At 36.0% G+C, this 57,671-nt stretch carries 52 protein-coding genes, 1 tRNA gene and 1 pseudogene (1 of these 54 only partly in view); 9 read left to right on the top strand and 45 right to left on the bottom strand.

Annotation, left to right across the window (positions count from 1 at the left end; translation table 11 throughout):
• Positions 1–145: 145 nt before the first annotated feature.
• Both FGQ66_RS06990 and FGQ66_RS06985 read left to right on the top strand, forming a co-directional pair.
• Complete coding sequence (locus tag FGQ66_RS06990) at positions 146–1,315, top strand: serine hydrolase domain-containing protein (protein WP_081135848.1); 1,170 nt, start codon at positions 146–148, stop codon at positions 1,313–1,315.
• A 241-nt stretch (positions 1,316–1,556) separates the two neighbouring features.
• Positions 1,557–2,852: pseudogene (locus FGQ66_RS06985) on the top strand (ISL3 family transposase).
• Positions 2,853–3,067: 215 nt separating this feature from the next.
• Here FGQ66_RS06985 and FGQ66_RS06980 read toward each other — a convergent pair.
• The 28 genes from FGQ66_RS06980 to map all read right to left on the bottom strand — a co-directional run bounded on the left by FGQ66_RS06980 (position 3,068) and on the right by map (position 34,723).
• Positions 3,068–4,015 (bottom strand): NAD-dependent epimerase/dehydratase family protein, encoded by a 948-nt coding sequence (locus tag FGQ66_RS06980; RefSeq protein WP_095443784.1) that lies wholly within the window; start codon positions 4,013–4,015, stop codon positions 3,068–3,070.
• Between the two features lie 5 nt (positions 4,016–4,020).
• On the bottom strand, positions 4,021–4,926 hold the full coding sequence (locus tag FGQ66_RS06975; protein WP_095443783.1) for a hypothetical protein: 906 nt from the start codon (positions 4,924–4,926) through the stop codon (positions 4,021–4,023).
• Between the two features lie 23 nt (positions 4,927–4,949).
• Positions 4,950–6,104 (bottom strand): glycosyltransferase, encoded by a 1,155-nt coding sequence (locus FGQ66_RS06970; RefSeq protein ID WP_138302045.1) that lies wholly within the window; start codon positions 6,102–6,104, stop codon positions 4,950–4,952.
• The gene (locus tag FGQ66_RS06965) at positions 6,101–7,642 is read right to left on the bottom strand and encodes a lipopolysaccharide biosynthesis protein (RefSeq protein ID WP_095443781.1); all 1,542 of its coding nucleotides are present in this window, start codon (positions 7,640–7,642) and stop codon (positions 6,101–6,103) included. The genes FGQ66_RS06970 and FGQ66_RS06965 overlap by 4 nt, the downstream gene beginning before the upstream one ends.
• Positions 7,643–7,651: 9 nt before the next feature.
• Positions 7,652–9,130 (bottom strand): O-antigen polysaccharide polymerase Wzy family protein, encoded by a 1,479-nt coding sequence (locus tag FGQ66_RS06960; RefSeq protein WP_095443780.1) that lies wholly within the window; start codon positions 9,128–9,130, stop codon positions 7,652–7,654.
• A 5-nt stretch (positions 9,131–9,135) separates the two neighbouring features.
• On the bottom strand, positions 9,136–10,116 hold the full coding sequence (locus FGQ66_RS06955) for a glycosyltransferase family 2 protein (RefSeq protein WP_081133864.1): 981 nt from the start codon (positions 10,114–10,116) through the stop codon (positions 9,136–9,138).
• Position 10,117: 1 nt separating this feature from the next.
• Positions 10,118–11,095 carry a glycosyltransferase gene (locus FGQ66_RS06950; RefSeq protein WP_081133865.1) on the bottom strand — a complete coding sequence of 326 codons (978 nt, stop codon included), beginning with the start codon at positions 11,093–11,095 and terminating at the stop codon, positions 10,118–10,120.
• Positions 11,096–12,151 (bottom strand): NAD-dependent epimerase/dehydratase family protein, encoded by a 1,056-nt coding sequence (locus FGQ66_RS06945; protein ID WP_081133866.1) that lies wholly within the window; start codon positions 12,149–12,151, stop codon positions 11,096–11,098.
• Positions 12,152–12,160: 9 nt separating this feature from the next.
• Positions 12,161–12,862 carry an IspD/TarI family cytidylyltransferase gene (locus tag FGQ66_RS06940; protein WP_005880956.1) on the bottom strand — a complete coding sequence of 234 codons (702 nt, stop codon included), beginning with the start codon at positions 12,860–12,862 and terminating at the stop codon, positions 12,161–12,163.
• Positions 12,859–13,713, bottom strand: coding sequence for a LicD family protein (locus FGQ66_RS06935; protein ID WP_095444042.1), 855 nt, complete (start codon positions 13,711–13,713; stop codon positions 12,859–12,861). Before FGQ66_RS06935 ends, FGQ66_RS06940 begins: the two co-directional genes overlap by 4 nt.
• Before the next feature lie 33 nt (positions 13,714–13,746).
• Positions 13,747–14,550: a glycosyltransferase gene (locus tag FGQ66_RS06930; protein ID WP_081134018.1), complete on the bottom strand. Its 804-nt coding sequence runs from the start codon at positions 14,548–14,550 to the stop codon at positions 13,747–13,749.
• Positions 14,551–14,601: 51 nt separating this feature from the next.
• Positions 14,602–15,993 (bottom strand): sugar transferase, encoded by a 1,392-nt coding sequence (locus FGQ66_RS06925; RefSeq protein ID WP_081133867.1) that lies wholly within the window; start codon positions 15,991–15,993, stop codon positions 14,602–14,604.
• 207 nt (positions 15,994–16,200) lie between these two features.
• Positions 16,201–18,339, bottom strand: coding sequence for a glycosyltransferase family 2 protein (locus tag FGQ66_RS06920; protein WP_081133868.1), 2,139 nt, complete (start codon positions 18,337–18,339; stop codon positions 16,201–16,203).
• 39 nt (positions 18,340–18,378) lie between these two features.
• The gene (locus FGQ66_RS06915) at positions 18,379–19,965 is read right to left on the bottom strand and encodes a class I SAM-dependent methyltransferase (protein WP_138302044.1); all 1,587 of its coding nucleotides are present in this window, start codon (positions 19,963–19,965) and stop codon (positions 18,379–18,381) included.
• A complete protein-coding gene (locus tag FGQ66_RS06910; RefSeq protein ID WP_053111845.1) occupies positions 19,955–21,175 on the bottom strand; it encodes an ABC transporter ATP-binding protein in 1,221 nt (406 codons plus the stop codon). Before FGQ66_RS06910 ends, FGQ66_RS06915 begins: the two co-directional genes overlap by 11 nt.
• Positions 21,176–21,186: 11 nt before the next feature.
• A complete protein-coding gene (locus tag FGQ66_RS06905) occupies positions 21,187–21,993 on the bottom strand; it encodes an ABC transporter permease (protein ID WP_005880971.1) in 807 nt (268 codons plus the stop codon).
• Positions 21,994–22,303: 310 nt separating this feature from the next.
• Positions 22,304–23,545, bottom strand: coding sequence for an EpaQ family protein (locus FGQ66_RS06900; RefSeq protein ID WP_270777852.1), 1,242 nt, complete (start codon positions 23,543–23,545; stop codon positions 22,304–22,306).
• Between the two features lie 221 nt (positions 23,546–23,766).
• Positions 23,767–25,794 (bottom strand): DUF7657 domain-containing protein, encoded by a 2,028-nt coding sequence (locus FGQ66_RS06895; RefSeq protein ID WP_113845395.1) that lies wholly within the window; start codon positions 25,792–25,794, stop codon positions 23,767–23,769.
• Between the two features lie 56 nt (positions 25,795–25,850).
• Positions 25,851–26,699, bottom strand: coding sequence for a dTDP-4-dehydrorhamnose reductase (gene rfbD / locus FGQ66_RS06890; RefSeq protein ID WP_113845394.1), 849 nt, complete (start codon positions 26,697–26,699; stop codon positions 25,851–25,853).
• Between the two features lie 151 nt (positions 26,700–26,850).
• Complete coding sequence (gene rfbB / locus FGQ66_RS06885) at positions 26,851–27,879, bottom strand: dTDP-glucose 4,6-dehydratase (RefSeq protein ID WP_053108853.1); 1,029 nt, start codon at positions 27,877–27,879, stop codon at positions 26,851–26,853.
• A 24-nt stretch (positions 27,880–27,903) separates the two neighbouring features.
• Positions 27,904–28,476: a dTDP-4-dehydrorhamnose 3,5-epimerase gene (gene rfbC / locus FGQ66_RS06880; RefSeq protein WP_005880979.1), complete on the bottom strand. Its 573-nt coding sequence runs from the start codon at positions 28,474–28,476 to the stop codon at positions 27,904–27,906.
• Positions 28,477–28,489: 13 nt separating this feature from the next.
• Positions 28,490–29,356 (bottom strand): glucose-1-phosphate thymidylyltransferase RfbA, encoded by an 867-nt coding sequence (gene rfbA / locus FGQ66_RS06875; RefSeq protein WP_005880980.1) that lies wholly within the window; start codon positions 29,354–29,356, stop codon positions 28,490–28,492.
• A 97-nt stretch (positions 29,357–29,453) separates the two neighbouring features.
• Positions 29,454–30,161 (bottom strand): glycosyltransferase family 2 protein, encoded by a 708-nt coding sequence (locus FGQ66_RS06870; protein WP_113845393.1) that lies wholly within the window; start codon positions 30,159–30,161, stop codon positions 29,454–29,456.
• A gap of 4 nt (positions 30,162–30,165) precedes the next feature.
• Complete coding sequence (locus FGQ66_RS06865; protein WP_053108843.1) at positions 30,166–30,993, bottom strand: glycosyltransferase; 828 nt, start codon at positions 30,991–30,993, stop codon at positions 30,166–30,168.
• Positions 30,993–31,793 carry a glycosyltransferase family 2 protein gene (locus FGQ66_RS06860; RefSeq protein WP_113845392.1) on the bottom strand — a complete coding sequence of 267 codons (801 nt, stop codon included), beginning with the start codon at positions 31,791–31,793 and terminating at the stop codon, positions 30,993–30,995. Before FGQ66_RS06860 ends, FGQ66_RS06865 begins: the two co-directional genes overlap by 1 nt.
• Positions 31,794–32,924 carry a glycosyltransferase family 4 protein gene (locus FGQ66_RS06855; RefSeq protein WP_053108839.1) on the bottom strand — a complete coding sequence of 377 codons (1,131 nt, stop codon included), beginning with the start codon at positions 32,922–32,924 and terminating at the stop codon, positions 31,794–31,796. It abuts the gene before it with no gap.
• Positions 32,925–33,003: 79 nt separating this feature from the next.
• Positions 33,004–33,927, bottom strand: a complete 924-nt coding sequence (locus FGQ66_RS06850) for a YihY/virulence factor BrkB family protein (RefSeq protein ID WP_005880989.1) — start codon at positions 33,925–33,927, stop codon at positions 33,004–33,006.
• A 31-nt stretch (positions 33,928–33,958) separates the two neighbouring features.
• On the bottom strand, positions 33,959–34,723 hold the full coding sequence (map, locus tag FGQ66_RS06845) for a type I methionyl aminopeptidase (protein WP_005880991.1): 765 nt from the start codon (positions 34,721–34,723) through the stop codon (positions 33,959–33,961).
• A 167-nt stretch (positions 34,724–34,890) separates the two neighbouring features.
• Here map and FGQ66_RS06840 point away from each other — a divergent pair, with 167 nt between their 5' ends.
• Entirely contained in the window at positions 34,891–35,331 is a 441-nt protein-coding gene (locus tag FGQ66_RS06840) for a flavodoxin (protein WP_053108837.1), read from the top strand.
• A gap of 121 nt (positions 35,332–35,452) precedes the next feature.
• On the opposite strand, the gene FGQ66_RS06835 is transcribed toward FGQ66_RS06840, so the two are convergent.
• Complete coding sequence (locus FGQ66_RS06835; protein WP_113845391.1) at positions 35,453–36,022, bottom strand: TetR/AcrR family transcriptional regulator; 570 nt, start codon at positions 36,020–36,022, stop codon at positions 35,453–35,455.
• A gap of 256 nt (positions 36,023–36,278) precedes the next feature.
• On the opposite strand from FGQ66_RS06835, the gene FGQ66_RS06830 reads away from it, so the two are divergent.
• A complete protein-coding gene (locus FGQ66_RS06830; protein WP_113845390.1) occupies positions 36,279–37,511 on the top strand; it encodes an aminopeptidase in 1,233 nt (410 codons plus the stop codon).
• 489 nt (positions 37,512–38,000) lie between these two features.
• Positions 38,001–38,252, top strand: coding sequence for a YjgN family protein (locus tag FGQ66_RS06825; protein WP_113845389.1), 252 nt, complete (start codon positions 38,001–38,003; stop codon positions 38,250–38,252).
• Positions 38,253–38,657: 405 nt separating this feature from the next.
• Here the strand turns inward: FGQ66_RS06825 and FGQ66_RS06820 are convergent.
• Positions 38,658–38,731: transfer RNA gene (locus FGQ66_RS06820), tRNA-Arg, on the bottom strand.
• A gap of 153 nt (positions 38,732–38,884) precedes the next feature.
• On the opposite strand from FGQ66_RS06820, the gene FGQ66_RS15140 reads away from it, so the two are divergent.
• Positions 38,885–39,049 carry a hypothetical protein gene (locus FGQ66_RS15140; protein WP_053108829.1) on the top strand — a complete coding sequence of 55 codons (165 nt, stop codon included), beginning with the start codon at positions 38,885–38,887 and terminating at the stop codon, positions 39,047–39,049.
• A gap of 209 nt (positions 39,050–39,258) precedes the next feature.
• On the opposite strand, the gene FGQ66_RS06815 is transcribed toward FGQ66_RS15140, so the two are convergent.
• The 11 genes from FGQ66_RS06815 to sfsA form a co-directional block, all read right to left on the bottom strand.
• Positions 39,259–40,437 carry a GNAT family N-acetyltransferase gene (locus FGQ66_RS06815; protein WP_053108827.1) on the bottom strand — a complete coding sequence of 393 codons (1,179 nt, stop codon included), beginning with the start codon at positions 40,435–40,437 and terminating at the stop codon, positions 39,259–39,261.
• A gap of 179 nt (positions 40,438–40,616) precedes the next feature.
• Positions 40,617–41,030 (bottom strand): DUF3284 domain-containing protein, encoded by a 414-nt coding sequence (locus FGQ66_RS06810; RefSeq protein WP_081133881.1) that lies wholly within the window; start codon positions 41,028–41,030, stop codon positions 40,617–40,619.
• Positions 41,030–41,212, bottom strand: a complete 183-nt coding sequence (locus FGQ66_RS06805; RefSeq protein ID WP_138302043.1) for a DUF3188 domain-containing protein — start codon at positions 41,210–41,212, stop codon at positions 41,030–41,032. The genes FGQ66_RS06810 and FGQ66_RS06805 overlap by 1 nt, the downstream gene beginning before the upstream one ends.
• 32 nt (positions 41,213–41,244) lie before the next feature.
• Positions 41,245–41,466, bottom strand: coding sequence for a hypothetical protein (locus FGQ66_RS06800; protein WP_005881009.1), 222 nt, complete (start codon positions 41,464–41,466; stop codon positions 41,245–41,247).
• A 63-nt stretch (positions 41,467–41,529) separates the two neighbouring features.
• A complete protein-coding gene (locus tag FGQ66_RS06795) occupies positions 41,530–42,987 on the bottom strand; it encodes a PTS sugar transporter subunit IIC (protein WP_119218937.1) in 1,458 nt (485 codons plus the stop codon).
• 126 nt (positions 42,988–43,113) lie between these two features.
• Positions 43,114–43,434: a PTS lactose/cellobiose transporter subunit IIA gene (locus tag FGQ66_RS06790; RefSeq protein ID WP_005881013.1), complete on the bottom strand. Its 321-nt coding sequence runs from the start codon at positions 43,432–43,434 to the stop codon at positions 43,114–43,116.
• Between the two features lie 25 nt (positions 43,435–43,459).
• Positions 43,460–43,777, bottom strand: a complete 318-nt coding sequence (locus FGQ66_RS06785; protein ID WP_005881015.1) for a PTS sugar transporter subunit IIB — start codon at positions 43,775–43,777, stop codon at positions 43,460–43,462.
• Between the two features lie 154 nt (positions 43,778–43,931).
• Positions 43,932–46,634, bottom strand: a complete 2,703-nt coding sequence (locus FGQ66_RS06780; protein WP_138302042.1) for a sigma-54-dependent transcriptional regulator — start codon at positions 46,632–46,634, stop codon at positions 43,932–43,934.
• 64 nt (positions 46,635–46,698) lie between these two features.
• Positions 46,699–47,982, bottom strand: a complete 1,284-nt coding sequence (locus tag FGQ66_RS06775; protein WP_081133883.1) for a DEAD/DEAH box helicase — start codon at positions 47,980–47,982, stop codon at positions 46,699–46,701.
• Entirely contained in the window at positions 47,982–48,995 is a 1,014-nt protein-coding gene (locus FGQ66_RS06770) for a Gfo/Idh/MocA family protein (RefSeq protein WP_113845386.1), read from the bottom strand. Before FGQ66_RS06770 ends, FGQ66_RS06775 begins: the two co-directional genes overlap by 1 nt.
• Positions 48,996–49,011: 16 nt before the next feature.
• Entirely contained in the window at positions 49,012–49,740 is a 729-nt protein-coding gene (sfsA, locus tag FGQ66_RS06765; RefSeq protein ID WP_053108810.1) for a DNA/RNA nuclease SfsA, read from the bottom strand.
• Positions 49,741–49,904: 164 nt separating this feature from the next.
• Between sfsA and FGQ66_RS06760 the strand changes: the two genes are divergently transcribed.
• The 3 genes from FGQ66_RS06760 to zwf all read left to right on the top strand — a co-directional run bounded on the left by FGQ66_RS06760 (position 49,905) and on the right by zwf (position 52,623).
• Entirely contained in the window at positions 49,905–50,255 is a 351-nt protein-coding gene (locus FGQ66_RS06760; protein ID WP_226103617.1) for a DUF4828 domain-containing protein, read from the top strand.
• Positions 50,256–50,440: 185 nt separating this feature from the next.
• Complete coding sequence (gene efaR, locus FGQ66_RS06755; RefSeq protein ID WP_005881023.1) at positions 50,441–51,088, top strand: transcriptional regulator EfaR; 648 nt, start codon at positions 50,441–50,443, stop codon at positions 51,086–51,088.
• 14 nt (positions 51,089–51,102) lie between these two features.
• Positions 51,103–52,623, top strand: a complete 1,521-nt coding sequence (zwf, locus tag FGQ66_RS06750; RefSeq protein WP_113845385.1) for a glucose-6-phosphate dehydrogenase — start codon at positions 51,103–51,105, stop codon at positions 52,621–52,623.
• 358 nt (positions 52,624–52,981) lie between these two features.
• Here the strand turns inward: zwf and ileS are convergent, their stop codons facing one another.
• From ileS to FGQ66_RS06730, 4 genes are all read right to left on the bottom strand, one after another.
• Complete coding sequence (ileS, locus tag FGQ66_RS06745; protein WP_113845384.1) at positions 52,982–55,774, bottom strand: isoleucine--tRNA ligase; 2,793 nt, start codon at positions 55,772–55,774, stop codon at positions 52,982–52,984.
• Positions 55,775–56,028: 254 nt separating this feature from the next.
• A complete protein-coding gene (locus FGQ66_RS06740; protein ID WP_005881030.1) occupies positions 56,029–56,736 on the bottom strand; it encodes a DivIVA domain-containing protein in 708 nt (235 codons plus the stop codon).
• Between the two features lie 20 nt (positions 56,737–56,756).
• Complete coding sequence (locus FGQ66_RS06735; protein ID WP_005881032.1) at positions 56,757–57,539, bottom strand: YlmH family RNA-binding protein; 783 nt, start codon at positions 57,537–57,539, stop codon at positions 56,757–56,759.
• A gap of 35 nt (positions 57,540–57,574) precedes the next feature.
• Positions 57,575–57,671, bottom strand: the final stretch of a protein-coding gene (locus FGQ66_RS06730; protein WP_113845383.1) for a YggT family protein. The gene runs 173 nt beyond the window's last position; the window shows 97 of its 270 coding nt (coding positions 174–270); the start codon falls outside the window, past its right edge; its stop codon occupies positions 57,575–57,577.

Genomic DNA, 57,671 nt, shown 5'->3' with positions numbered 1-57,671 from the left:
ATTGTCGTGAATGATTTTATTTAAATAATCTATCAAAATTGTAAGTAGTAAATATATTATTATCAGATTAAAATAAATGTTGTCAAGATACAAGCTATTTTAGCTTTATTCTTTCTATAAAAAGAAAGGAAAGTCCAAAACTATTATGAAAAAAGGAAAACATGCTAAAAAAAGAAAGCATTCATTTTTAACAATCATCGTCTTGTTGTTCAGTCTTAGCTCATTTTCTACAGGAACTATTCTTGGATGGCACTTATACAATAATGAACACTCTCAGACAATCGCACATGCTCAATCCTCTCAAAAAAAATTGATACTAACAACCGATGAACAGCAGCTCGTTGAAAAAATCGATCAACTATTACGAAAAAATGATTATATTGGTTCCATTCTCGTAAAGAAAAATAATCGTATCATCATGGAAAAAGGTTACGGCTATGCGAATAAGCTCACGCAACAACCAAATGACCCTTCACTTTATTATCAGATTGGTTCGATTCAAAAAGCATTGACTACTCTTTTGATTTTAAAACAAGTCGAACGTGGACACCTTTCTTTAGACACTAAGTTGGCTCAATTCTATCCACAAATCGCTGGTAGTCAGAGAATTACTATCCGTGACTTGCTGTATATGCGCTCGGGCTTGCACCGAACTGCTTCTCCGACCATACCAATGACTGATGAAGAAATCGTCCAATTTGCGCTTCAGCACTTAAAATTTACAGATTACCAGACCTACCATTACGAACCATTGAACTTTACCATATTGACTGGAATTTTAATCAAATTAACGAATCAACCGTATGAAAAATTAGTGACTGATGATATCATAGAACCTTTGGGATTACAGCATACGAAGTTTTATGACCAAGTCAAAAATTCATCCAATCATGCACTATCCTATCAAATGTCTAAAGAGGACGATTACTTTAAACCATTGACAGAATCTGAAACAGAGATCCATAACGAATTAGGGACTGGGAATATCAGTATGTCCGTCTATGATTTAAATACGTTGTTTACACAAGTTTTATCTGGAAAACTAGTTTCCAAAGACGTACTCTTCTCATTATGGCGTGAAAATGCGAAGGGGCATCCATACAGCGGTGGCGTATACTGTGGAAATGATTATATCTTAGCCCAAGGAAATATCAATCGGTACCATTCAGTCGTGGCCATCAAAAGAAATCTAACAGATACTGTCGTCATGGAAAGCAACGTTCAAGCAGATAAAAAGATCAAACTGTCAGCGAATGATCTAAGGAATCAAATCTATGATCTATTGGAAGGGACCAACCACTTAGCAAATGGCTGATATAACGAAAAGAGAAGATTGAAAATACTACATCTTTGATAGTATTTACTAAAAAAGAGACTGGGACAACAATTGTCTCAGTCTCTTCTAGTATCTCTGAAAATGGGCTCTATAATTTATGGGACTGATGAATCAAAATTGATTCTTCAGCCCCATTTTTCATTTTAGGTATTAAAAAACATATCGTTCTCTAGTATGATTAAATCACCACAAAATAAACTACGAGAGGACGATATGTTCTATGAATGATTCTATCAAAAAAATGTTGCGATTAATAGACCAAAATTTAGTAATCACTGAAGTTTCTTACGAGCTGTTTCAAAACAAAAAAACGATGGTCATCGATGCGGTTCTCTCTCCTGCTCCTTGTGCTTGTGCACATTGCGGTTCCTCTGTAATCGATGCTCACGGTCAAACGACCATTGTGAAGAATGGCAAGAAGAAAACTATTGTCCGCTTTGAAGAATACAACCACATGCCACTGATCATGCGTTTGAAAAAGCAACGCTACACCTGTAAAAACTGTTTGCGTCATTGGACAGCCCAAAGCTACTTTGTCCGTCCTAGACATTCGATTGCCAATCATGTCAAATGGAAAATCACTGCTTTACTCGCCGAAAAGATGTCTTTATCATTGATTGCCAAGCTTTGTCAGGTATCTTTGACGACTGTGATTCGTACATTGAAAGAGTTGAAAAACTATCTTCCGAAGCCGTCAAAAAGGACCCTGCCAAAAGTATTGATGGTGGATGAATTTCGTTCGCACGCTTCGATTGAGGATAAAATGAGCTTTATTTGTGCGGATGGCGAGACAGGAAAACTCATTGATATTTTGCCTACACGTAAATTATCGCGTTTGACACACTATTTTAGTCGCTGTACGAATCCTGAAGCGGTGGAATACTTAGTGACAGATATGAATGCCGCCTACTTCTAATTGACAAAACGTGTCTTACCGAATGCGAAAGTCGTCATTGATCGTTTTCATATCACCAAACATCTGAATCAGGCATTCAATGATTTTCGTGTACAAGAAATGAAAAGATTACACCAGTTAGGGCAACGAAGAGAAGCCGAGAAAGTGAAAAAGAACTGGCGCTTTCTTCTAAAAAACCGTCAAAAAATCAATTACTATGACTACAAAACATGGCGCAGTTTTCGTGCACCTAAATACCCGCTACTCACTGAAGCAATGATGATCGATCGATTACTGGCGTTTTCAACGCCTTTAAAGGAAGCCTATACTTTTTTCCATGAGCTGACCGAAGCCTTTCGAGACAAAGAACCTGACTTATTTTTTACCTTATTAAAAAATCTTCCTGAAACACTTGATGTCCAATTTCGCACGAAACTTCAAAACCTTTTAACTTACGAAGAAGGGATTTACAATGCTATGATTTACCCGTATTCTAATGGCAAAATAGAGGCCAAAAATACCCATATCAAGACACTGAAACGATTATCTTATGGATTTAAATCATTTGAGAACATGAAAATCAGGATTTTTTTGATCAATCAATTGATTCAAGTGAAATAACAAAAAAATCTGAGACAGAAGGTCAGTCCTTCTATCCCAGATTTCACTTTACAAAACTCATCAGTCCTTATTGACAAAGAGCCTGAAAATGGATAAACGGTGAGACAAACGTCGCATCCTCGGAAAATACGTTGAAATTTCCCAAAAATTGGAGGAGAAATTTTCGGAAATTCCTTTTTATTTCTTGATGCGAAACACTTTTGTCTCAACCTCGTTTAGTTGATTTCAGTTTTTATATAATTAGTCATTCCACTTAAAATATCATATTTCGGTTGGTAACCAATTGACTGGATCTTAGTGATATCTGCTAGAGAGTCATGGATATCACCTGAACGCTCTTCTTTATATTCAAGCGCCAGTTCTACGTCAAGAATTTTATCGATTGCATGAATCAATTCCAAAAGCGTGGTAGCTTTACCTGTTCCAACATTGAATTGTGTCCCCAATGCTGCTTTTTCATTTGCAACTAAAAGTAACGCTTGGATCACATCCTCTATATAAACAAAATCTCTAGACTGGCTCCCATCACCGAATAATGTAAAGGAAGCTTTCTCTCCTGCTAGTTGTTTCTTGTAGCGATCTATCAGAATAGAAATCACGCCGCTATATGGAGAATTTGGATTTTGATTTGGTCCGTAGACATTGAAGAAACGAACTGCGCTACCAGGTACATCATACAAATGACAATAGTCTAGCACATATTGTTCTGCAGCAAATTTATCAACTGCATAAGGTGTCAATGGTCGAATCACAGACTCTTCTTTTTTTGGTAAGGTCGGTTCATCCCCATAAACAGCCGCTGAAGAACTAAATACGATTCGTTTTAAATCAGGTTGGTACTTACGGATCAATTCTAGAATCATCAATACACTTTCAAAATTCACACGATGTGTTTCCACCGGTCTAGCAACTGAATCAGCCACACTAGCAACTGCTGCTAAATGGAAGATATAATCAAATTGATTAGCTTTCATGATCTCTTCCATCAAGGATTTATCTGCGACATCTCCCTCAATAAAAGTGATATTTTTCGTCATATCCAGATTTTCTATTTTTCCCATCGATAAGTCATCGACGACGATTACCACATTCTCTTTTCCCAAATGATTGGCCAAGGTAGAACCAATAAAACCGGCCCCACCGGTGATCAATATTTTTTTCATGAATTTCACTCCACTTCTGATTCATTAATCTTATTTTTGTTCAATAATAGATTTATTTCACTCTCATATTCCCCTGCCACATTTTTGCTTATTTCAGGATCCTGTTGTATAAGAACGTAGCCAGAATCTTCAATCCAAGTTTCATAAACCCAGGAGAACAGTAAAGGTTCTTTATTAACGTTGTTAATATAATAAGAGTATTTTTCAGATAGCTGAGGATCATTATTTGTTTTAATATCATTTACAACTGGAGAAATAAAATCAGGTGTATCTGGTATGTTTAAATTTATACCTTCAAAATTTATTAAACTTCTTGTATTTTGAATTAAGTACAGATAGGCATTATTTAATTCTTCATATGAACTGAATGTAAAAATTCTCACCTTTGCATCACAATTGCTAATTGTTTTGACTTCAAATTGCATAGATGTCATCGGAGAAATTTTATTTATGGATAAACCAACATTAGCCATATCATTTTCACTAATTTCAGATGGATTTAAAACCATATTACCATCTTCACGATATTGATTTATTATGTCATTTGCCGAAACTAAATAATCATCTCTAGTTTTAGGATTGATAATTATATCAGCCTCTTCGCCAACTATAGTACCATTTGATTTTATTCCTAAATATATTTTATCATCATGAATATTTTGTATATTATAGTATATCTTAAATCTACCTTTTGAATTTACTTTTACTTTGATATTTTTCGTATTGATATTCCCATCTAAAATTCCATTTTCACCATTTTTCAATGTACCCGTTATTTCGACTTTCCCCTCACTATCGGCATAAAAAGCAGGTTCATCAAATGACAAGTGAGCATTTTCCACATTTTTTGTACAACCAACTAGAATTAAAAATATACTTATGATCCCTATTAAATAAATAATTTTTTTCAATTACTTTTCCTACACTTTCTTAATTATGAAGTCACATACTTTAATAACTCTTTCCATTGTCGTACTATAGAATTTAATGAAAAAGTATTGCTTCTTAAAAGAGCTAGTTGAGCATATTCTGTTAAAATTTTCTCATTATTAACTAAATCAATCGTGTCTTTTATGAATCTTTTTTCTGAAAAATCTTTCACAAGATATCCAAACTTACCATTCTGAGTTATTTCCATTGCGCCTGTCGTTTCAAAAGTAACAACAGGTAATCCAAAATTCATTGCCTCAACAAGCGTTAATCCAAAACCTTCATATAATGCAGGTGAGACTAGAATTTTAGAATTTCTATAGTATATGGCTAATTCATCAGAATTTTTAGGTCCTAAGTAATTTATTTTTGATGGATATTTCATTTTAGAATACAAATATTGGAATTTTTCTATCTGTGATTTTGTCCCATCTCCTATTAGATTAACATTCCAATTATCTGGTAGTTTATCTGCCAATTTTATTAAAATATCTATTCCTTTGCTCTCTATATCAAGCCTTGAAACACACAAAATATTATTATTTCTTTCCGTATTTATACAGTCGTCGTTTTTTTCATAAATAATCGGATTATATATTTTCATTCCTTTGATATTTATTTTTGCTAAAGCAGCAATGTCATATTCAGTTAAGCATACAACAGCATCACTTTTTAAAAGACTATCCTTATAAAATTCTAAATATTTTATTCTCTCTTTCTTTTCCGTGTATATATTTACAGGTCCATGTATCCATACTATCACTTTTAAGCCAGGAAACTTTTTCTTTAATTTGGGAACCAAAAAAGTAAGATCGTATCTACATATTATGATAACATCTAGATGTTTAGACTGTATAAATTCTGAAATTGCCATATATTGTTTATTCATGTAATTAGCTAGATTTACACTTTTATTATTTAATGCTAGTTCAGTATATTTTTTTATATAAGTTGCATACTTTAAAATTTTAGTTTCTCTAATCTTATACCTAGAGACGGTAAGCTTATTTGAAGGTATTTTATAAAAATTTGAGCTATCTCCAGATGCACTTAAATAAAATGAATTGTTATCAAATTTCTCAATACCATTACCTATTAATGTAACTACTCTAGCAATGCCTCCCATTGGAAAACTATCAGATATAAATCCTACATTCATTTAATCAACTTCTTTCGAAAAATATTAATCAATGTAACGTATAAAAATCGCAGTTCAGGAGCTTTAAAATAGACTAATAGATATATAATAGTTCCCACAATAAAACTTGTTGTTGCATATAGTAGTATTCCTGTCAGATTAGAAGCGAATCTCCCCACAATCACAAAAAATATAATTGTTGTTGCGATTACCAATGTAATTAACTGCTTCGAGACAATTTTTATATAATTATAGATAGAAGAATGTAGTCCATATTTATACACTACGTAAGGTTCAATCCAACAAACAGTCAGTAAAGAAGATATTGTTGTAGCAAAAAGTACTCCATTAATACCTAATTTAAAAACTAACAAAAAGAAAAATGAAAATACGATATTAAGGATTGCCTCAATCACAGATTTCCATCTTTGTTGCCAAGCCAAACCAAATGCTTCGATGAAAACTATTGATGAGTTTCTCATCATCAATATTACAAAATTAAGGATAATTAAAAACACGGTCATCGATGATAATTTATATTTTGATCCCACCCAAAAATCAATAAATGGATTTATTGTAGCAATTAGTATTATACTTGAATAGTATGTTAAAGTGAAATTCACAAAGTTATGACGCTCAAATACTTTGATACTTAAATGATCATCTTTATCAACAGCAACGTTACCAATACTTGAAGTAATTGAGTTAGTTATTTGTCCGCAGAGCCCTCTTATGCTATTAACAATCAAAATATAATTTGAGTATATCCCTACCGTACTAATACCTACAAAGGAAGAAATAAAAATGTTGTCAGTACCACTAACCACTACGCCGCCAATTTTGGAAGATAAATTCCCTATTGTATTTCTTTTCAAAGTTTCCTTAGTTTCATTATCCAAAGAATAAGATTTGGATTTTTTTAAATACGGATAATATTTCTTTACCTTAAATGTCAATAGTACATTTGCTGTAATTGTACCTAATATTTGTATACATAAAAAAATTATATAATTTTGATAAAAGTATAGGCTTATAAATTGAAATATTGTAACAAAACAATTACATAAAAAATCATATACCACTGGAATATATGATTTTTGATCCGCAATAAGCAACGATCTGTTGTAAGTAAAAAAATAACTACTTACAGAATTTATTAAAAATAAGAAATATATCACATAAATATTTTTGATATATCTTGCATCACCAATCATATAGGGTAATAGAGGCACCAACATGATTCCTAATACTCCTATTGCTAAACCAATAAACGTGTATATTTTCTTATATAGATGCATTAACGAATTAATTTTACTCTCATCGCCTTTGGCAATTGGTGAGTATAGAGAATAGACTATTGAAGTACCAACTCCTAATTCAGCTAAAGACAACATAGATAAAATATTTGTAAATAATCCATTTAATCCGAGATATTCAGCTCCTAAAAAGTAAATAAATATACTTCTAGAAATAAATTTAATTAAAATGTTAAAAATATATATAGTCGCTGAAACACTCGAATTAATAAGAGAGTATTGCATTCTGCTTTTCTTTTTCAAAATATCCTCCTAATTAAATAAAGTACTAAAATATTTTACTATTTTTTTACTTTTAAATTTACTTAGTAAAAATGCTCCAACGTAGCAAAAACAAACGCACATCCAAAACGAAGGTTTTAAAATAAATACTGCCCATCTAAGCGTAGCATCTCGTGGTAAAAAGAAAAAACTTATCAAAGATGTTAATATAAATATATTAATAAATATTTTGTTTTTTCTAAAGTATACTATAAATAAAATAGTTAATACTCCAAAAATAAAACTAGAAATAATCACTCCAATATAGCCAAAATCCAGGTACGTTTCAAGTATAAAAGACGAACCAAATCCATTTCCTTTAAAGAAATCCTTCCATCTACTTACATAATCTAGATTATTGGCTAATTGATAACTAGCAATTCCTCGGTAATAATTATTCCCTTCATTCATGCTTCTCATTCCAAAAAGTTTTTGGCTTATTACACCATACTTTAATGCATCAAGAAAAGGTCCAAATGTATATAATTTTATTTCTGAAAATGGAAGTTTATCCATAAACTTATAGCCTATACTCAATGTGTCAAATGTTGTTCCTTGTTTATAAAAAAAATCAATAATAATAGAGAATATCCCCTTTGGAGCAGATTCTCCTGCACGCAGGTAATTCATTATTCCTAAGCCAAACAACCCAGGAGGGACCATGGCACCAATAATGATTCCTTCTTTTTTGCCAAACCAGCTTTCTTTTTTATCATAAAAACTTCTCATTATGACATACACCAAAGCAAAGAGAAAACTTAATACTAAGCTATTTCTACTTCCCATAAGAAATGTAGGAACAGTTGTTAAAACATACAATGCTAGCATAGTAATACTTCTTTTTTTTGTAGGAAATGTTGCTAAAAATATACATAAAGCAAATGTGCTAAACAATGAAAATCCCTTTATGAAAAAGGGTAAATGGGAAGTAAAACCAGCATGAAATTCGAGATAACTAGTTGATTTAGCATATAAATATTTTTCAATATTTATAAGTAAGGTAGACAATATAGAAATAATATAAAGGACACCTGAAGTGATTCGCAACAAATGAGTTTTTTCATCTTCGTGAGTATCTTGATTTATCAAGATTGACTTATTAATAACTTTCTTAGTAACAATAGTTGCTACTAATGATCCTATGAACAAAAAAAGTAGACTAAAGAAAACTCCTGTTAATGCAAAGTTGATATTATTGTAAGGAAAATACCAAAATTTACTTCCTCTAATTGTTGCTATCAATGGTCTACTTATTAAAAGAGTAAACATAGTTACATTAAGAAAAAAGAATATTACTCTCTTTTTTATATTATATAAAGAAAAAAACATATTGTTTAACCAGATGAATGTGATCCCAAATACCTGTAATTCATAGCTATTGTATAATTCTCCACTTAAAAATAGAATACATCCAGTAATAATTGTTATTAAACTTATAACATTTCTTATTGTCAAATGTTTTTTTAGCATCCTACTCACCTTCTTAATTTAAACTGTAATTTTGTCAATAATTTATAAATTCTCAAATCAACTAGTAAAAATAATCCTGCAATTCGTCTATTCAAGCTAAGTCTACTTTTAAAAAGTATAAAACTCATATTTTTTCTCAAAAAACTTACTATCTGCTTGACTTCTTTTTTATATTCTTTTTGCACATTAGACTTAATTATTAAATCCAAAACTGAATAGTAAGCCCAGCAGACTCTACTATGAGCATTTTCATATAACTCTGGAAATTTTTCTATAACTTTTTTTTCATTTTTAGTCCAAACTTTTATTATATTGAACATTTCAACCTTAAATTTCCCCTCAGTTGAACTATTACTGTTTCTAATATAAAAATATAATGGTGTACTCTCATAAATAACTTGATTTATTTCTAAAAAAATATCAATCATCAACTCTGAATCTTCGGCAAAGCTACTATTAGGATAATTTTTATTTTTGAATATATCTTTTTTAAATAGCTTTGTAACTGAATGTGTACCAAATGTCTTTCCGTCTAAAATATTCTTTAAGGCTTCAAATTGGGAGTAGATAATTTTATCTTTTCTTTCTTCATAATTATTTATTGAATAAGACCCATTTTCTTGATTATAAATATTTTCTAACTGGATTATGGATATATCCGCTTTAGACTCTAATAGATTTTTTAATAAGATATCAAACATTTCGATATCTATTAAATCATCACTGTCCACAAAACCAATATACGATCCTTTAGAAGCCTTTAAACCGGTGTTTCTTGCGCCTCCGGCCCCCATATTTTTTTGATTTATAAGAGTGAATCTAGAATCCTCTCTTACAAACTCATTACATATCTCTACACTATTATCTACTGAACCATCATTGACCAAAATTACTTCTATATTTTGATAAGTTTGATTTTTAATTGATAATAAACATCTTCTTAATGTTTTTTCAGAATTATATATAGGAACTATTATACTAATCATCTTATCTCCATTTATTACTATTATTTTTTTTCACAAGATATGAATATAATCTGTTTGAAAAGAGTAAAGTAAAAAAGCTAATTTTTCTATTAAACGTAAAATTTTTGCTTTTAATAATCTTAAAAAAATTTTTATTTAATGTTAGCTTTATCTCTTTATAATATCTATCTTCTTCTGGTGTTCTTTTTACTAATGCTAATTTATCAATAACGAAGAAATTTGCCCATATTACTCTTGCGTGTGCATCACTAACTAAAATTGGAATGTTCTTCTTTATCAAATTATAATTATATTCCCATGCTGTTATGGTATCTATATCTTTAACGCTAAATTTAGCAGATGTAATGCTCTCTTTTCGGTGTATATAATGATACTTAAGTTTAGTAGCTACACCTACTTTATTTACTAATAGTAAAAGTTCAATGATAACAAAGGCATCTTCAGCTATAACATCTTTAGGAAATCTGATATGTTGGAACAATTCTTTTTTATATAACTTGTTCCAAACATTTGCGGTTAATTTTCTTCCTTTGAGAATCTCTTCAATAGCTTGAGTACTATCTATGACAGTAAAACTCTCTATATCCTTATCAATATTTAATATACAATCACCATATTCATCATAATAACCGACAATTGCCATATCGACATCTTCTACACTAAAAGCGTTATACAAAATCTCATACATATCTTTATCAATGAAGTCATCACTATCAACAAATCCTAAATATTTTCCTTTAGCTATTTCAATTCCTGCATTACGAGCATCACTTAATCCACCATTTTCTTTATGAATAACTCGCACTCGACTATCTAATTTTGCATACTCATCACAAATTGCTCCACTATTATCTGGAGAACCATCATCTACTAATATTACTTCAAAATCCGTAAATGTTTGGGCTAAAATAGAATCTACACATTTTCTTAAATACTGTTCTACGTTATATATGGGAACTATTATACTAATCTCACACATTTATATCTCATCCTTAACTAATTGTACTGTATGGATCAAAGATTCATCTAATGAAAATAATGGCTGCCAACCGCTATTGATAATTTTTTGATTGTCTAAAATAGCTGTATTCGCCTTAGAAAAACCTTTGCTTTCGATCTCATCCGGTAATTCAAAACGTACTTCTTTATTTCCAATATCTGCTAATTTTTTGGCAAGATCTTTAAGATGCAAATCAAAATTTTCATCTGCGATATTATACGCTTCGCCACTTTCTCCATGAAGTAACAAATGAAGAATTGCAGAAACAGCATCACCTACATAAATGTACGAAAAATACTGGTTTCCTTCACTTTTTAAGATAATATCTTCACCGTTTACTGCATTCAAGATGAATTGAGAAGATGCTTTCGAATCGGATAACAACATCGTTGGTCCAAAGGTTCGACATAATCTCGGAATAACGATGTCCAAATGATGTTTTGCGATATAAGCTTGACAAAGAGATTCACTTACCCGTTTGCCTTCTGGATAGCCAGCTCGTAACGTATTGCAATCGATATAGCCACAATAATCTTCAGTAAATTTTTCAACATCTCCACGATTTTCACCATATATTTCGACAGTTGAAAGAAAAAGAACTCTGCTTGCTTTCGTAGCCACAGCATGTTTCAAGACTTGTTCAGTTCCAGCAAGATTGGTCATAATTGTTCCAATAGGATCAGTTGCATAGGCTTTTGGATGGGTGTTACTAGCACCATGAATAATATAATCAGCAGTAATTGATGATGGGAATGGCTGCGTAACATCTCCTTCAATTATTTCAAAGTTACGATCATTGATATAGGATTGGAATCGTTTTTCCAACTTATTGCGGTTTCTGCCCATAGCGTATACTTTGATATTGGTTTCTAAATATTCGTTTGCCACCATCAAAACATCAACTAGAAATGAACCAATCATTCCTGAAGCTCCAATCATCAATAGCGATTTTCCATCTAAGCTTTTTAAATCTTTCGTGTACTTAATCACCTTCATTAAGTCATTACGATATATCGTATTCTCATTTAAAGCCATGCTCATCACCTAGTCTTTCATTTTTAAATATGCTTTGAACAATTCTAAATCGTCTGTTGTCGTTAACTTAATATTTTTATCAGAACCCGCAGCAAAATAGAGAGTTTCACCAAGATCAACCATCATTGTGTTTGTATAAGATGAGTCTGTCATCCCAATATTTTCTTTGATTGCACGATTGTAAGCAGATAACAACTTGCCATATTGGTAAGCTTGGGGTGTTGAAACACGTCGTAACGTATTGCGGTCAACATACTGTTCCGTTGTTTCTTCTGTTTTTTTGATAAATATTTGTTCATTATATGGTAAAGAAGTCACACCATTTCCATATTCTTTACATTTGACAATCACATCAGATAATACTAACTCATCTACTAATGGACGAATACCATCGTGAATGATAATTGTGTCATCATCCTCAGAATAGTCTTTTAAGAACTGCACGCCATTATTGATTGATTCTTGTCCTTTAGATCCACCGGTGATCACCCATTGTACTTTACTAATGTTAAACTCTTTGATGTAAGCCCACATAGTTTCTTCCCAGCCTGATTTGCAAACAACTAATATGCGATCAATTTGTGGATGATGTTGGAATGATTCCAAAGTATAAATAATGATTGGTTTTCCATCAATTGTAATAAATTGCTTTGGGATATCTTGCCCCATTCTTTTGCCAACTCCACCGGCAATTATAATAGCTGTGATCATTTTTCTTCCGCTCCTTCAGTAAGATAGTATTTCCCTCTATACTCTTTGTAACAGCAATCTGGATCAATATAAATCGAATCGTGAATTGTTTTCTGATTTTCTTTGGATGGTCTTTCCATATAATTACCAAAAGCGGTTTTTAAATAACGATCATAACCAACTGGAATGGGCATTTCGGTATTTTCAAACGGCACAAACTTTGCAATTGAAAAGTCCTCTGCATAATAAATGTTTCCCATATATTTAGGTCCAACACATAATTCTGTTACATACTTAGTTGGTTTTTTATTATACTTAGTCATTTGTCGTTCTGCAAAAGACCAAATATAGTAACGGATATTTTGTTTCTTGAAAATACTTAACAATATTTTCCCACCTGTAGCCATGATCCCACCATGGTTTTCTGGAACTACTTGAGAACAAAATAGAGCGTATACTAGAGCCCACATTTTTTGTATTTTTCTACTGAATTTAGAATCTGGGGCAACGTCTAAAGGAAAGATATCAATCGTTATTCCATGTACAATATCAAGATCTTTTTGATAAGTTTTAATAAAGGTAGTATCCGCATCTCGAATCGTTGTAAAAGAATTATGATCATTATAATTTTTAGAAGCTTTTTGAATTGGATATTTCTTATTTATCTCTGATTCATACCAAAGCTTATAAAATTTTTCATAATCTTGTCTTGGCATAAAAAAATCAAGATCATCGTCCCAAGGAATAAATCCCTTTTCTCTCACTGCTCCAATTGCACCGCCACCACAGAAATAGCAAATAAGCTGTTTTTTCTTACAGAAATCAACAATTTCTTGAGCCATTTTTAAAGTAATTTTTTGTAATTTCTCCATTTTAGGATCACTACTATACAAGTAAACATCCCCCTATTTTCTCAATTGTGACTGATAAATTTTCCCTCTTAACTTATTAGGCAATAAACACACTAGACTATGTGCACATGATACAAATAAAAAATCCTTTACCGTACCTAGGCCGGCTCTCCAGACATGATAACGTCCTTTTAATCCTGGCATAAGATATTTTATACCTCCACGTCTTGCATACATGTCTGCACCAGCTCTAGCATAAACTAAAGGTTCTTGCACGTTATACCCTTGGAATCCTGCTTTCAAAAGTCTTACCCATAAGTAATAGTCTTCAAATCCAATCAATGGCTGATAATTACCAACACTTAATATAGCATTCTTATCAAACATCACAGTCATATGGTTAAACGGATTCCTTTTTTTCGAAAATTTGCGTATTTCATCGTTATATTCTGGAACAATTCTTTTTCCGATTATGTGTTCCTTGTTATTAACGAATTCATCGATATTACTTCCAACAATAGCAATCTCTGGACGTTGTTCAAATATAGCAAGTTGTTTTTCCAAACGGTTTTCAGCCATGATATCATCCGTATCCATCCTAGCAACCAGTTGATTCGACGTATGTTCTAGACCTTTAGCTAGAGCCACTCCCAAACCTTGATTCTGTTCTAATTTAACTAATTTAAATTTATCAGGGTATTTCTTTTCAAATGTTTCTACCACTATTTCTAATTTTTTATTGATTGGCCCATCATAAACTAACACAATTTCATCAGGTAAAATTGTCTGTCTAAAAATACTAGCGAGCGCTTCTCGTAAATATTCCGGCTTTTCTTTATCATACAAAGAAAGCAACATACTGATATTTTTATTTTTCAAATTTCTCCCTGCTTTCTTCTCAAATATTTTTTAGCGAAAGATTTTTTCATTTGGAAAATCAATTTCTGCCAATGAGATCACATTTTCGTCATCTTCTAGTCCTTGAGAGGACATTTTATCAAACAAGATCTTGATAGTTTGTAATAAGATCTTTAAGTCAAGCATCAATGAATATTTTTTAATATAAAGCAAGTCAAAACGCAATTTACTGTTGTAATCAGAGACATATTTCCCATAGACTTGTGCATACCCGGTGATACCGGCACGAACATTGTGTCGTAAGTAATAATAAGGATTTTCTGCATTGAACTGATCGACGAAGAAAGGACGTTCAGGACGTGGTCCTACGATCGACATATCCCCTTTAAGCACATTGAAGATTTGTGGCAATTCATCAAAGCGGACAGCTCGAATAAATTTGCCTACAGGTGTTACTCGTGCATCGTTGCTTTTAGCTAAAACTGGCCCGGACTTTGCCTCTGCTGTTGCGGTCATCGAGCGGAATTTATAAATCGAAAATTCCTTTTGATTTTTTGTGATTCGCACTTGTTTATAGATGATTGGTCCAGGTGATGTCACTTTGACTAAGATTGCTGTGAATATCATAAATGGTGAAGCAATAACTAGTAAAACAAGTGAAACGATGATATCGAATAAACGCTTGAATAGTTCATATTCTGGTTGGATCCTAAACCCAGATGCTTCAATGATACTTTCATCTTCGAAATTCATAATATTCGGATTAATCATCGTCAAGTTTTCAAATGTTGTATTCAAAAATAATTTTTTTTCATTTTTAGTAACTAATTGATAGATTTTGATTTTTTCGGATTCTTTGATATGAGAAGCAAGATAGACAATGTCGATGTCTTCAATCATATTTTTGATGTTTTCGTAATAGTTATCAAGAATGACTGCTTCGACTTTATGTTTATTGTTTTTCTTTGAACCAAAATTTTGGATCGCTGGTGCGACATCTTTTTCTAGCCCAATGATGACGACCTTTTTATCTCGACTTACTCGTAAATAAAGTTTATAGACAAGAATACGGTAGATACTTAAGAAAATCGTACCGAGGATAAACGAGAGTAAGATAACAATACGTGGAAAAGCAAACCAACGGCCCGCAAAAGTCACTACCATGATTCCTAGTGTCATCAATACCTGACCGATGACTGTGACAAACACGATGTCACTGACCATTCGATTATAAAAAACATATGCACCCAACAAAATGTTCAACGCAATAAAAATCACTGAAATAATAAATGCTGAGTGTTGGAAAGTTTCGAAATTTCGTAATGGCACCTCTCCACGAAATTTCAGTAAGAAACTACTATATATTGCTACATTGTATACAATAACATCCATTAATATAATGAATATCCGTCGTGCAGCACTCCATTCTCCATTTTTATTCATATATACACTCCTAATCACAAAATAATACCTCTATTATCTTACCATAGCGACCTTTAAAAACCTAGTTTATAAGCAAATTGTAATGGAAATTAAAAAAAACAGCTTTTGCTTTTTTAACGACTTACAACTTGTATGCATTAATATTTGCCCACGTAAAAAGCCGTTATGTGTAATGACTTAGCAACATAACGGCTTTTTATTGATGGATTAATCAGGGCGCAGCGAAAAGTCTCCGATTCCTTCTTTTGTTAAATTATCATTGTAAAATGGATCATGCGCAATATAGATTGGCCATTTGTCTTGCATTTTTTTGATTTCACCAGCAAATCTTTTTTGCTTTTCAGGGGTATCTTCATAACCTCTAGATTTTGATTCAAAGTGATAAAGTTCTACTTGGTGTGCATAAACGTTGTATCTGCCTAGTTCATATATTTTCAAACATAGATCGACATCATTGAATGCCACTTCTAATGTTTCATCAAATCCATTGACAGCTTTAAAATCAACTGTTTTAACCATCATACAAGCAGCAGTAACTGCTAGATAATTTACATCGATGACTAACCGTCCAAAATAACCGCAGTGGGTCCGATCATAATTATTCAATGCATGTCCTGCAACGCCACCAATCCCGACTAGCACTCCTGCATGTTGAGTCGTATCATCTGGATAATATAATTTCGCTCCAACACAGCCGATACGATCGAATTGAGCATAGGAGACCATTGTCGTCATCCAATTTGGTTCAATGACTTCGGTATCATTATTTAAAAATAAGAGATACTTTCCACTTGCTTTTTCGGCAGCTAAATTGTTGATTCGAGAATAATTGAAAGGAATATCGATCAATTCTACGATAAACCGTTCATGCAATTGCTTTTTATATTCGGCGAACAGCTCTTGCATCTTAGGGTCTGTGCTTCCATTATCTGCAATAATTATCTCATAATTTGGATAACTTGTTTTTTCAATAATCGAGTCCACACATAGTTTCAAATCATCATACCCATTTTTAGTTGGGATAATGACACTGACCAACTCTTCTTGCACTACATCATAAGTGACTTCATAAAAACCTGAAATCAAACCTGGACGAACTGTCCCTTTGATTCCTCTTCTATTTAATGCATCAGTTAAGGCTTTCACGCCAGAATCATAGATATAACTTTTTGCTTCACCGCTGCTGGCTGTTGAACCTGGAATCGTTCGCCAGTGATAAAGTACTTTATCAATATGATAAATATGGTCTGCTGGGATCTGTTCTGTTACTCGTAAGACTAAATCATAATCTTGTGACCCTTCATAGCCTTTTCTGAACCCACCAAGTGACTTGACGATACTGGATCGGTAAACGCCTAAATGTGAAATGTAATTATTTCCCATCAGAGTATCTGGTGACCAATCTGCTTTGAAATGTGGATCGAAACGATTCCCCTCAGCATCGATCTTATCTTCGTCGCTGTAGATCACATCAAGTTCAGGTCGTTCATTTAAAACTTTCACTACTTCAAAAAGTGCATGGGGTGGTAATTCGTCATCATTGTCTAGCAATGCAATGAATTCACCTGTTGCGATTTCTAACGCAGAATTGGTTGCTAAACTGATATGCCCATTTTCTTTTCGAAAAACAACTTTGATCCGTGGCTCTTTTTTCTCATAAGCTTCTAAACATTTCTTGATTTTTGGATCCGTGGATGCGTCATCACTGATACACAATTCCCAGTTGTCATAAGTTTGATTCAACACAGAATCGATACACTTTTCCAACCATTTGATTTCTACATTATAAACGGGCATCGCTATTGAAATCAGCGGGCGATAATCAAATTGTTTGGACTGCTCTCGTTGACTTTTCAAATCGATATTTTCGTGGCGAGTGATCCACTCTGCATAATCGATTGAACCTGGTTTTAGTTCTAGTTTTACTCGGCGAATTGCTTTTTTTACACCATGTGTTCGGGCGTAATTGATGCCTTTTTTCAATAACCGTTTTTTCTTTTCCCAACCTGTTTCTAGTCCATCATCATAAGGGTAACGACTATTTAGTTTCACAGCGATTCCATTTTGATGTTTCTTGGTCTGGAAGTCTAAGATTGCTCTGCCTTTTAATCGTCCAGATAAGCGGATCGAAAAACCGCTTGGTGTTTTCACATCTAAGTTGTATAAATGATTGATATCGAGTCGAACGACATTTGTTACCTCTGCGATAACATTTTCTTTATCTACTTTGATATGAGGGATCTCTTTTGTAACCTCATCGACTGCCCAACCGACGATCAGCAAATCGCCCGTTGCTCGTTCACGGGTGATTTTATCAATAAATACGGCAATTTCTTTTTTTTGCACTATCTTCCGTTCTCCTTTATCTTTCTTGAATAAATGTGATCAGATTTCAACAAACCATGTTTGCCCATTCTCAGCTGTCAACTCGACCATAAATGAGCGTTGGTCTTGCTCACTTAGTATCTGTAACTCAAAACCAGCTTTCATTCCTGCTGGGAGTTGTTCTGCCTGATTGACTTCAGGACGTTCAACCTGTAACACATTAAAATAAGGAGATTGGTTTTCTGACAAATGATACGCTAACGGTTTACGATCACTATTCGAAATCCCCCATCCTATGATCGTCAATAGTTTCGTTTCAGGATTCCATGATCGACTATCGACACATAAAGAAATTTCTTTTGCTTGGATTTTCTTTGGTGTTTCTCTTAGTCGTTTCCCACGTGATTTGATTGTGAACTCTTGTTCATCCAATAATGAATAATAACGAGTAGTTGTTGTTTGCAAGTAATGATCTAATGTCGTCTTATCGCTTCTTAATTGCTGGTTTTCTTTTTCAAGCATATCGATTCTTGCTTCAAGTTGCTGTTGGTTTGCTGCTAATGGTTTGATCGTAGCTAGCAATTCTTCCATCGTTTTAGTTAGTTCACCAATGAATCGATAATGGCAATGAACCGTTATCTCTTTCCCAGCAATATTAGAAAGAAGAAACATTGGTCGTTCTTTTCCATCAAATAAGTAGCAATCACTTGGTGTGCGTATCACCGCATTTGTTTGAAGATACTCGCTTTTCTCCCCAGAAATCTCCACTTGAAATTCAATGGTACTTGGTTGTTCCTCAAACAAGAAGGAAACAGTTTCTACATCTTCTGGGATAGAAAAAGAAAGTACTTGGTTTTCACCGGTATGATTGTTGAATGGAATCGTTTGACTCGTTTCTTGACTGTCAGTTTTTTGTTTCATGTCCATTAGTCGTACATAATTTGAATTTTGCGGTTCAGAAACTTTGTTCTTTTCCACCGGATGTTTCATCAACGAAAAGAAATACTGATAAACTTCTCCGAATGGGCGCATTTTGAAATCATAACGGACCGCTTCAGGTAATTCTTCATACGTTGATTTTAACTCTGTATCTCCTACTGCTAAATAAAGGTAATCCTCGATATTGACATATAGCCCAGCTTTTTCAAAAACTTTTTGGAAGCCATCATGCGTATAAAAAGAATTGTGTGTTTCATCTAACAAACCGTAAGAAGCCCAAGGTAGTTCATTATTGAAGAGGTGGATCATCACTGAATTATGAACGAGATTTGGAAATGTGATGAGGATCTCACCGTCTTCATTTAAGAATTCTCTGACCTTTTTCAAGGTTGCTCCTGGATTGACTAAATGTTCTAAAACATCTGCAAATAAGATATAGTCAAATGTTTGACCAGCATAGTAATTCGCCCATTCAAAACTTTCGATATCGCCATAGAAGCCATCTTGTGAAAACTCATTGACAAAATCAAACAATTCTTTGTCTAGTTCCACGATACTTACTTGACAATTTTTTGCGCCGATCAAATGTTTCGTCAATCGGCCATTACCTGGGCCAAATTCCAATACTTTACTTCCAGGTTTGATTTGAGCAGCAATTTTACCTACACTACTTTGCTCGTCTAAATCCATCTCAAAATCATATTTCATCGCTCTGATTACCTTCTTCCCATTTATGGTCCAAGATCACGATTCCTTCACCGATATACGAACCATTGACAAATAGATTCATATATTTTGTTTTGTAGACTAAAGGAACAGTGGCATTTTCTTCAAAGACCGCTACATCAAAATAATACTCGCCAGCCAATAGGCCAAGTTTGTTGTATTCTAAATAAAAAACATTCTTCCCTTTCTTCCAAGGGATCTTGATTCCATCAAGCAACGTGTTTAATCCACAAACATAAAAATTATCTACTGTTCGTAACGCAATCCCCAACACTGGATTTTTGATCGTTTCTTCTTTTACTTCGTAAGTTACTTTGACGTAAAGTGTTTCTCCTTGTTGAAGGACATCGATCGGCTTTTTGTCTTTATCTAATAGTTCAGCGCTCAGCACATCAACAATATCTGGAGCAGCAAAACGTTCTACTTGGTTTTTGTTTCGGTCAACTGTCTTGACTGATTTTTTCTTCAAGAAATTCTCATAATTCGTGGTAACATCCATTGTATCGCCGTATTCCACGACTTCTCCATTTTTCAACCAATAAGAACGATCACAGAATCGGCGGATTGAACTGATGTCATGAGAAACGAATAAAATTGTCTTACCTGAATTTTTGATTTCAGTAAATTTTTCCATACACTTCAATTGGAACTCCAAGTCACCAACAGCTAATGCTTCATCCACGATCAAAATATCTGGATTGACATTGATAGCAACCGCAAAAGCTAAACGTACGAACATCCCACTTGAGTATGTTTTTACTGGCTGATAAATATGGTCACCGATATCGGCAAATTCAATGATATCATCAACCATCCCGTCGATCTCATCACGAGAAAAGCCTAAGACCATTCCATTTAAATAGATATTTTCATAGCCAGAATACTCTGGATTGAATCCTGAACCTAATTCTAGCAAAGCAGAGATTTTTCCTTCAATCTCCATTGTGCCTGAAGTCGGAGTCAATACCCCGGTGATGATTTTAAGCATCGTTGATTTTCCTGATCCGTTTTCTCCAACAAATCCGATCATCTCACCTTTTTTTATTTCAACATTGATATTTTTCAATGCATAAAAAACATCATGATAAGATTTTTTAAAGGGATTCAACGCTTCACGAAAACGATCTGAAGGTTTTGCATACATATTATAAGATTTTGTAATATTGTTTAATTTAATCGCATACTCTGTCATGTTTATACTCCTTACAACACATCTGAAAAATGTGGTTTCAATCTACGGAACACTGCAGATCCGATTATAAAAATAGCTAACGTGAAGACCCAGAAATACAACGTGTACATCCCATGCTCCCAGAACCAAGCTTGACTTAAGAATGATTCGCGGTAGCCTTGGACAACGTAATATAGTGGGTTCAATTTAAGGATCTTGATGATCATTGGGTTAAATTGTGCTGGACTCCAAAGGATTGGCAATGTCCACATGATCAACTGTAGTAAAATAGTGATCAGCTGCATTAGATCGGGTAAAAAGGGTTGGATCGATGCAGTCAACCAAGTCAATCCTGTTAAAAAAGCGCACATACAGAACAAATAATAAATCAATTGCAATGTCATCGCAGTAGGAAAAATCCCATAAATTGCCGCAACTAATAACCCAATCAAAATAAAGAAAAGATGGGTATAAAGGTTCGCTAAAATTTTAGTCGTTGGCAAAATGCGGATATTGAACACTACTTTTTTCACTAAATACGTATACTCCCTAAAAACAAGAGTTGTCGAAGTAAATGCATCAGAGAAAAAGAACCATGGAACCATCCCAGTGATCAAATAAACGATAAAGGGATATTTTCCGTCAGTCATCGCTGCTTTTAGACCAAAGCCGAAAACTAACCAGTAGATCAAGACAGTAAATACTGGGTTGATGAACGCCCATAAAATTCCTAAAAAAGAGCCCGCATAGCGTGACTTGAAATCATTTACTGAAAATTGAAGCAATAACTTTCTGTTCTGATAGATATCTTTCATAAATAAAAACAGATCTTTAAACATTTGTGTTCCTCCAAGCAATTTCTGTTAATTACAGTCATGTGCCATTCTACCACATTTTTATTGACGGACTGCGATATTCTTTATTTCTTAATTTTCTATTAAGTAAACTTAACTCTAACGTTCTTATTTTACAAAAGATAGCCAGTAATTGCAATGCAGCCCTTGCCTAGACAACAGTCAAAATGCTCTTTCTCTAAGAAAAAGTCGCCAATTACTAAAATTTGATTTACAAATTTTAGTAATTGGCGACTTTTAACTGGTTCCTTGATTGAACTAACCATTAGAAATAGATACGCTATGAATCATTTTCTTAATGCGTCGCTTCATAGTGACGGGCAACTCTTGATGTCGTAGGTTCTTCCGTTTCTATTGGCATAGCATTCAATTCAGGCTGTTGTTTCGGTAGATCATAACGATGAGTGGTCATCGCTAATAGTAGGTAGACAATTGGTAACCAAGCAAATGAGGTAAGTGTATCTTCCATGAATGACTGCATCATCACTGCAAAAAAAGCCCACAGGAAGGTAACTTGTCCATTTGATAAGTCACCATTTAATGTTAGTCTTCCAACGTAGACGAGGAGCAGAATTGCTGCGATTACTACACCTATTAATCCATAGAGGTTCAGGAATGAATTATAGCTGTTATGGTTACCCAAATATTGCGTTCCTCGTTGAAAAATAAATGGTTTCATTCCAAGCCAAACCTGTTGGCTTTTTTCTGCGATCGTGTCGTAAAATTTCAACCAGATTTCTTCTCTACCCGTGAAAATATTGACTTTTTCTGAAACAGCAGCTAAAAAGGAAAGTGGTAATGCCAACACAGCAACGGCAAAGTATCCTAGGAATGGAGCTCTGATCTTTTTAAAGAATTGCTTTGGCCAGATATCTAATAAAACAAATACGATCATGGCAATCAATGCCCCTCTCGATTGACAGACCCAAATCCCTAAAATACCCGCAACTAACGCAGGTACCCCTAGCAAGCGTACATACCATCGTTCAAATGAACTAGCAAAGCTGCTGATCAATAAGGAAAGCATCATCAACGAACTACCAATCGTATTGGTATTGATCCAAATATCTGAAAGTCCATTATTTGGCGTCCAGATACTTTGTCCTTCTGGAACCTTTATTTCAGTGAATACGCGATAAACAGTAATGCCTAAAAAGATATAAAAAACCAGCATATAAACTGCTCGATCCAATTTATCAAATTCGATCCATTTCACGATCAGTACTAATGCCACAATAAGAGGGATCAATAAGTCAATATACATTGAACTATCTCTAACATCGCGAAAATGAGCATAAAAGAAATAAACTATTGCTGCAATTGCGAGATAGAAAAAGTCAAAACCTCTTATTTTGTAGAGATTCAATGCAAATAAAATAAAGATACCATATGTCACTAATAATGAACTATTGTTATACAAAAAGGTGGCTGAAGGAACACTTAGACCTACTGTCCAAATGAAAAAAATAGCTGATACAAGTAATAATAACAGTACTGCACTCATTTTATTAATCAATTTTTCTACTATCGTTTGAATTTTCTTTCCCTCCTTCTATTCTATTTGATTATACTGTTTTTGAAAAATAAACAAAAGTTTTATTTTAACAATCGATCAAATAGCAAGAAATTCCCAAGAAAAAAAAGACAGATCATTTAAAAATAGTTCATCCTATTTCTATAAATGATCCGTCTTATTACGGAAAATCAGCTTTTTACTCATCGTTTTAGGACGAGGTAATAGCTGTATTTTTCTTATTTTTACCAATTGACTACGTTATCAGTAGTGGCGTTATTGATATTACTCAAATCATTTTCAGGATAAGTCACTTCAAATATCCTATACCCGTCGTTATCTGGACCATAAAGTTGAGTAAATTGTGCTTCACCAAGCAAATTATAATCTGTTAACGGACGCTTGCTTACTACGTAGCGGATCCCTAGCTTTTCTGCATCTTTGAAATTCAACGTTACAGAAAACATATCTGGGCGGTCTAGTATATAAGAAGTGTCCTCCTTCGCAATAAACGCTCGCGTATGGGCATAACGATTGTAGTATTTCTCGTACTCTTTATCTGGATCGATTTTTTTCCAAGCATTCATATCTGGATAAAAACGGACTGTATTAAATGATTTTACACCTAATGTTGGCGTAAAATTATAGAGTTCATCTTCTGACAACCACACTTTTCCAGGATCTTGCTGATTGATTTGTTGGATTTCTTTTGCCAATGTTTTTTCAAAAATTGCCCCTGTTCCTTCTACGACTGGATTGACGAAACAGCCAGAAGCCACGATCAATGCTGCAAACGAGAGATAGAACAAACGAGCATGATGGAATAAAACAAAAGCCAACATCAAGGTTCCCAACACAACAATTGCAGTGATTTCCATAACAGAAAAATAATCAGCCATTCTTGAATTCATCAACGCATACGTATAAATCCCCGCATTCACAATTAATAGGATAAATTTATACCATGTTGGAATAACATCTTCTTGCCAAATATACGCAATAAACCATATCGTCAGTAGACAAGCCGCAAAGCTAAATGTTAAATAGGCTCTAGCCGTTGGTACATAAGACAATAGAGTAATTTCAGCAATTTCCTTGGGTAATCCCACAGTGATCCAAAAAATCGCAAACAAACAAAATAACATCAAAACTCGACCAAACAATTTTTGTTCACTATTTTTTTTGCCAAATAACACAAATGGACTAGCCAAAAAAACGGTCGGGAAAAAGTGATAAAAGAGTGCCACTTCTGAATTATTAGAAAAAGTGATATCTTTAAAAGGAATCTTCCAGTTTGTCAGAAAATAGAAAAATTTACCAATTGTCCAATTTCCACCTGTACTGACACGTTTCCCAGGATACAATGTATTTAACGAAGCCATCAAGGCATCTTTAGAAGTGAGCCAAAAATGGACCATGATCCCACCAATAAAAAGAACAGCTCCGATAATCAAAACAGCATCGAACCAATCCCAAGTAATTTTTCTCCCGTAGTAGATCAGCAATCCAATAAAATAAAAGACAAGCAAATATGCGAGCATCACTTGATGCGCTGGATAAATGACTAAGATAAACCCGAGCCCAAAAATCACAACCAACAACATCATCAACGCCCTGAGCCACTTCTTCTCATGCTGGTAAAAATAATGGTAAAAAGCGACCATCAGACCTAACGTGAAGAATATCAGATCGCCTACATGCTGCATGAACCACCATTGAACAGCTGGTGAAAAGGTCAGTGCAAAAGAACCAATCAGTGACAATGCTTTTTTCTTTCTTGTTAAGATCATTAAAACTTCAAAGCCTAATAAGACCATGACAACCAGTTTCATCGCCCAATAAAAAGATAGCCCACGATCTCTTCCAAGGAAAAAGAAGCCCCAGTTAAAAGGTTTGCCGATCACTGTGATATCTTTTACTGGCGAATTATAAGCAATGATCATATTTTGACCACTTAGTGAATAATCATCATTTACTAAGGGATAATCATTTTCAGCTTGTGAAAGATAAAATGGCGTTTGGACTAACCATTCATCTGAACGCACCTCTCGATTTTGGCCAAAAATCACATCTGTCTTCTTACCATCTTCTCGTTGTGAGATATATTTATCCCATGTGCCGAGAGAACTGCCATTTAGATTGAACGTAACAATGACTACGATGACTAAAAGACCAATCAAATAACGAAGTTTTAGAAATACATCAAGAAAAGAAAAACCTGACTGTTCTTTTCTTTTCGATGTCTGTCGTGCACTTCTTGTTTGTTTTTCCATATCATTCTCCAATTTCTTGTTTCTTTTCTTTTAATAATGAGGAAAAACATTCATATCTATTGATTATTTTTGGCTGCCACTAGCATTTTTTCCAATGCTTCCTGCCAAGTAGGGATAACAAAACCTAATTCCTCTGCTTTTTTCAAACTCATGACAGAATATTGCGGGCGGACGGCTTTTTGTGGATATTCTTCTGAAGTGACTGGTGCCACTTCAACATTTGTTTCTTTTAAGATTTCTTTGGCGAATTCATACCATGAACAGCTATCTTCATTCGACAAATGATAAATACCGTAAGGCGCTTGTTGTTCAATCACGTAGACCATGAATTCTGCAAGTGTTCTTGTCCATGTTGGTCGACCAAACTGATCATTGACGACCGTCAAGCGATCATGGGTTTCTGCCAAACGTTGCATCGTGAAGACAAAGTTATGACCATAAATACCGAATACCCAAGAAGTACGGATAATGTAGTAATCATCTAAAATATCTTGGACAGCTTGTTCTCCCAATAATTTTGTGCGGCCATATTCATTCAAAGGATTCGTTTCATCATCAACTTCATATTCTTTGTCTTTATTTTTGCCATCAAAGACATAGTCCGTGCTGATATACACTAATTTTGCCCCTGATGCTTTAGCTGCAAGCGCCACATTTTTTGTTCCATCCACATTGATTTTTTCATCTAATTCTTTGCCTTCTTCTTCGGCTTTATCTACCGCAGTATACGCTGCACAATGGAAAATGATTTCTGGTTTCAATTCAGTGATATAAGCCATTGTTTTTTCAGCATCTGTAATGTCTAATTCTTTCGCATCTGTTGATACATAAGATAGTCCTTTTTCATCTAATAAGTGGCGCAACTCTGTTCCAAGTTGTCCATTTCCTCCTGTTAATAAAATCATTGTTGTTCTCTCCTCTTTTATCGTTTTAAAAAAGGGTCTGTAACAATTGTCACAGCTCCCCTTTTATAATTTGTGATACATAAGTAAAACAATATATTTTCACGTTACCAACCGCATCTTCTCAGATACCGACAAGCTACGTGTAGTGGATCTACTGTCCGTTTTTAGCATAAGCTGCTTCAACAGCTTCTTTTTCTTTTTTCCACCAGTCTTGATGGTCTTCATACCATTTGATAGTGTCGGCTAAACCGTCACGGAAATTAGTGAATTCTGGTTTCCAACCAAGTTCTTCACGTAATTTTGTTGAATCAATCGCATAGCGAAGATCATGACCCGCGCGATCATTGACATGATCATAAGCATCTTTAGGTTGCCCCATCAATTCTAAAATCAATTCCATCACTGTTTTATTGTCTTCTTCACCATCTGCACCGATCAGATAAGTTTCGCCGATCTTTCCTTTAGTCAAGATCAACCACACAGCAGAAGAGTGATCGTTTGTATGGATCCAGTCACGAACATTTTTACCTTCGCCGTATAATTTTGGACGAATGCCACTTAAAACGTTGGTGATTTGTCGTGGAATAAATTTCTCAATATGCTGATATGGGCCATAATTATTTGAGCAATTTGAAATCGTCGCTTGTAAACCGAAAGAACGCACCCACGCTTTGACTAACAAATCTGAGCCAGCTTTCGTTGAAGAATAAGGGCTTGATGGGTTATACGGTGTTTCAGCAGTAAATTTTTCGCCTACTCCTTCTCCATGCCCAGGCAAGTCTTCACGTAGTGGAAGATCTCCATAGACTTCGTCTGTTGAGACATGATGATAACGAACGTTGTATTTACGGCAAGCTTCAAGTAATGTATACGTGCCTATGATGTTCGTTTGAACAAATGGAAATGGATCTTTTAAAGAATTATCATTATGTGATTCTGCCGCATAGTGCACGACAGCATCTGCATTTTTTACTAAAGAATCAACGATTGTCGCATCAGCAATATCTCCTACGACTAATTCTACACGATCGCTAGGAAGCCCCGCCAGATTCTCTTTGTTTCCAGCATATGTCAACTTGTCTAAGACGGTTACATGGACTTCTGGATGATTATTTACCACATAGTGGACAAAGTTGGAACCGATAAAGCCGGCACCACCAGTAACAATGATATTTTTCATATGAATCTCACTCCTCGTCAACTGTTAGATTTCACCATAAACAAATGGATTTTCTGCTTCAAATTCTTTTAAAGTCGGATGGTTGTGGTCTTTTTCAGACATGATTGCCTTTGAAAGATCGATTGGCCATTCAATTGCTAGATCCGGATCATCAAACGCGATGCCGCCATCTGCTTCAGCATTATAGTAGTTGTCACATTTATAAAGAAAGTTTACATTTGGTGTAAGTGTGACAAAGCCATGGGCGTATCCTTTTGGTACTAACAACTGACGATGATTGTGTTCAGACAAGATGAACCCATCCCATTGACCATAGGTAGGACTTCCTTTTCTGATATCCACGACTACATCTAAAACAGCCCCTGATGTTACTCGGATCAGTTTTGTTTGCGCTGCTTCTCCTTTTTGGAAATGAAGGCCACGAAGAACGCCAGCTTCAGCTGACAGCGAATGATTGTCTTGGACGAAATCGAAGTCTAAGCCATATTCAGCAAATTTTGCTTTTGAATAACTTTCTGTAAAAAAACCACGATGATCGCCAAAAACATCCATTTCGATGATTTTAACATCTGTTAATTTTGTATTGGTTACTTTCATTACTAAAGACTCCCTATTCAGAGGCCAATTTTAAAAGATATTGACCATATTGATTTTTTTTCAGTGGTTGAGCTAGCGTAGCTAGTTGTTCTTTATTGATATAGCCCATGCGGTAAGCTATTTCTTCTAAGCAAGCGACCTTTAGATTTTGTCGTTTTTCGATTGTTTCGATAAAGGTAGATGCTTCTAGCAATGACTCATGGGTACCAGTATCAAGCCATGCATAGCCGCGTCCCATCAATTCTACAGAGAGATTGCCTTTTTCTAAATAAGCTTTGTTCACATCAGTGATTTCTAGTTCCCCGCGTTCTGAAGGCTTGATATTTTTAGCAATCTCTATGACTTCATTGTCGTAGAAATACAGACCTGTTACTGCATAATTTGATTTCGGTTTTTCCGGTTTTTCTTCGATTGATAAAGCATGCATATTTTCATCAAATTCAACGACACCAAAACGTTCTGGATCATTTACATGATAACCGAAAACTGTTGCGCCACTTTCTTTCGCTGCAGCCCGTTGCAACATTTTGGATAATCCGCCGCCGTAATAGATATTATCGCCTAAGACAAGACACACACTATCATCACCGATAAATTCTTCTCCAATGATGAACGCCTGTGCTAAACCATCTGGACTTTCTTGTACTGCATATTCGATCTGAAGGCCTAATTCACTACCATTACCAAATAGATCCTTGAATCGTGGTGTATCTTGAGGTGTCGAAATGATCAAAATTTCTTTGATACCTGCCAACATCAAAGTTGACATTGGATAATAAATCATTGGTTTATCATAGATTGGCATCAACTGTTTCGAAGTTGCTTTAGTCAAAGGATACAAGCGAGTCCCGCTTCCTCCTGCAAGAATGATTCCCTTCATGAATATAAGTTCTCCTTTTATTTGGAATTTTACTTTGTTATTATCTCATCAAACTATCTATTTGTCATGAAATTCTTGACAATTTATACATCTTTTATCAACGTCTCAACCATTTTCTTTTGGCAAGAGCCTTTAGCAAATGGAGCCGCCAAGAAATTTTCTGACGAATCTTTGAATGGGTATTGATTTCACTTACATTGAAATCATGCCTGCGATAAAGTGTCAACGGTTGTCGAATAAAGCCGACATGTTTTCCACCTAATAAACCGATCCACATATCATGCATCGGAACATCGATTGGAATAGGCAAAATGTCTTTTTTCAAAGAAGAACGAAATGCCATTCCCGCCCCGATATAGTGACTGCGGATCAAATTATTCAACCATCCCTCTTTTGACTGACGATACTCAAAATAAGAAGAGTGACGTTCATTCAATTCACTATCAACAATCACAAGATCAGAAACTACTACTAATTGTTCTGGATGTGTTTCAAAATACGCTGCTATTTTGTCGACTTTTCCTTCTAGCCACACATCATCCTGATCTGCTAAAAAGATGATATCACCTTTCGTCTGTTCAATGGCATGACCAAAATTAGCAATAAGCCCTTTTTTTGGTCCTTCAAAAATTTTGATCCGTGCATCTTTTTCAGCATATTCCGCTAGAATCGCTAATGTACCATCTGTGGAACCGTCATCAGAAACAACCAACTCATCATTGGTTGACAGCTGTTTTAAAATACTGTCTAGTTGTTCTTTTAAATATTTTTCACCATTAAAAGTAGCCATACAAACTGAATGCACAAACTCACACCTTCCAATTTTCAGCAAAGGATTGTAAGGTCAATCGCCAGATTTTTCTGTTTTTGACTGTCAAAAACTGCTTTGCTGTACGCAGTAATAATTGTTTTCGATGTTTTTTTAGTAATCCTTGATCATAATTTTGGTAAAATAGAGTTTCCGCCTGTAAAATAGAGCGGTATCGATTCACGTTCACCTTCGTATAATCAAGCACGGAAAGATCATGTTCGATTTTCTGAGGTAAAACAGCTACTTTTTTCTTTCGCTGGTGTATTTTCCAAAATAACCAATGATCCAAAAAATCGAGAGGAAATTCAACATTGAATCCTCCGATTTCTTTTAAAAAATCAATGGAAAAAGCGGCGCCAGAATTAATCGCCATCAATCGGTCGCTAACGAGTTGTGGTTTATCCACCATTTGGACTTGGCGATTCACATACTGATCTGCATAGACCGGTGAAATTTGACGTCCATGATCATAAACCATGGGAACAGCAGCTACTTGATCCTCTACCCAAATAATCTGCAATAACTCATCAAAGTACGACTCGCTTAATCGACTATCTTGATCCAATAGAACAAAAGAAGAATGCTCTTTTTTAGCATGCGCTAACGCATAATTATAAGCTTTTGCGAGCCCTGGATTTTCCCCATCATGATAATACAAAACATTATCTGTCTCAAAAAGCGGGTCTGTTTGTGGTTCACGACTATTGTCATACACTACGAGTTGAATCTTTTTTTTAAAGACAGCTTTGGAAAAAAGATCATATGAAGGCATGTGGGACAAACTTTGTTGATAAAGAACAACCACAACTAATAATTGATTTTCCATCAAAAAAAAGTCCACCCCCACTTATTGAAAAATTTCCCCATCGAAGTCAAGAATACGCGGAAAAGTTTAAAATTCCGATGGGCGCCTTTACCATATAAATGGATGATCGAATACTTTGGTGTATAAAGAAGTTTATATCCTGCCTTTTCGGCTTTTAAACAGAGATCATTATCTTCAAAGTACATAAAGTAACGCTCATCAAAACCATTGATTTCTTTGAATTTTTTGACATCTATCATCATAAAACTCCCAGAGATCATACGAACATAGCTATTCGAGTCCTCAGGCAATTCCCGACATTCAAACGTTGCAAGTCGTTTGTCAAACATCTGTTTGACAAAGTGGAAAGGAATAAAACGTAAGATATAATCAAACACAGCCAATCGCTGACGAATCAAATACTGTGTCGTACCATCTTCGTTCAATATTTTAGGTGCGAGCATCGCACATTCTGGATGCTCTTTTAAAAGTTGAACTAATTCCACGATTGTTTGTTCTTCAACTAAAACATCTGGATTAAAAATGACTGCATAAGGAGATTGGCTTGATAACAAGTTATGATTGTGACCATACCCAAATCCTTTATTTTCTGCATTGAAATAAATTTTGATATACGGATATTGCAGATACTCTTTTAATTTTTCTTGGTAGTCTGGCATAGAGCAGTTATCAAATATCAGAATTTCGATGTTTGGCTGATCCTCAAGACTTGCAATAAGCGTATCTAGGGTTTGAAAGATTTTTTGGCTATTTGCCGTCACAATACTGATTAAAATTGGCTGTTCGATTCTTTTTTCCATTTAGCGTCTATTCCATTTCTTCTTGTATTTCTGTATCACTTGTGTCCGATAGTCTTTATTACCCAAAAAGCGCAAGGTCTTAAGAATATACTGATGCTTCTCATTGATCAGACCAATCAATTCGAATAATAGAATCGCTGCAAAAAGCATAGAAATGATCAAAACGATTGTTCCTAGTTCTCCAGTGTAATTCATGATCATCGCTGTGAAGGAAAACATCAGTGCTATCGCATAAATCGTTAAAACCGCTCCTTTATGAGTAAAGCCTAAGCTCATCAAGCGATGATGTAAATGTTTTTTGTCCGCAGTAGAAAATGACACACGATTGGCTTTTCTTCTCACGATAGCAAAAAATGTATCCGTGACGGGTACTCCCATGACGATAAGTAACGAAATAGAAGAAACAAACGTCACATTCTTTAATCCTTGTAAAGAAAGAACTGCCATCATGAATCCTAAGAAAAGTGCCCCTGTATCTCCAAGATAAATCTTTGCAGGATAAAAATTATACGGCAGAAAACCAATGATACTTGCTACCAAACAAAAGATGACAATAGGTATATAAACCGTAGAAGCATGTAAAAAAAAGTACCCAATAATACCGATCGTGATCAATCCGATCAATGATATCCCAGCTGCTAATCCATCTAGCCCATCAATCAGATTCACTGCATTTGTAATACCAAAAATCCAGAATATGGTCACTGGAAAACTCAGCCAACCTAATTCGATATAACCGAAAAACGGTAGCGTAAACGAATCGATATGGATGTCTGCAACAAAATAGATAATCAAGGATGCCAATAATATCCCGACGCTTTTTTGTTTCGGTGTCAACTCAAATTTATCATCCAACACACCTGTTATGATAATGACTGAAGCAGCGAATAAAATAGGAAGGATATAAAATTTGGGAATAATATCACGAAAAAAGAATAGCGTCGATGCCACAAATGAAAGAAAAATAGGTAAGCCTCCAGCAGAAGGCATTGGAACTTTATTGATGCGTCGTTCATTTGGTTTATCGACCATTCCTGTTTGTACTGAAATGATTTTAAATATAGGAGTTAATATTAAAGATAATAATATCGTTGAGAAAAATCTTATGACCATACTAAATGAAACAAGCATATCGGCACCTACTTTAATCTAAGAGTTCAAAAGTATTATAAAAACACTTCTATGCATTTGACAAGAAGAACTCTCATATCTAATTTTTTTTATGAGAAAATTTATTTTTCAAACGAGTGATCCATTTATTAGTAGGATCTCGTCGTTTTTTTACTTCTTTACCTGTTATGTATTCCTGCACAACAGCATTGATGATCCCGCCAAGTATGATGATGGTTGCTGCAAAATTCAACCACAACATCAGCACGATAAAACTTCCGATGATTTGATAGCCGCTGACTCGTGTTGCGAAATACTTTGCATAAATACCAAATACTTGTGAGAGCAACATCCAACCGACTGTTGCAAAAATCGTTCCTGGAATCACTGCCTTTAGCTTTAGTTGCGCATTGGGAACGATCAAATAAATCAAAAACATAATAACGAATAAAGCAACCAACGTAATTGGCCATTTCAATGTTTGGAATTGATCAATGAAGTTCACAGAAAATTTAAAAATAGGTTGGATTGCTTCTAAAATCAACTGTCCAAGACCTAAAACGATCGTCACTCCACTGATTGCAAACATAAACAAAAGGATCACTACAAGTGAAAAAAAACGGACGATCAAAAAGTTTTTTCTGTTTTCCACACCATACGCTTTGTTCATGGCAATTTGCAGTGCATTGATACTCTGACTCGCAGACCACAAAGCTGCCAGAGCAGACACTGACAAAAGTCCGCCCGAGCTTTGAGTTAGCAGGTTTTTAACTGCCGGACCGATAAACTGATAGATCGTCTCTGGAATCACTTCTCGTACATATGTCAAGACTGTTTCTTGGTCGATATGGAGAAATGGCAAGATATTCCCGAATGCAATAATCAGGGGGAACAATGATAGGAGTAAGTAATATGCTACAACAACAGACGTAGTTCCCATCTCTGAATCAGTGATACGTTTTTGTGTTGTTTCAATAAACCGCATCAAGTTTTCATTCTGTTTGATTCTTGCCAAAAGTTTCATAAAATTCTCCCATATCTATTCATTTAGTTGATCAATAGGTACCTTCTTCACCTTGAGATGTCAAAATTCTTGGACCATCTTTTGTGATTGCTAAGGTATGTTCATATTGGCAAGACAGACCACCATCTCTTGTATACGCTGTCCAGCCATTAGGATCCATTTTCATTCTCCATGTCCCAGTATTTACCATTGGTTCGATCGTGATGACCATTCCTTCTTTCAAGCGTAACCCTTTGCCGGCTTCACCGTAATGAGGGACTGGTGGCTCTTCGTGGATCGTAGGACCGACACCATGACCAATAAAATCTCGGACCACAGCTAAGTTTTCCCCTTCTACATATGTCTGGATAGCATGCCCGATGTCACCGATACGGTTGCCTACTTGTGCTTGTTCGATCCCTAAATAAAGTGCTTTTTTCGTTACCTCCATCAAACGATCGATTTCAGGTGTAGATTCGCCAACAACGTAAGACCAACATGAATCGGAAATTCCACCCTTTAAGTCGATACACATATCGACTTTTACTAGATCTCCGCTTTTTAGCGGTTTTTTACGTGGAAAACCATGACAAATCTCATCATTGATACTGATACATGTTGCATATTCGTATCCTTCAAAACCGATTTGTGCAGCAATTCCTCCATGGCTTTCGATATAATTACGAACAAATACTTCGATATCCCAACTTGTTATCCCTGGTTTGATAAAATCTCGCAGATTTTTATGTACATCCGCTAGTAAGGCACCAGACTCTGCCATCGTTTCAATTTCTCGTGCTGATTTTAATGTAATCATACTTTCGTCTCCTTTTTACAAATCCTTTTCATTTTACCATAGTAGCTTGAATTTCGCCAAATCAGATTCTCTCAAATCACTAAGTTCTGTTTTCTTTTACTCGATGTTTTGGTATACTTTATAAAAATGAACACTTCATTTCATTTATTAATCAGGAGGCACAACCCATGGCTTTAGCAAAAATTGTATATGCAAGTATGACTGGAAATACAGAAGAAATTGCGGATATCGTAGCAGAAGCTTTTGAAAATTTAGATATCGAAGTTGAGATCAACGAGTGTACCCAAGTGGATGCAGATGAGTTTGAAGATGCAGATATTTGTGTCGTCGCCACTTATACATACGATGACGGTGATTTACCAGATGAGATTGTTGATCTATATGAAGACTTACAAGAATTAGACTTATCCGGAAAAATCTATGGTGTGTGCGGCTCAGGTGATACCTTTTACGATGAATTTTGTAAATCGGTAGACGACTTTGATGCAGCATTCGCCAAAACTGGTGCTGTCAAAGGTGCAGAGAATGTCAAAGTCGATCTGAACGCTGAAGAAGAAGACATCGAGAATCTTGAAGCTTTCGCAAAAGCACTTGCAGCAAAAATATAAAAAGAACGCATCCTGTCGGAGAGAAGTGACAGGATGCGCTCTTTTTATCATTAGAAGCATTTAATTTCGGAAATCAACGGGTACGCTTGGCAGAGATTTTCAACGGCACAATGAATGGTTATCAATCCACTTCGATCGGTTCTTTCAAATTCAAAATAGCATCAATATTATCTTGGATGATTTTTTCAATCTGGTGATCTGTGGGGTGGATGATGTTTGAGGACATCAAGGCAGCAATACCTGTAGCAATAATCCAAGTACCATTATGCAAGGATTCGATTTGTTCATCTGACAAGTACGCATATTGGGGGTCGTCCTTGACCATTTGTACAAAATAATTATGAGAGAAAGCCTGCATCTCCTTTCCCCCACCATATTCTTCTAAGTACAATGAACTATATAGTTTTTTCTCGCGATTAGCGAAATGGATATAGTTATAAGCTAAATCAATAATCGTATTCCCAGTATGTACTACAGGAAACACTTCATATTTTAAGTAATCATAGATTTGTACAAACAGTGCCCGTTTTAAGTCATCCATGTTTTTAAATTCAAGATAAATCGGTTGGGTGGAACAATTCATCTTATTTGCAATATTTCTAGCAGTAAATCTTGAAAAACCTTCTGTGGTAGCCACTTCATATGCAGCTGACAAAATCTGCTCCTTTGTAATCGTCTTTTTTCTTGCCATAATTTTTTAATCTCCTTGAAATTATTTATAACGCTTCCACCATTGATTGATTTTATTGTAACATTTTTTTTTTACTATACACAACTTGTTTTTGAATATTTATAAAAATACTCAAATCAAAGCAATTATCAAGAAAAAGAGCACTATTTTTTTATCCAATAAATTAACATTTACATGTTTATGCAAATTGTATATACTTTTATTAAGTGTTATCATACAAATAGTTATCCGATAAATAATGAGGAGGAAAAAAACTATGTTAGCAAATTTTAATGAAAATCTTGAAAAATACGCACGTTTGATCGTTGAAACTGGTGTCAGCGTAAAAAAGGATCATACCGTTGTCCTACAAATCAACGTTGATCAGGCTCCTCTAGCACGTTTGATTACAAAAGAAGCTTATCAATCAGGTGCAGCTGAAGTCATCGTTCAATGGACAGACGATGTCATCCAAAAAGAATTTCTTTCTCATGCAGCAAATGATCGTCTCGAACAAATCCCTCAATATAAAATTGATCAAACAGACGATTGGGTAGCTAAAGGTGCAAGTCGAATCAGTGTCGTTTCATCCGATCCTGAAGCATTTGCCGGAATCGATAGCGATCGTGTAGCCACATTTCAAGCTGTCTCTGGCAAAGCCTTGATGAATCTTCGAAAAGCGACACAAGCAAATAAAGTAAGTTGGACAGTTGTTGCAGCAGCAGGCAAACAATGGGCTGCAAAAGTCTTCCCTGATCTACCTGAGGAAGAACAGGTCGATGCTTTATGGGATCAGATCTTTAAAACTACTCGTGTGTATGAAGAAGATCCAATATTAGCTTGGGAAAAGCATGATGAAACATTGGCGCAAAAAGCTGCAGAGCTAAATAAAGAACAGTTTTCTGCTTTACACTATACTGCCCCAGGTACAGACATCATTATAGGGTTGCCAAAAAATCATCTTTGGGAAGGCGCTGGAAGCTATAACGCCCGTGGCGAAAAATTCATGGCAAATATGCCAACGGAAGAAGTCTTTACTGCCCCAGATTATCGACGGATCAATGGGTATATTTCTAGTACTAAACCACTAAGTTATGCTGGGACTACTATTTCTGGAATGACATTCACATTTAAAGATGGAAAAGTCATCGATTTTTCTGCAGAACAAGGTCAAGACGTATTAGCAAAATTATTGGATACAGATGAAGGTGCCCGTTCGTTAGGAGAAGTAGCGCTTGTACCTGATCCCTCTCCTATTTCTCAATCAGGTATCATCTTCTATAACACATTATTTGATGAAAATGCATCCAATCATTTAGCACTCGGCGCCGCTTACGCATTCAGTGTAGAGGGCGGAACAGAAATGACCGATGAGGAACTAGCAGAAGCAGGTTTGAATCGAAGTCAAACTCATGTGGATTTCATGGTAGGATCCGATAAAATGAATATTGACGGCATTCGTGAAGACGGCTCAACAGTTCCTGTTTTCCGCAATGGTAATTGGGCATGATCAGTTAGCACCCCCTTCTCCATTAAAGAATGAAATCAGAATTTTTTACTGATTAATTATCCTAAAAACTAGCAACTATCACTGACTAGGAGAAATTTTCTTGGTTAGTGGTGATTGCTAGTTTATTTTTTTCTGACTATCTGCACATCTTATCCATATCCATGAGAAAATTCCATTTGAATGACATTGATGCTAGCAATACTTGAAAGACAGCCTAAGACCTACTGAGGTACGAATACATTCCTTGATGTGTTGATTTTTCTACAATTAAAAGTGCTCGAAAAATCATAAAAACGACTTTATCAAAAATGAGAAAAAAGCGATTTGTCACCTTCTCTAAAAAAAGGTAGAATGACTTATTACTATCTTAAGCGCAACAAGTTTTTTCATGGGACCAAAAAAATCCGTACTCGAACTGGCATACGGCAGACTGTTCTTGTTAGACAGATTCTTTACAAAAAAATCCAACCTAGAAAAGAGGAATTAGAAATGAGGAACTCGTATTTTGATGGCGGATTAGTGACGTATATCGGCATATCGATCCTAGCTACCTTGATTACCGTGTGTACTTTCGGCATCTGTGCACCGTGGGGAATTTGCTTGCTGTATAATTGGAAGATCAAGCATACAGTGATCAATGGAAAAAGACTGCATTTCGATGGTACAGCAATGCAATTATTTGGAAATTGGATCAAGTGGCTATTTCTGACATTTATCACGCTGGGGATTTACGGTTTTTGATTAAACATCAAATTGGAACAATGGCGAGTGAAACATACGCATGTAGCAGGTTGATTTTTATGGTTGATTTTTATCTATTAAGTACAGTTTATGTATCGAGGTGTTTCATTTGCTTCCTCTATGAGAAGCGGTGACCCAAGATAAAACATCGATACTGTTCACTACTTTATATGAAAATGATAACTTGTTTGGCGTTTTTTGCACAAATACAAAGCAAGAATGTGGGAAAAATCTAAAAATCAGTTTTGCTTCAGACTCTCAAATAAACGGCGTCCAAAAGGCAGATCTTTCGTAAATTTCAAAAAAACGAGTGTGAGACAGAAGTGTTTCTTACTTTTGTCCCACGCTCGTTTTTTTCTCTCCAATTTCTCAAACCTAAACGACTTTTGTCTCGCTCTATATATACGTTCCTGACTGGGATCGAACCAGCGACCTATCGCTTAGGAGGCGATCGCTCTATCCTACTGAGCTACAGGAACAAAAACTCAATACTATTATTTTAGCTTGTTTATATGCCACATGCAAGCTTCTATTCTAAAATCTCTTGGTTTTAACGAGGCAAAACGTTTCCAAGACAGACCCTGTAATGATAAAATGTACTTATAAATTCAGGTGATAGAGGAGGTTTTTTTATGAATGACAAACCAAAAGAAAAAGTTTATGCTGAACGTTTCGATGCATCGAAGAAAGAACGAGAAGAACTTTCAAAAAAGGCAATCGATCAGCATGAAAAAAACAAACCTCAGAAAAAAGAGAGTCGAAAGTTTAAATTTACCAAAAAAGACGATTTATTATAAAATTGAAAAAAAGAGCGTGGGACAAAACTAAAAATCAGTTTTGCCACAGACTCTAACTCCGAATAAACGGTGGGAGCAGAAGCAACTCCTTCAAAAATAAGCCGGAATTCACAAAAATTTGAAAAACAATTTTCGTGAATTTCTTCTTATTTCTCGGAGTTAAACACTTCTGTCCCAACCTCTTTTTTATCCCAACATATCCTCTTTACTTAAAAATAATCATTTAAAATCGGCTGTTGCTGAGGAAAAAGCAAGTTCAATGCAGCGATCGATTCACTAACCTTGATTTTATCATAAAAAACCAATTCATCTAACTTACGATAAGCCATCAATAGCTGAGTCATATGCTGGATGTTTCCACTGATGGTGGGCAAATCAGTTCGCTCGACTTTTTTTAGCTGATTTTTCCCATCAACGATATGGACCTCAAAGATTCCTTCATTCCATTTTGCATACTCATCTTCGACGATCTCCACAGCAAATGCAGTATTTTTTCCATTGAAGGGGTACGACTCTAAGAAACGTTCTATGTCAACGATCCGTCCCATCATGTATGGTACCACGGTCATTTTAGCAAATGGATTTTGCAATAAATAATTTTGGCTATTGCCTGAATATCCGCAAGCATACTCAAATGATTCAAACGCCCCACTATGCGAACCGACAAAGCGAACAAGTGCCTTAAAAGCCTCATGTGTCAAGTAGCCCCATTCTACTATCTTGAACGTTGGTGCTGTTAATTGGTATACAACATATCCTTTTGCTTGACCCGTTTCATCATAATATAAGGCGTAATGATTTTCTTTTCTGACTTTAAACTTATAATTGTACCACCATGATTCTCTTTTCAACCCGCCCCGACTATTCTCAGGCATTTGTGAATAGATGGTATCCATTGCTTCTTTCGCTTGATCGAATGACAGACGTTTCATTTTTCCTGATGTCTTTTTCACATTTGGTATGTCTCTGCTATCTAGTTGGTAGTTTGCTTGATCAAATACCTGCTCATAACCATAACGACGATAAAACGGATATGAGAATGGCGCTAGATAGGACAGGCTGACCTTTCTTTCACGACAATCTTTGAGGATTTTTTCCATGATTTGATTGATCCCGCCTTGTCCTCTTGCTTCGGGATAAGAAGCAACGTAACCGATTCCTGCCATCAAATATTCTTTCCCATGAAATTCAACAGGAAAAGGGGTAGCCATTACTTGACTGGTTAATTGATCGTCCTGATCAAAAAAGCCATAATTCCATGAATGTTCAGCAAGCATTCGGAATTTTTCTCTTCTTTCTACCGTATCCTTTGCATTGAATGCATAAATCGCTAGATCACACATTTCATCGACATAATCAAGTCCTACTTCTTTCACATCATTTGCCATCATTATTACCCCTTCCATCAACACAACAAAATTGTGACAAGACTCGTTCAATAATAATCAGTTTAGTAAACAATATCATTTAAATAAACTTTTTTATTATTTCCCCATCGTCTTTGCCACAACCTTTGACTCTTCAAATTATTTTATAGTCTTTTGCTCTGTTACTCTTGAGCAAAAGCTTAGTAAGTTTCTTCAATCATCACTAACATTTTTTTGAAACGACGTTTTTTGAAATACATCAATAATGTTCCTAAAATCATATCATTCAATTTTTGTAGCATTCCATGAGATTCCATCTGTTCTGTGTAATGCACTTCACAGGAAGAATCATCTATAGGCTTGATTTGGTAATGGACAACAAAATCATTTTTTGTTGTTGACGTACGAAATTTATAGGACTGGTTTTCAATGAGCTCTTCGATTTTGATACGAGCACGGTTATTTTGCGAAAATTGCTTCACGTATTCCAAATTTTTTAACTGTTTACGAGTCACTGATTTTCCAGTCGCTTTACGTACATCAAAAAGGACAGAGTCCATAACTTTATCGTAGAAAAACGATGCCGGAATATTTAATTTTTTTACAATTTCCATTAGTTATTTTCCCCCTTTGCTTCTTCTCTTTTTTTCCCTTTCAAAAAGAAATATATACCTAAACCTGCCAGAAAAAGTCCAGTGACCATACTGTATAGATCATATTTTTGTGAACTAGGATTTAAACTATATAATACGATCAGTGAACCAACACTACATAAGAATAAACCGTTTTTTATCATTTTGAACCCATCCTATCTTTCAGCCACGAAGACTAAACTGCTGTTGCTTGGAAATATAAAACAGTGCCCCATGGTTGTGCTTTAATCAATTCTTTCGCCTTTTTAGCTGCTGCTTCTGTATCTTCAGCTGTTGTTTCGAATAATAATTTGATTCCTTGTTTTTCTTTGAATGTAAAAGAGATACCCTCTTCGTTGTATCCTTCTAATAACTCTTTGATAGCATCTTGTTGCATTGCACTTGCAATTGAGATCATACTTTTTTCCTCCTACATTGATAAGTGAGCAGAAGCAGGAAATGCTTCTGCTCCACTAATTTTTTACTGTTCGCCTGCCGCAGGGTCCATTTTATTTGCAGAGATAACAAATGGTGCCCAGATCAGGAAGGTGACTACCATACATACGAGTGTAACGATTGGCGCACGCCAGTCTGCCCCGGTTGCTAGGAATGATAGCAGGAATGGCGGAACAACCCACGTGACTTGTTGGGAAACAGGTGCGACTAATCCCAGATAAGTTGCGACCCAACCAATTGCAGTTGCGACAACAGGGGCAACTAAGAATGGGATGAACATGATCGCATTCAAGACGATTGGTAAACCAAACATCACTGGTTCATTGATATTGAAGATACCAGGTCCAATGGATAGTTTTGCTACTGTTAAGTAGTCTGCACGTTTTGAGAATAATAAAATGGCGATCAAGAGAACGATTGTACCACCTGATCCACCGAACCAAGCAAAGGCATCAAATGATCCACGAACCCACATATACGCTTTTCCATCTTCAATTGCATCTAATACTGCTGGAGTACCTGTTTTTCCATTGTACCCTTTTTGGAAAATATCGATATTGATCAGTTGTGCTTGTCCCCAAATTCCTTCTAGGACTGGTGCCAAAACGTTTGGTCCATGGATACCGAAGAACCAGAAAATCTGCACGAAAACTGTGACGATCAATACTGCGCCGATCCCTTGTGATAGACCCAAGAACGGTTCAGCGATATATTTTTGGACCAAATCAATAATCAATTGGCCATCTGCCAAGCGACCAACGATATAGTTGATAATTGCAATGATATATAAAGCAATCGTTGCTGGTAAAATTGCTGCAAAAGCTTTTGATACTGCTGGCGGAACTGAATCCGGCATTTTGATCGTGATATCTGCCAACATTAATTTACAGAAAATAATTACTGAGATAGCACCCATGATCATGACTGTAAAATAAGCATTACCATTCAAATGATCAAGTTTCAACCAACCCCAAAGACCGACAGATAACGTACCGTCTGCGATCGTAGCACCTAATTCTGTTCCATTGATCGCATCTGCTACATTTTTTGGAACATCGACATTCAACGCAGCTGATAAAGCTGGTCCAAAAGAAATTCCTTGAATAAGCGTAGCTAAACCAACGATACCACCTGCTAGATCATTCACCCCATAGGCTCTTGCTAAATTATAGCCCCATGAGAAAGCGAAGATCAGACCTGCAATGGCTAATGTACCATTCCAAACAAAACCATTGATACCAATAATAACATTCAATACTGCGAAAATTCCTTTATCAGCTGCTAAGCTATCCGCATAAGTGCTGACAAATTGCTGTGGTAAATCTCGAATAATTGCGTTGATCATTACAGCGACTGATCCAGCCATCGTTGCCGGTAACGTACCGATAAATGCGTCACGCAAAGCAACTAAGTGTCTCTGCGCACCGATTTTTGCGGCAACCGGAAGGATGTATTTCTCCATCCAACTTGTTAATCCGTTCATTTTTTATTTCCTCCTATAAGTTAGTTATATAAAGAAGAGTCTCCTTATACCAAATTAAAAAAATCCGTTCAAAAATTTTTTTCTTCTTCCGTTCAAAAAAGAAGTTCTTGTTCTAAGAGATAGTGCTTATTCTACTTCGAGACGGCGATACAGATCGACGATTTCCTCGGCTAGATCTGTAAAAGCAATCGATGTCATTAAATGGTCTTGACTGTGTACAGTCAATAATGTCACTTGCATATGGTTTCCTTGTGCTTCTTGTGTCAACATTTGCGTTTGCGAATGATGTGCTTGTACAAGTGATTCTTTTGCATCTGTGAGTTTCTGTTCAGCTAATTCAAAATTGCCTTTTTTAGCTGCGGTAATCGCTTCCATTGCGTCGCTTTTGGCATTGCCGCCAAACATGATCAAACCCATGATGGCTTCAAGGTTTTGTTGATCTTCCACTTCGCTACCTCCAATTGAATTGTAATTACTTCATCAATTTTTCTGCTTGTTCTAATACTTTTGCACCATTCATCATTCCATAATCTTGCATATTGATCACATCTAAAGGAATCCCTTTTGGTGCAAGTTTTTGCTCAAACTGCGCTTTCATAAAACGAACTTGCGGTCCTAATAACATGACATCTACGTTTTTAGATTCAAGATTGTTATCCGCATCTGAAGCCGAAACAGCAAAAATATCTGCTTCCATTCCTTTTTCTTCTGCTGCTTTTTGCATTTTTGTTACTAATAAACTGGTACTCATTCCTGCAGAGCATACTAACATAATCGTTTTTTTCGCCATTTGTTCCACTCCCTTTATTTGGTTTTACACATAAATATAACGCAAGAAGCATGCCAAATGAAAAAAGAGTTAAAATAGCGTTTTCACGCCTTTTAACTCTTTTACACAGTGCGCACACAGATGAATAGTGTGTAATACTCAAGATTAGTGTGCATTATTTCTTTATTTTATTTTCAATAAACATTTGGGTCAAAAATGCTACTTCATTTTCAGGGATATTTACTCGATATTTTCGCTCTAAGCTAATTAAGTTCGTACGAATGATATCCATTTCCAAGCGGTAGACTTTAGAAAAAGTTTCCAGATTTTCAAACACTCGTGATTTTTCATGCTTCATTAAACTATCTAATAAGAACGCTAAGTGAATCACGATCCCGATATCTACACCTGGTTCTACGATGATTGAGAGATCCGTTTGGATTTGTTGGATCGTCTTTTGCAATGAGTGGATCAATACGTCGACTGAAGAGATCGAATTGAGTGAATCTTTTAATGAATCAACAATTTTAGCTGTTGGTACTTCATCGTCTGCAATCCGTTTCAATGTATTCAATTTTTCATCATTGAATATGTCATACGCAGAAAAGAAAGGAATATTTTGATAATCCACATCCACTGTTCCAGCAATTGCTTTGATCTCATATTCTTCTAGTAGAGCATCGATGTGTCTTTTGAATGATTCACGCTCCAAAAACTGCATCTGGATCACTTCGACCTTTTTCTGATCGATCACTGGAACGATCCGTTGATATAGTTTTGCCGCTACTCCCTCACCAGTAAAGCAAGTGACGATGACAGCTTTTTTACGTTCAATGATTTCTTGTTGCTCGACTTTAAACTGATCTCTAACGATCGTTTCAAAAGAAATTTGGATACTTTGATAAATATCCTCCAAGCTTCTGCCTACATTTGCCATCCGGACTGCTTCGATGACCACCATCGTACTGCTCATAGTAATTGCCTTTGTTCGGATACCCGTTTCCTCAAAAATCAAATCGCTAAAGGTATTCAGCGACCCCATATCGGTCAGTAAGATCAACCCATTCGTCAAGTATTCTTGGCGGCTTTGGACGTAATGCAATACTTCTTCATACATCGCTTGGACTTCCATCGAAAGAGGCATATTGAAAGCTTTACCGATTTTCGTTCCCAATAGTTCCTGAGCCATTTCCAACATACTTGAGGCAGTTTGTCTGCCATGCATCAAAACTAGGACATCTACTTTGTTTTCTTTGACCGGTTCGCTTTCCCCTAGACTGATCGATAGGAACATACTGATAAAGCCGATTTCATCAAAAGGAATCTCCACTTGCTGTTCCTCTTCAATGATTGTTGATAGATCGATGGCTACTTGAAATTCCTTCTTGAAGTTTTTACGTACATTATTCAAATCAGGATGGACGATCATATGTCCGTCCCTCACACGATCCAAGGTACTTTGTAAATGAAGGGCAAAGGCGAAGCGAGCTTTTTCATTATAGATACGATCAAGCCTCTTTTCCGCCACATCGTATAACTCATTTGTCAAACGCCAAATGTCATCTGGTAATAAGTCTTTGGGAATCGTACTTTTCGTCAACTCTTTGACATATGTTTGAAAGTACGCATCGACATCTTTTGAAATCAGGGTTTCCAAATCAATGTTCTCTACGCCAGTTTCAGATAAGGAAAGCATTTTTTCTTCAATATCGTTATATACCTGCATATTTCTTTCAGGATCTTGCGACCAGACTACATCTGCAAAACCTGGCTCAAAAGTGAGATACTGACTTTTGCTATCCATGAAACGATCAAGACGTTCTGGAACTTCTTTGATCTTCAATAGCCCCTTTTGGACTTGAAGTGAAAGCTCTTCTTTACGAATGATCAGTTTTTCTTCATTATGCGTGCGGTAATGGAGGAATGATTTTGCACATACCAACTTCAAATCACGTTTGACTTGACCGATATTCCCTTCTGCATCATATAGCATAAATGCTAGAATAGCCTCTTTTTCAATATCTATCCGCTGATTTAACCGATTCGCTTCTTGTTTGATGAACAGTGAGATGATTTCATAGCGTTCATCTAATGACCGATAAGCAAGGTTAGGTAAAGTGATAGCCATTGGGATCCTGCGGTTGAACGTGGTAAGGAAACTTTCTGAGGATTCCGTAGTCGCGCCGATGATCTGGACGGAGGCTTCATGTGTATGGGCACTTTCACCTAATGGCCGATAAACGCCTTTATCAATAAAAGTGAACAGCATTTCTTGTCCTTCTGGCGGCAAACGATGAATTTCATCTAGAAATAAGATCCCACCATCTGCTTTTGCGATCAATCCTTGGCTATCCTGTGAGGCTCCCGTATAAGCACCTTTTTTGATCCCAAAAATATGGCCAAATAGCAACTGAGGATTTTGTGCATAATCGGCACAGTTAAAAGAGACAAATGGTGCGTCTTCTGAAAGCATTTCTGAGTCGATTGCAAAATGATACATACACTCGGCAAACATGGATTTACCAGTACCAGTTTCTCCGAATATGATGGTGTGTAACCCGCGAGGCGGATACAAAATTGCCGCTTTCGCTTGTTGGATGCTGACTTTTAACGAATCGTTCTCTCCAACTAATGTTTCAAATGTCACTTGTGTAGAGTAGTCAACATGAACTTTGTCTGATGCAGTCTTTTTAGGAGGCATTGAGTAAACGACCGGACGACCCGGACTTTTGATAATATAATGATCCTTATATAAATCACTTAAATAGCGACTTGCATTGCTTCGATCGATTGAAAGCTTTTCTGCTACATCGCTAGCTGTCAATCCATGCTGATTTTCATGCAATAAGTCCAATATTTCTTCTTGTCTTTCGTTCATGCAATCCCACCTTTAGTTAAATAACAGTGATTCCGTTTTCATTTATCATAACACAAAAAGGCGCTTATTTGCGCCTTGCTCCTTTATTTTTATCCTTTTTTTGTTTATTTTTACGTTTTTTACGTACAACATCCACAGGCTCTTTTTTTGCTGTTTCTTTTTTCAAAGGATAGTTGGAAGCTTTTTTGTGTGGTTCATTTTCGCGATTCATTTCTTCTTTTTCGGGCGATTCCTCTAACAATTGACCGCCATGAAGAAAAATCTCTTTAATTGATAGATCCGCTTTTCGCGCAATTTTCTTCAAATCTCTCAAAGTGTGATCTTGAACAAATGTGATGACTATTCCTTCACTTCCCATTCGTCCTGTTCGGCCAGATCGATGCAGGTAAGCTTCTTCTGTAAGAGGAACTTCCGCATTCACAACATAAGGTAGACCCTTGATGTCTAAACCTCTAGCTGCGACATCAGTTGTAAATAAAGCTGTGATCTTATTATTTTTGAATTGGTCAAGTGCTGCTTTTCGTACTAATTTGTTTTGGTCAGAAGCTAAACTTCCCACAGCGACTCCTCTAAAAAGCAATTTTTCTTCCATAGCGCCTAACTCACTTAGCTGATTGAAGAAGACTAAACCTTGAAAGCCATCAACATACGCTAGTCTTCTAAGATATTCATCTTTTTTACGCGCTGGTACATGCAAAAAGTAATGTTTTTGCCCCTTTCTTGAATCATCTTCTTTGGTAACATCGATTACTTCGATTTGTTTTTTTGTCAATTCTTCGATTTGTTTCAACGAACGATCGGCTGTTGCTGAGAAAAAGGCTAATTGATACTCAACAGGTGCTTGATGCAGTAGTTGATCGATTAAAGGACTATTCCCTTCATCCAGCAACTGATCAGCTTCATCAAAGACAATTGTTTTCAATTGATGTGCTTTGACTTTTTTTGATTTCATCAGTTCTAAGACTCGTCCTGGGGTACCCACTAGGATCTCAGGTCTTTTCTTCAGACCTTCCACTTGTCGTTTAACGTTAGCGCCCCCTACTAAGGATTGGACTTTTAGGTCTAACGCTTTAGCCCATTCTCGTGTGACTTCTGCTACTTGGATCGCTAACTCTTGAGATGAAACCAAGATCAGTAAGGAACTCCCGTGATCCTTTTCAACATTCAATAGTAAGGGAAGCAGATAAGCTAAAGTCTTCCCTGAACCAGTCGGAGAAATACCGATCACGTTTTGTTGGTCTTTTAGTGGTTGAAAGACTGCTTTTTGTATCAGTGACGCCTCTAAAAACGCCTTTTCTTGCCATTTTTCTTGCCATGCTTGTGGAAATGTTTGTACAAATTCATTCATTAAAAATCTTCCTCATTATCGGCATCAAATTTGATGCCCCCATTTTTTCTTAGATCATAAACTACTTGATTGACACTGCGTGCTAACTCGATCCATTCTTCATAAAGCAATCCCCAAGTTGGATCTGTTGGATGCTTGATCACATTCGCAAAATCTTTTGCTTCATCAGCCATAGGATTTTCTGCGGTTTTGATTTCCAAAGTAGTGATGTCTTGATGTTGTCGATCATGGAATTCTGCTGTTTCAATGGCATTGACCCCATTCATCACTAATGTTCCAGAATCGAAATAGATTTCTGAAGGTAGATAAGAATCGCCAATTTTGCCAGGTTGGATGGATACATCAAACGATTCATAACGCAATATTCCCCAACCAAGTCCATCAACGCCTGTTGAAATCTTTCTTGGGAAATAATGAACTTCTGTGGGCATACCGAACCAAGCAACTGCTGCATATACGAGATATACCCCTAGATCCATCATTGCTCCACCTGAAAATCGAGTAGAGAAAATATTTGGCACTTCTCCATCAAGCACTTGATCGTAACGTGATGAATACTTCATATAGCTAAAATTAGCCCCTAATATCTCATCTTTTAAAGGTAAGTAGTCAGTAATTTTTTTAAAGCCAGATTCATGGATATTACGTGCAGCTTCAAAGAAGAATACTTTTTTTTCATTTGCCAAATGAATGATCTCATCCATTTCTTTTGGCATACTGAATGCTGGTTTTTCAACGATCACATTCTTACCAGCTAGAATTCCTTGCTTCGCCTGTTGAAAATGTAAACTATTTGGTGAAGCGATGTAAACAGTATCTAAATGCTCCAATTGAAAGAATGTCGTTAAATCAGTTGCATACTCAATATCACCTTCATATTTCGAACCAAATGCTTGTGCTTTTTCTAGATGTCTTGAGTAGACCGCTGTCAATTCATATTCTCCAGTACCAAGTGCAGCTTGAACAAATTGATGTGTGATCCAATTGGTTCCAATAATTCCTAAATTTATCATGTTCGTTACCTTCTTTCTATAGATTAGGGTCTTCAAAGGGTTGATCGATATCAAACGGTATTTCCTGTTTTATCTTGACTTGATCAGCCGTTACCTGACAATTATACGCTAAAACGGTTACGCCATTCAGTTGCGCATAGCGAATCCTCTGTGCTAACTCTGGTTGCATCTCTTCATGGATGGTAGCTACTCGAAGATGCTCAAACTGTGCAATGAAAAGCACATACGTTTCATAGCCTTCTAAATGAGCTTCAACTAATTCCTCGACATGTTTCAATCCTCGCAGAGTTGGTGCATCAGGAAATGCGCCGATTTCTTTGTTCTCCAGTGTCATGCCTTTCACCTCAACGAATACTCTCTGATTCGCTGATGTTTCTAAATAAATATCAAACTTTGAATGTCGATAATTTACTTCTCGCTTATATTTGATGATTTTTCCTGATAGGTTTGGTAATTGGATGGTTCCATCAAGGATCCCCTCCATCGCTAATCTGTTGGGAAGCTGGCTATCGATATTGAACCACTCATCTTTTTTTTGGACCGCAACAAGATCATAGTCTGTCTTACGTTTTGGGCTAGGGGCATAGTTTACTGCAACTTTTGCACCAGGAACAAAAACCTCTTTTCCTCTTCCTGTATTTTTAACATGGGTGGTAATGACCTCACCTCTTTGATTCAAGCAATAGGCAATAAATCGATTTGGCCGCTCAATAAAAAATGCAGTTTCAACTTGTGGGTATTTCAAAAATCGTCACCTTTCTTCCTACTATGTATCCTATCATAATTTGAGTAAAAACTCTTGAAAAACCAGTCGAAAGTCTTAGAGAATTTTTAGATATTATTCGGTACAATAGAAGAAAGTAAGACATTCGTTGTCTTTAATTAATCGTTAAAAGAAGAGGTGGTCTGATGCGAAAAAAAATAATCTATGGTGCAGCAGCTTTTTTAGCAACTTTAGTAGGTGGTAGTATCGCGATTAAAAAGAAAAAGAAACAAGAAAAGAGCTTTGATCCTTCACAGTATCAAGGTGTTTGGTCATTCATAGATGATAACCAACAAAACGAACAACTGCGTGTTTCTCCAACTTTTGATTTTTCCATCAATGATCACTCATTAGGGACCACACTGATTGAATTGAATGAGCAACAACTGATTGTTCGAGATCACTATGGCTATTATTTGACTCTTTCTTATGAAAAAATGACTTTTTACGATGAATCAACAGATTCTACTTATCAGATAAAGAAAATCGGGCGTTAAAAATTGATTTCCATATAGTCTAAACGAAAGAACAAGAAGGTATTTCTTGACTTTCGTTTTTTTCCTATCGAAATAGACATTTATCGATGTTTATTTCTGTTTTTTTGTCTAGAAAAATAGTCAATTCACTTTTTTTTTGATACACTTACTAGTGATGGTTTCATACCATGAAAGGATGATCGAATATGACACCAAACCGAGAAGATTATTTGAAAATCATTTTGGAGTTAGGCGGAGATACAACTAAAGTAAATAACAAGCAAATCGTTTCTAGTCTTGCTGTCTCACCAGCTTCAGTCAGTGAAATGATTTCAAAACTTGTGAAGGAACAACTTGTGGAACACTCTCCTTATCAAGGTGTACAATTGACCGAGAGTGGCTTGAAAAAAGCAAGCAGTTTGATTCGCAAACATCGTTTATGGGAAGTTTTTTTAGTCGAACATCTAGAATACAGTTGGAATGAAGTACATGATGATGCAGAGGTTTTGGAGCATGTAACATCAGAACAACTTGCAGATCATTTAGAAGACTATTTGAATCATCCTAAACATTGTCCACATGGTGGGAATATTCCTCACAAAGATGAAGTGGTCCATGAAGAACGCCGACAAACACTAGATTCTTATCCAGTAGGTTCAACCGTTCGGATTGCACGAGTCCTTGACGAAAAAGAATTATTGGACTATCTTGTAACGATCGACCTTAATATCGATGAAGAATATGAAATCATTGATGTTGCCGCATATGAAGGTCCAATCACCATCCAAAATGCACAAAAGAAAATTTCTGTCAGTTTTAAAGCTGCCAGCACGATTTTTGTCGATAAATTATAAAGGAGCTTACCTACATGTCTAATGAAAAAAATGTTTTATTTACGATATTTGGTGGTACAGGTGATTTAGCTCAACGTAAATTGTATCCCTCTTTGTTTCGTCTTTACAAAAAAGGCAATCTAGGAAAACATTTTGCTGTCATCGGTACTGCTCGGAGACCTTGGAGCGATGAACATTACCGCGAAGTTGTCATTTCGACAATCCAATCCTTAAATCCTTCCGACGAAGAAGCAAAGGAATTTGCGAGTCATTTCTACTACCAATCTCATAATGTCAATGATTCAACTCATTATGCAACATTAAAAGAATTGGCTGATCAATTAGATGAGCGATACCAACTAGATAGCAATCGTATCTATTACCTTGCTATGGCTCCACAATTTTTTGGTACTATCGTTGCCCATTTAAAATCTCAAAAAATCGTCACTGAAAATGGCTATAACCGATTGATCATCGAAAAACCTTTTGGATCAGATTACCAATCGGCTTACGATCTAAATGAAAAGATCCGTCAGGTCTTTCCAGAACCAGATATCTTTAGGATCGACCATTACTTAGGAAAAGAAATGATCCAAAATATTTCTGCTATCCGTTTTGCAAATAATATTTTTGAATCCCAATGGAACAATCGCTACATTGATAATATCCAAATCACTTTTGGTGAAGCTCTTGGTGTCGAGGACCGCGGAGGCTATTATGACCACAGTGGTGCATTGAAAGATATGGTCCAAAACCATATTCTTCAAGTCGTGGCTTTATTAGCTATGGAACCACCAGTCGCATTTTCTGAAAAGGAAATTCGCGCTGAAAAAATCAAAGCACTGAAAGCTGTTCGAATCTACGATCAACAAGAGGTCCTAGAAAACTTTGTTCGTGGTCAATATGATCAAGGACAACTTGATGGTGAAATGTTCAAAAGCTATCGTGAAGAAGACAAAGTTGATCCTGCATCAACAACTGAAACCTTTGTCGCAGGAAAATTCACGATCGATAATTTCCGTTGGTCAGGTGTGCCTTTCTATGTTCGTACAGGAAAACGTCTAACAGAAAAAGGAACAAGGATCAATATCGTTTTCAAACAAGTGCCCGTAAATGTCTTCAAAACATCTGTTGATGAACCTTGTGAGGACACGACACTTCCACCAAATGTATTGACGATCTATATCCAACCAACAGAAGGATTCTCCTTATCCTTAAATGGAAAAGAAGTCGGTCAAGGGTTCAATACCGAACCGATCAAATTAGAGTATCGTAATAGTTCTGAAATGGTCGAAAATAGTCCTGAAGCCTATGAAAAATTACTATTAGATGCCTTAAAAGGTGATGGAACAAACTTCTCCCATTGGGAAGAAGTCGCACAGTCTTGGCATATCGTCGATGTCATCCGTCAAGCATGGGATCAAACCAAACCTGATTTTCCTAACTATAAAGCAGGTACGATGGGGCCTGAAGCAGCCTTCAAACTACTTGAAAAAGATGGCTTTGAATGGATCTGGCAACCAGATGAATGGTACCGTGAACGTGGCAAATTATAAGGCTAAGTAATCTGAAGATTTTGTAGTACAAAAAGCGCTAAACAATAAAAATATTCAAATAGTTTCGAGAGTGTGGGACAAATCTAAAAACAGTTTTGCTACAGACTCTCGAATAAACGGCGTCCAAAAGTCATTTTTTTCGAAAATTTCAAAAAAAAACGAACAATACAAAAAAATGTATTGTTCGTTTTTTTATTCAGTTTCTCAAACCTAAGCGAATTTTGTCTCGACCTCTATATCACTATAAACGAAAGAGAATCCCATTCTCTAGCAATAAGCCCAAATCCTCAAAATTTGAAAAATGATTTTATGAATTCTGAGGATTTCTGGTACCTTATCACTTCTGTTCTTTTAACTGTTATTCAAACCCTTCAGCAACTGCTTCTGGATAATTTTCTTCTACGATATGTGCGCAACGTCCGCATAGATGAGGTAATTTTTCATCAACTCCGACATCTTTACGGATTTGGCGACAACGATCGCAAGTTTCTCCATCTGCTTTTTCAACTAAAATCGAAACATCATCGAATGTCACAGCTTCTGCAGGTACATCTGTTTGATCATTTTTCACTTCAAAATAATCAGGTGAAATAATCAATAATTGTGGAATATCTGCGTCCACCGCTGTTAGCAATTCACGTACTTGTTGATTTGGATAGATCGTTAATTTAGCTTCTAAAGATTTCCCAATCAATTTACTGTTACGTGCTTCTTCAAGAGCTTTCAATACTTTATCTCTTAAGTCCATAAATGCTGCCCACGTATCCATCAACTCTTCTTGGTTAGCAAATGTTTCATATGCAGGAAGTTCGCTTAATTGCACATATTCTTCTTCTTCTTTCAAGAATGACCAAATTTCTTCCGTTGTATGTGGAATGATCGGTGTCAATAATTTTGTCAATGCCACAGCTGTTTGATAGAAAACAGTTTGCATGCAACGACGTTGATAATCATTTTCTGATTCGATATAAACCACATCTTTGGCAAAATCTAGATAGAATGCAGATAGATCTACTGTCAAGAAATTCATCACTGTACGATAGATATGCATAAAGTTATATTTTTCATATCCTTCTTCACGAATTTCTTTAATCACTTCATTTAAACGAACTGTCATATATTTATCAACAGAGCGTAGTTCTTCATAAGAAACTGTATCTTTTTTCGGATCAAAATCTTCTGTATTCGCGATCAAGAAACGCATGGTATTTCTGATTTTACGGTAAACTTCTGCAACTTGGCTCAAGATATCCATTGAAACGCGGACATCCGCTTCATAGTCGACACTTGCTACCCAAAGACGCAAAATATCTGCTCCAAACTGGTTGATCACTTTTTCAGGTAAAATCGTATTTCCAAGTGATTTACTCATTTTGCGGCCTTCTCCATCTAAAGTAAATCCTTGTGAAAGAACTGATTTATATGGTGCCACGCCATTGATTGCTACACTCGTTGTGATACTTGAATTGAACCAACCACGGTATTGGTCAGAACCTTCTAAATACATATCTGCAGGGAATGTCAATTCTGGACGTTGACGTAAAACTGCTTCATGTGATGAACCTGAGTCAAACCAAACATCCATGATATCTGTTTCTTTCGTAAATTGACCGTTCGGTGAACCTGGATGTGTAAATCCTTCAGGAAGTAACTCTTTTGCTTCTCTTTCAAACCAAATGATCGATCCATGTTCTGCGAATAGATCCGCAACATGTTCAATTGTTTCTGGTGTGATGATTGCTTCCCCATTTTCTGCATAAAAAATTGGTAATGGTACACCCCAAGCACGTTGTCGTGAAATGACCCAGTCGCCTCGGTCACGAATCATGTTATAAAGACGTGTTTTCCCCCATGGAATAATCCAGTTCACTTTTTCGACTTCATCAAGGATGTTTTGTCGGAAATCATCAATCGATGCAAACCATTGAGGTGTTGCACGATAGATCACCGGTTTTTTTGTACGCCAATCATGAGGATAGCTATGGGTAAAGAAGTCTAATTTCAATAAAGCGCCTTTTTCTTTTAATAGATCTGTGACCATTGGATTTACTTTATCATAAAAGATCCCTTCAAACCCAGGTGCTTCATCTGTAAACACGCCTTTAGAATCAACTGGTGATACTACAGGTAACTTGTATTTATTCCCAGCGATATAGTCGTCTTCCCCATGCCCAGGAGCTGTGTGTACTAGACCAGAACCAGCATCTAAAGTGACATGATCACCTAAGATCACTAATGATTCACGATCATAGAATGGATGCCAAGCAGTCATATATTCCATCTCTTGACCTGAAAACTCTTTTAAGACACTCACATTTTCCCAACCGATTTCTGATTGGACAGTTTCTAATAAATCTTTTGCAACTACAAATTTACGGCCATCAGCTTCCACTAATACATACGTATAGCTAGGATTTACTGCAATCCCTTGGTTAGCTGGTAATGTCCAAGGTGTTGTTGTCCAAATCACAAAAGCAGCATCTTCATCAACGATCCCTTTTCCATCTTTGACATTAAAAGCAACAAAGATAGAAGGTGATTTCACGTCTTTATATTCGATTTCAGCTTCAGCAAGTGAAGACTCACTTGATGGTGACCAATAGATAGGTTTCAATCCCTTATAGATATAGCCTTTTTCAGCCATTTTACCAAACACTCTGATCTGGGCAGCTTCATAAGACGGATCTAAAGTGACATATGGATGATCCCAGTCACCTGCGACACCCAATCGTTTGAAATCATTCCGTTGTTTGTCTACTTGTGAAAGTGCGTATTCGCGACATTTTTCCAAATATTCAGCCTTAGACATTTCTTTACGTTTGATTCCTTTATTGGCTAATACTTGTTCGATCGGCAAGCCGTGAGTATCCCAACCAGGAACATAGGGTGCACGAAAACCCGACATTGATTTTGAACGGATGATAATATCTTTACTGATTTTATTTAGTGAATGACCTAAATGGATATTTCCATTTGCATAAGGAGGGCCATCATGAAGTACAAAACTTGGTTTTCCTTCATTTAGTTCCTGTCTTTTTTGGTAGATTTTATTTTCTTCCCATTCTTTTTGCCAATCTGCTTCGCGATTTGGCAAGTTCCCACGCATAGGGAATTTTGTTTTACCTAGTTGCAAGGTTTCTTTCATTTTCATTACGCACTACACTCCTTGATTAATAATTTTGAGAACACAAAAAAGCATGTTCATCCAAGGGACGAACATGCCGTGGTACCACCCAAATTCAGTTACATGATGATGTAACTCTCGAAGACCCATAACGAGGTCAACCGCTGTTTCCTACTCTTAGTTCAGAAACAATTCAGGTAGAGGATCTTTCATCTTGCAGTGTCTTACCGATCTTCCACTATCATCGGCTCGCTTAAAGAATGGCAAGAGGCTTTTCTGTTCTACTCTTCTTCATGATCTCCAGGAACGATCGAAATATCGATTGCCTGAGTATCGAATGCTGTGATTGGTGCTTCCATGATTCCTGTGTCTGAGTTTACATCAGTTTGATTTTCATTGTCAAGTTGTTTTGCCAAAACTTCTTTGATTACTTCATGACTATCTGTGACATAACTTGAGAATGGTTGTAAAATCTCATCCCATTCTGGACTCTTCACTTGTTCTAATTGTGATTCTAACATCAAGCTGATTCTTTGATGGAACACACGTGTTTTTTTCTTCAGATCTTCTGTTTCAGTTGCTAATTGTTTTGCTTTTTCAGTAGCATCTGTCAAGATTTTTCTTGCTTTTTCTTCAGCATCTGTCGTCAATTGGTGCGCACGTTTTTCAGCTGTGGCTACCAATTCATCTGCTTTATTTTGTGCAGAAGTAACGATCACTTCTGATTCTTTACTTGCACTAGTTTTTACTTTATCTGCAGTATCTTGGGCAACGATGATCGATTGATTCAACGCATCTTTTAATTCATTGAAATATTCGAGTTTTTCTTCTGAATGTTTCACTGCTTTTTCAAGTTCACGATTTCTTTGTGTTACTTCTTCGTAATCACGAACAACTAAATCTAAGAAATCATCTACTTCGTCTTGATTATATCCCCGCATTTTTGTCGGGAATGTTTTATTTTGGATATCTAATGGAGTTAAAGCCATGAGTAAACCACCTTCTTGTTTTATTTACGTAATACACCAAACAATACTCTATACTTTTCTTTTTTAGTTTTCCCCTCAAGTCCCTGTATTTGGATGCGACCAAAACCTCTGATCGAAACAATATCCAGTAGCTCAAGTAAAAAGTCGGGTCGAGTGTTTTCAGTCCAATTCACTTTTACTTTACCTGACTCAATCAACTGTTTTGAACGTTGTCTGGAGATATTATAAATCTCTGAGATGACACTGTCTAGTCTCAATGAAGCAACAGTACCTCTTTCTTCAGTCCAACTATCTTTGGGCAGAATCAATTCTGTATACTTCTTCGGTTCTAAACGAACAGCGACCTTACCAATTTTTGTTACTTGAGTTACAACAAACTGTTCTACTTCTTGTGCGATGAAGACTTGCCAACGTTCCCCGTCAGAAATGATATCGCCAAAGTAAGAACGTTTGATCCCAGTACCAACCAATGTACCCAGAATTTTTCCATGACTCAAACTGGCAAATTTGCTTGGATAGTGAATCTCATATAATGAAACTTCAAAATCCTCATCTTCAGGTTGATAATATTCGGGGAAAATCAAACATCTCTTCCGTTCCGCCTGCTCATATCCCCCATAAAAAGAATAGCGTAGTTCGGTCTCTTGTCGAACCAACGTTTCTAATATATAGGATTGTCTTGGATCTAGAAAATCTGTAAGATACGGCGCATATTGACCCTGGACCTGTTCGATCCAATCACCAACTGAGTCAATGAAAGAACGTTCATCCGCACGGAAATGCTGATATACATTTGCGTCCATTTTTCCCCCTCCTATTTTTCTCTCTGATTCGTTGATCAGTAAACTGCCATCATCAACCATAGGACGATTTGTTGCAGTCCTTGTACCGCTAAATTCAAAATGAGAATCGATGCCAAGATCGTGAAATCAAAG

Source organism: Enterococcus sp. BSD2780061688st2 D3, assembly GCF_005844145.1.
In the GTDB taxonomy this organism is placed as follows: Bacteria; Bacillota; Bacilli; order Lactobacillales; family Enterococcaceae; genus Enterococcus_B; species Enterococcus_B durans.
Note: the sequence above shows the minus strand (reverse complement) of the source record. Positions and strands in the feature narration are given on the sequence as shown.

Bases quoted from the DNA above. Each gene is read 5' to 3' on its own strand.
- rfbC (WP_005880979.1), bottom strand. From the start codon at position 28,476: ATGAAAGTAACCAATACAAAATTAACAGATGTTAAAATCATCGAAATG.
- FGQ66_RS06910 (WP_053111845.1), bottom strand. From the start codon at position 21,175: ATGACAGAGTATGCGATTAAATTAAACAATATTACAAAATCTTATAAT.
- FGQ66_RS06825 (WP_113845389.1), top strand. From the start codon at position 38,001: ATGAGGAACTCGTATTTTGATGGCGGATTAGTGACGTATATCGGCATA.
- FGQ66_RS06850 (WP_005880989.1), bottom strand. From the start codon at position 33,927: ATGAAACTTTTGGCAAGAATCAAACAGAATGAAAACTTGATGCGGTTT.
- rfbB (WP_053108853.1), bottom strand. From the start codon at position 27,879: ATGAAAAATATCATTGTTACTGGTGGTGCCGGCTTTATCGGTTCCAAC.
- FGQ66_RS06810 (WP_081133881.1), bottom strand. From the start codon at position 41,030: ATGGAAATTGTAAAAAAATTAAATATTCCGGCATCGTTTTTCTACGAT.
- FGQ66_RS06770 (WP_113845386.1), bottom strand. From the start codon at position 48,995: ATGATAAATTTAGGAATTATTGGAACCAATTGGATCACACATCAATTT.
- FGQ66_RS06785 (WP_005881015.1), bottom strand. From the start codon at position 43,777: ATGGCGAAAAAAACGATTATGTTAGTATGCTCTGCAGGAATGAGTACC.
- FGQ66_RS06830 (WP_113845390.1), top strand. From the start codon at position 36,279: ATGTTAGCAAATTTTAATGAAAATCTTGAAAAATACGCACGTTTGATC.
- FGQ66_RS06780 (WP_138302042.1), bottom strand. From the start codon at position 46,634: ATGAACGAAAGACAAGAAGAAATATTGGACTTATTGCATGAAAATCAG.
- FGQ66_RS06835 (WP_113845391.1), bottom strand. From the start codon at position 36,022: ATGGCAAGAAAAAAGACGATTACAAAGGAGCAGATTTTGTCAGCTGCA.
- FGQ66_RS06935 (WP_095444042.1), bottom strand. From the start codon at position 13,713: ATGGAGAAATTACAAAAAATTACTTTAAAAATGGCTCAAGAAATTGTT.
- FGQ66_RS06840 (WP_053108837.1), top strand. From the start codon at position 34,891: ATGGCTTTAGCAAAAATTGTATATGCAAGTATGACTGGAAATACAGAA.
- FGQ66_RS06760 (WP_226103617.1), top strand. From the start codon at position 49,905: ATGCGAAAAAAAATAATCTATGGTGCAGCAGCTTTTTTAGCAACTTTA.
- FGQ66_RS06740 (WP_005881030.1), bottom strand. From the start codon at position 56,736: ATGGCTTTAACTCCATTAGATATCCAAAATAAAACATTCCCGACAAAA.
- FGQ66_RS15140 (WP_053108829.1), top strand. From the start codon at position 38,885: ATGAATGACAAACCAAAAGAAAAAGTTTATGCTGAACGTTTCGATGCA.
- FGQ66_RS06970 (WP_138302045.1), bottom strand. From the start codon at position 6,104: ATGAATGTAGGATTTATATCTGATAGTTTTCCAATGGGAGGCATTGCT.
- FGQ66_RS06775 (WP_081133883.1), bottom strand. From the start codon at position 47,982: ATGAATGAATTTGTACAAACATTTCCACAAGCATGGCAAGAAAAATGG.
- FGQ66_RS06860 (WP_113845392.1), bottom strand. From the start codon at position 31,793: ATGGAAAAAAGAATCGAACAGCCAATTTTAATCAGTATTGTGACGGCA.
- FGQ66_RS06930 (WP_081134018.1), bottom strand. From the start codon at position 14,550: ATGTTGCTTTCTTTGTATGATAAAGAAAAGCCGGAATATTTACGAGAA.
- FGQ66_RS06735 (WP_005881032.1), bottom strand. From the start codon at position 57,539: ATGGACGCAAATGTATATCAGCATTTCCGTGCGGATGAACGTTCTTTC.
- FGQ66_RS06955 (WP_081133864.1), bottom strand. From the start codon at position 10,116: ATGATTAGTATAATAGTTCCTATATATAATTCTGAAAAAACATTAAGA.
- FGQ66_RS06990 (WP_081135848.1), top strand. From the start codon at position 146: ATGAAAAAAGGAAAACATGCTAAAAAAAGAAAGCATTCATTTTTAACA.
- rfbD (WP_113845394.1), bottom strand. From the start codon at position 26,699: ATGATTTTATTAACAGGAGGAAATGGACAACTTGGAACAGAGTTGCGC.
- FGQ66_RS06795 (WP_119218937.1), bottom strand. From the start codon at position 42,987: ATGAACGGATTAACAAGTTGGATGGAGAAATACATCCTTCCGGTTGCC.
- FGQ66_RS06925 (WP_081133867.1), bottom strand. From the start codon at position 15,993: ATGAATAAAAATGGAGAATGGAGTGCTGCACGACGGATATTCATTATA.
- efaR (WP_005881023.1), top strand. From the start codon at position 50,441: ATGACACCAAACCGAGAAGATTATTTGAAAATCATTTTGGAGTTAGGC.
- FGQ66_RS06960 (WP_095443780.1), bottom strand. From the start codon at position 9,130: ATGCTAAAAAAACATTTGACAATAAGAAATGTTATAAGTTTAATAACA.
- FGQ66_RS06945 (WP_081133866.1), bottom strand. From the start codon at position 12,151: ATGGCTTTAAATGAGAATACGATATATCGTAATGACTTAATGAAGGTG.
- FGQ66_RS06950 (WP_081133865.1), bottom strand. From the start codon at position 11,095: ATGTGTGAGATTAGTATAATAGTTCCCATATATAACGTAGAACAGTAT.
- FGQ66_RS06815 (WP_053108827.1), bottom strand. From the start codon at position 40,437: ATGGCAAATGATGTGAAAGAAGTAGGACTTGATTATGTCGATGAAATG.
- FGQ66_RS06905 (WP_005880971.1), bottom strand. From the start codon at position 21,993: ATGTTTAAAGATCTGTTTTTATTTATGAAAGATATCTATCAGAACAGA.
- FGQ66_RS06915 (WP_138302044.1), bottom strand. From the start codon at position 19,965: ATGAAATATGATTTTGAGATGGATTTAGACGAGCAAAGTAGTGTAGGT.
- FGQ66_RS06940 (WP_005880956.1), bottom strand. From the start codon at position 12,862: ATGATCACAGCTATTATAATTGCCGGTGGAGTTGGCAAAAGAATGGGG.
- FGQ66_RS06895 (WP_113845395.1), bottom strand. From the start codon at position 25,794: ATGGAAAAACAAACAAGAAGTGCACGACAGACATCGAAAAGAAAAGAA.
- FGQ66_RS06865 (WP_053108843.1), bottom strand. From the start codon at position 30,993: ATGGAAAATCAATTATTAGTTGTGGTTGTTCTTTATCAACAAAGTTTG.
- map (WP_005880991.1), bottom strand. From the start codon at position 34,723: ATGATTACATTAAAATCAGCACGAGAAATTGAAACGATGGCAGAGTCT.
- ileS (WP_113845384.1), bottom strand. From the start codon at position 55,774: ATGAAAATGAAAGAAACCTTGCAACTAGGTAAAACAAAATTCCCTATG.
- FGQ66_RS06855 (WP_053108839.1), bottom strand. From the start codon at position 32,924: ATGCTTGTTTCATTTAGTATGGTCATAAGATTTTTCTCAACGATATTA.
- zwf (WP_113845385.1), top strand. From the start codon at position 51,103: ATGTCTAATGAAAAAAATGTTTTATTTACGATATTTGGTGGTACAGGT.
- FGQ66_RS06805 (WP_138302043.1), bottom strand. From the start codon at position 41,212: ATGATAAAAAACGGTTTATTCTTATGTAGTGTTGGTTCACTGATCGTA.
- FGQ66_RS06980 (WP_095443784.1), bottom strand. From the start codon at position 4,015: ATGAAAAAAATATTGATCACCGGTGGGGCCGGTTTTATTGGTTCTACC.
- FGQ66_RS06800 (WP_005881009.1), bottom strand. From the start codon at position 41,466: ATGATCTCAATTGCAAGTGCAATGCAACAAGATGCTATCAAAGAGTTA.
- rfbA (WP_005880980.1), bottom strand. From the start codon at position 29,356: ATGAAGGGAATCATTCTTGCAGGAGGAAGCGGGACTCGCTTGTATCCT.